The sequence below is a fragment of the Paracoccus sigandri genome, from assembly GCF_003709565.1.
Taxonomy (GTDB): Bacteria; Pseudomonadota; Alphaproteobacteria; order Rhodobacterales; family Rhodobacteraceae; genus Paracoccus; species Paracoccus siganidrum.
The window spans coordinates 1-54476 of record NZ_QNRC01000027.1; the positions used below are offsets into that span (position 1 = coordinate 1).

Here is a 54476-nt window from a genome sequence, read left to right on the forward strand (position 1 = left end):
GGCCCGCCCTCGGCGCGGTTGGCCAGCCGCAGGGGCTCGATCGCGGCGCTGAAGGGCAGCATCGTGAAGCTGTCCAGCAGAAGGAAGGTGAAGCGGCGGGGCTTGACGGATGGCATGGGGCTGTCTCGCGCGGGTTCCAGCCGGGAATATCATCAGGGTTTCGCCCTTGCCGCAAGGGCCGCGAGGCCGCCGCGCCGCCGCCGCGATCGCGCCTCTCGGGCCTTCCCCTGACGGTCGGTAAGGATTATACCGGCCCGACCCATTCTCAAGGAGCACTTGCCATGACGCAGGAGAACCGCATCACCGCCGCCACCCCCGCCTGGGACAAGGCCGGCTGGCGCGCCTATCCGCGCGTCCAGATGCCCGACTATACCGATCCCGAGGCATTGGCCGCGGCCGAGGCGCAGCTGCGCCGCTATCCGCCGCTGGTATTTGCAGGCGAGGCGCGGCGCCTCCGCGATCAGCTGGCCGAGGTCGCGGCCGGCCGGGCCTTCCTGCTGCAGGGCGGCGATTGCGCCGAAAGCTTCGGCGAATTCAGCGCCGACAACCTGCGCGACACCTTCAAGGTGCTGCTGCAGATGGCCGTGGTGCTGACCTGGGGCGCGCAACTGCCGGTGGTCAAGGTCGGCCGCATGGCCGGCCAGTTCGCCAAGCCGCGCTCCGCGCCGACCGAGGTGGTGGGCGGGGTCGAGCTGCCCAGCTATCGCGGTGACATCATCAACGGCTTCGACTTCACGCCCGAGGCGCGAATCCCCGATCCGCAGCGGATGCTGGCGGCCTATACCCAGGCGGCGGCCTCGCTGAACCTGCTGCGGGCCTTCTCGACCGGCGGTTTCGCGGACATGCACCGGGTGCAAAGCTGGATCGCCGATTTCGTCGGCGGCCCCGAGGCCGCGAAATATCGCGACATCGCCGACCGGATCCGCGACGCCATGGCCTTCATGCAGGCGGCCGGGGTAAATTCGGACACCGCGCACCAGCTGTCCAAGGTCGATTTCTACACCAGCCACGAGGCGCTGCTGCTGGAATACGAAGAGGCGCTGGCCCGCGTCGATTCGACCACCGGCCTGCCGGTGGCGGGCTCGGGCCACATGATCTGGATCGGCGACCGCACCCGCCAGCCGGACGGCGCGCATGTCGAGTTCTGCCGCGGCGTGCAGAACCCGATCGGGCTGAAATGCGGCCCCTCGACCACGGCCGAGGACCTGAAGGTGCTGATGGCCAAGCTGAACCCGGCCAACGAGGCCGGCCGGCTGACGCTGATCGCGCGCTTCGGCGCCGGCCAGGTCGGCGATCACCTGCCGCGCCTGATCGCGGCGGTGCGGCAGGAGGGCGCCAATGTCGTCTGGTCCTGCGATCCGATGCATGGCAACACGATCAAGTCGGCGACCGGCTACAAGACCCGGCCCTTCGACGCGGTGCTGCGCGAGGTGCGCGAGTTCTTCGCCATCCACAAGGCCGAGGGCACCATCCCCGGCGGCGTGCATTTCGAGATGACCGGCAAGGACGTGACCGAATGCACCGGCGGCGTGCGCGCGGTGACGGACGAGGACCTGTCGGACCGCTATCACACCGCCTGCGACCCGCGCCTGAACGCCAGCCAGTCGCTGGAGCTGGCCTTCCTGGTGGCCGAGGAACTGCGCGCCCGCCGCGAGGCCTCGGTCCCGCCGCGCGGCGTCAGGGTGGGCTGAGCCCCGCGCCCGCCGGCACGGCCCCAACCATGATGACAGCCGCCCCGTCCGGGCGGCTGTTCCCGTTTCGCGGCCGGGGCGTCAGATCCGCGCGCCGGCCAGGTGGGCCAGCTGCGCGCCGGCCTCGATCAGGGCGCCGCGCAGGGCGCGCAGCGCGGCCGGGGCGGGGCGGGTCAGGGGCAGCGGCATCCGCGCCTCGGGCAGATCGCCCGTCAGCAGGGCGGCCAGCGCCGCGCCGAAGGCGGTGCCGGGCGCGATGCCCCGGCCGTTATAGCCGCAGATGGCGAAGACCCCGTCCTCCAGCCGGTGAAAGCGCGGCAGGTTGTCCGAGGTCATGCCGATCCGGCCATGCCATCCGGCCTCGAAACGCGGCGTGCCGATCTGCGGGAAGATCCGCCCGATCGCCCGGCCGGCCCAGGCGCGATGCACCGCCAGCCCGCCATTGCGCAGCGCCCCGACCGAGCCGAAGACCAGCCGGTTCGCCGCGTCCAGCCGGAAGGACGTCAGCACCTGCCGCGTGTCCCATGCGCCCTGACGCCCCGGCAGGATCGTGTGGGCCACATCGTCGGGCAGGGGCGGGGTCGCCAGGTTGAAATAGGGCAGCGGCACCTGCTGGCGGGCGATGTCGGGCATCAGGTGGCGGGTATAGGCGTCGGTGGCGAAGACCACATGGCGCGCGGTCAGGCTGCCGTCTGGGGTGCGGATCCGCCAGCCGGTCGCGGCGCTCTCCAGCCCGGTCGCCGGCGAGGCGGTGAAGATCCGCGCCCCCAGCCCCTGCGCCGCCCGCGCCAGGCCGCGCGCATAGGCCAGCGGCTGGATCGTGCCGGCGCGGCGATCCAGAAGCGCGCCCTCGAAATGCGTCGTGCCCAGCATCGCCGCCGCCTCGGTCTTGTCCAGCAGCTCGACCGGCGCGCCGCGCGCCTGCCATTGCCGCGCGCGCTCGGCGATCTCTGCCCGGCCCGCGCGGCCGAAGGCGGCGTGCAGCGTGCCGACCGGCTGCGCCTCGCAAGCGATGGCGTGGCGGTTCACGATGTCCCAGACCAGCGCCGGGGCCTCGCCCAGAAAGCCGATCAGACGCGCGCCCATCTCCGGGCCAAGGGTGCCGGCCAGCGCCTCGGGCATCACCCACATCCCGGCATTGACCAGCCCGACATTGCGCCCCGCGCCGCCGAAGCCGATCTCGACCGCTTCCAGCAGGGCGGTGTCGACCCCGCGCCCGGCCAGGTGCAGCGCCGCCGACAGCCCGGTATAGCCGGCGCCGATCACCGCCACCTCGGCGGCAATGTCGCCCCCCAGCCGGGGCGTGTCCGGGGGCGGCGGCGCGGTCTGTTCCCAAAGCCCGTGGGTGAGGGGATCGTTCAGCATGGTCGGCCTCATGTCGGTCCCGTCCTGCGCGAGGGTCCCGCCGTCCTTTCTTCCGCCGAAACGCTGCGCTAGGCTATCGTGCGTTTCTCACGATCTCATGCCGTTTCGGAATGTCCATTCACGCCCCCCGCCGCTTTCTTCCCTCGCTGCCGCTGCTGGCGGCCTTCGAGGCCGCCGCAAGGACCGGCTCGATCACCCAGGCCGCGGCCGAGCTGTCGCTGACCCAATCCGCCGTCTCGCGCCAGATCAAGGCGCTGGAGGGGCAGCTGGGGCTGGAGCTTTTCCTGCGCGAGAAGCAGAAGATCCGGCTGACCCCCGGCGGTCAGGCCTATGCGCAAGAGATCCGCGACGCGCTGCGCAAGATCTCGGACGCCTCGCTGAACCTGCGCGCCAATCCGGGCGGCGGGACGCTGACCGTTGCCGCGCCGCCCACCTTCGCCGCGCGCTGGCTGGCGCCGCGACTGCCGGGCTTCCTGGAGCGCCATCCGGGGGCGATGCTGAACCTGCTGGCCCGGCCGGCCCGGTTCGATTTCCGCCAGGACGTGATCGACGCGGCCATCCATTTCGGCCTGCCCGACTGGCCCGAGGCGGGGATGGTCCCGCTGCGCGGCGAATCGGTGCTGCCGCTTTGCGCGCCGGCGCTGGCCGCGCGCTGTGGCTTTCGCGAACCGGCCGACCTGCGCGATGCGCCGCTTCTGCACCTGACCTCGCGCCCCGATGCCTGGGAACGCTGGCTGCGCCATTACGGGGCCTGCGACCGGGGCGTCCAGGGGATGCTGTTCGACCAGTTCTCGATCCTGGCCGAGGCGGCGGCGGCGGGGCTGGGCGTCGCCCTGCTGCCCGAATTCCTGTTCGCGGACGACCTGGCCTCGGGCCGGCTGGTGGCTGCCCTGCCGCTGCTCTGGCGGGGCGAGGAAGCCTATTACCTGTGCTGGCCGCGCGACCGCCCGGCCGAGGGCCCGCTGGCGTGGTTCCGCGACTGGCTTCTTGCGGAAATGGCCGAGACTGGCGCGGGCGGGGCGGGCGCGGATGGGGGCCGGGCGGGATGATCCGGCGCGCATGGGTTCATTCCGGTTCCGCATCAAGTCAGCCGGATTCAGCGAAAGACCCGGCCGGGCGGTTATGCTAGCCGCGAAAGGGAAACCGAATGACAGGGACGCAGCCGCCATGACCCAATCCATCGCCGACAAGACCGCCGCGATCCTCAGCCGCCTTGGCGTCGCGCCTGCCCGCTGGACCGGCGGCACCATGCCCGGCGTCACCCCCGTCACCGGCGAGGAGATCGCCCGCCTGACGCCCGACACGCCCGAGACCGCCGCCCGCGCCATCGCCCGCGCGAAATCCGCCTTCGAGACCTGGCGCAATGTCCCCGCCCCCCGGCGCGGCGAGCTGGTCCGCCTGCTGGGCGAGGAGCTGCGCGCCGCCAAGGACGACCTGGGCGCGCTGGTCTCGATCGAGGCGGGCAAGATCCCCTCCGAGGGGCTGGGCGAGGTGCAGGAGATGATCGACATCTGCGACTTCGCCCTGGGCCTGTCGCGCCAGCTCTACGGGCTGACCATCGCCTCGGAACGGCCCGGCCACCGGATGATGGAGACCTGGCACCCGCTTGGCGTCGTCGGCGTCATCTCGGCCTTCAACTTCCCCGTCGCGGTCTGGTCCTGGAACGCGGCGCTGGCGCTGGTCTGCGGCAACAGCGTGGTCTGGAAGCCCTCGGAAAAGTCGCCGCTGACCGCGCTGGCCACCCAGGCGATCCTGGAACGCGCGCTGGCCCGTTTCGGCGATGCGCCCGACGGGCTGGCCCAGGTGCTGATCGGCGGCCCCGAGATCGGCGAGGCGCTTGTCGCCAGCCGCGACGTGCCGCTGGTTTCGGCCACCGGCTCGACCCGGATGGGGCGCATCGTCGGGCCGAAGGTGGCGGAACGCTTCGGCCGCTCGATCCTGGAACTGGGCGGCAACAATGCCGGGATCGTCTGCCCCTCGGCCGATCTGGACATGGCGCTGCGGGCCATCGCCTTCGGCGCGATGGGCACGGCGGGCCAGCGCTGCACCACGCTGCGCCGGCTGTTCGTGCATGACAGCGTCTATGACGCGCTGGTGCCGCGGCTGGTCGCGGCCTATGCCTCGGTCAGCGTCGGCAACCCGCTGGAGGGCGAGGCGCTGGTCGGCCCGCTGATCGACCGCGCCGCCTTCGAGGCGATGCAGCAGGCGCTGGAGGCGGCCCGCGCCGCGGGCGGCACCGTCCATGGCGGCGAGCGCCTGGCCATCGGCCCCGACAGCGCCTTCTATGCCCGCCCGGCGCTGGTCGAGATGCCCGCCCAGGCCGGCCCGGTCGCCGAGGAGACCTTCGCCCCGATCCTCTATGTCATGCGCCACAATGACCTGTCCGAGGCCATCGCCCAGCACAATGCCGTCGGCGCGGGCCTGTCCTCGTCGATCTTCACCACCGACCTGCGCGAAAGCGAGCTGTTCCTGTCGGCGGCGGGGTCCGATTGCGGCATCGCCAACGTGAATATCGGCACCTCGGGCGCCGAGATCGGCGGAGCCTTCGGCGGCGAGAAGGAGACCGGCGGCGGGCGCGAAAGCGGCTCGGACGCCTGGAAGGGCTATATGCGGCGGCAGACCAGCACGATCAACTATTCCCGCCAGCTGCCGCTGGCGCAGGGCGTGGTCTTCGACATCTAGCGCCGGGCCGCGCGCGGGCTATTTTCCCTGCGGCGGCACCAGCACGCCCACGGCGGGCTGGTCCGGGTCGCGGCTGGCCTGCGCCTTGCGGTATTCGGCCGGCGTCACGCCGCGCTCGGCCTTCAGCGTCCGCGCCAGGTGCGGCGCGTCGCAGAAGCCGCAGGCCAGCGCGATCTCGGTGATCGGGCTGTCCGAGCCGCGCAGCCGCTGCAGCGCCTTGTCCAGCCGCAGGTCCAGATAGGTCTTCAGCGGCGTCTGCCTTATATCGGCCAGGAAGCGCCGCTCCAGCGTGCGCCGCCCGACGCCCAGGTCCCGCGCCAGGTCCTGGATGGTCCGGGGCACCTCGATGTTCTGCTGCATCCGCAGCACCGCGCGCTTGACCAGCTCGTCACCGGGCTTGCGGGCCAGCAGCGGGCCGGGCTGGGCGCGCTCGCCGCTGAGCGCGTCATCGATCATCATGATGTTCAGGCTCTTGATCGCCGCCGACTGGCCGATATGGCGCTGCACCAGGAAGGCCGCCAGATGCGCGGCGCCATGCCCGCCCGAACAGGTCAGCCGGTCGCGATCGACCACGAAGATCTGGTCGGCGACCGGCATCTCGCTGTCGAAGCGGTCGATGAAATCCTGGTGGTGGAACCAGCTGACGCAGCAGCGATAGCCCTTCAGCAGACCGGCGCGCTGCAGGATGAAGACGCCGGTGCAGAGCCCGACCAGCGGCGTTCCCGCCGCCGCCGCCGCGCGCAGGAAATCCAGCGCCGCGTCGCTCAGCGCCGCGCGGTCGCTGATCAGCCCGCCCACCACCACCAGATAGTCGAAGCCGCCCGCATGGCGCAGCCGCGTGTCGGGCTGCACCCGCACCCCGCAGCTTGAGCGGATCATGTCGGTGCCGTCCGACAGCACCGTCCAGTCGCACAGGATCGGGCGCGACTTGTCGGCCTCGTCCGCGGCCAGCCGCAGCACGTCCACGAAATTGGCGAAGGCCGACAGCGTGAACTGGTCGGCCAGCAGGAAGGCGACGCGCAGGCGCTTGCCGGCGGGCGCGCCCGAGGAGGGGGCGCCGGGGGGTGGTTTCGTCTGGGCCATGTCGTGAACCTGCAATTCGGATGGCGCAAATCTTCCCGCCCATCCTGTGCAGATTCGTCATCTTCCGTCCAGTCCTTCCTCAACCGGCGGCCCTGACCATGACCCGTTTCAACGCCTTCTCGCTTCTGAAGAATGCCCTCGGCGGGCATCGGAACTGGACCGAGCAATGGCCCGACAGCCAGCCCAGGGCGGAATATGACGTGGTGATCGTCGGCGCGGGCGGGCACGGGCTGGGCGCGGCCTATTATCTGGCCAGCCAGCACGGCATCACCAATGTCGCGGTGATCGACAAGGGTTGGCTGGGCGGCGGCAATACCGGCCGGAACACGACAATCATCCGCTCGAACTATCTCTATGACGAGAGCGCGCGGCTCTATGACCATGCGGTCGACCTGTGGGAGAATCTCAGCCAGGAGCTGAACTACAACGTCATGTATTCGCGGCGCGGCGTGCTGATGCTGGCCCACAACGTCCATGACGTGCAGAGCTTCAAGCGCCACATCCACGCGAACCGGCTGAACGGCGTCGACAACCGCTGGCTGACGGTGCAGGAGGCCAAGGAATACTGCCCGCCGCTGAACATCTCGCCGAATGCGCGCTATCCGGTGATGGGGGCGGCGCTGCAGGAACGCGCGGGCACGGCGCGGCACGACGCGGTGGCCTGGGGCTATGCGCGCGGGGCGGCGGCGCGGGGCGTGGACATCATCCAGAACTGCCCGGTGACGGCGATCCGGCGCAATGCCGACGGCTCGGTCGCGGGGGTGGAAACCGCGAAGGGCTTCATCCGCGCGAAGAAGGTCGCGGTCTCGGCCGCCGGCCATACCTCGGTGGTGATGCAGACGGCGGGCGTGCGGCTGCCCTTGGAAAGCTATCCGCTGCAGGCCCTGGTCAGCGAACCGGTGAAGCCCTGCTTCCCCTGCGTGGTCATGTCGAATGCGGTCCATGCCTATATCAGCCAGTCCGACAAGGGCGAGCTGGTGATCGGCTCGGGCACCGACCAGTATACCAGCTATTCCCAGCGCGGCGGGCTGCCGCTGATCGAACATACCATCGCCGCGATCACCGAGGTCTTCCCGATCTTCAACCGGATGCGGATGCTGAGGAAATGGGGCGGGATCGTCGACGTGACGCCCGACCGCTCGGCCATCCTGGGCAAGACGCCGGTGCCGAACCTCTATGTCAATTGCGGCTGGGGGACGGGCGGCTTCAAGGCCACGCCGGGCGCCGCGCATGTCTTCGCCTGGACCATCGCCAAGGACGAGCCGCACCCGATCAACGCCCCCTTCACGCTGGAACGCTTCCGCAGCGGCCGGCTGATCGACGAGGCCGCCGCCGCCGCCGTCGCGCATTGATGCGCGCCACGATGATGGCGCATTGAGGACACGCCCATGCTTCTGATCCATTGCCCCTATTGCGACGAAACCCTGCCCGAGGCCGAGTTCACCTATGCCGGCGAGGCGCATATCGCGCGCCCGGCCGATCCCTCGGCGCTGAGCGACGAGGAATGGGAAAGCTACCTGTTCATCCGCAGCAACCCGCGCGGCCCGCATCACGAGCGCTGGCGGCACCTGCATGGCTGCGGGCGCTTCTTCAACGCGGTGCGCGACACGGTCAGCGACCGCTTCCTGACCACCTATCCGGCGGGCCAGCCGCGCGCCGCCCTGCCCATCAAGGAGGCCGCGGAATGAGCCGCTATCGCATCGCCGGAAAGGGCCGCGTCGATCACGGCGCGCCGGTCCGCTTCACCTTCGACGGGCGCGCCTATGCCGGGCTGCGGGGCGACACGGTCGCCTCGGCGCTTCTGGCCAACGGCGTCCACCTGATGGGCCGGTCCTTCAAGTATCACCGCCCGCGCGGCCCCGTCGCGGCGGGATCCGAGGAACCCAACGCGCTGATCGGCACCCGCCGCGGGCCGGGCCGGTTCGAGCCGAACACCCGCGCCACCATGCAGGAGATCCGCGACGGGCTGGAGGCCAGCTCGCAGAACAAGTTTCCCAGCCTGAAATGGGATCTGGGCGCGGTCAATGACGCGGCCTACATGCTGTTTTCGGCCGGGTTCTACTACAAGACCTTCATGTGGCCGAAAAGCTTCTGGCACCGGGTCTACGAGCCGATCATCCGCGCGGCGGCCGGCCTTGGCGTGGCGCCGACCGAGGAGGACCCGGACCACTATGCCTCGCGCAACCTGCATTGCGACGTGCTGGTCGTCGGCGCCGGCCCCGCGGGCCTTGCGGCGGCGCGGGCGGCGGCGGCCGAGGGGCTGCGCGTGGTCCTGGTGGACGAGAATGCCGAAGTCGGCGGCACGCTGCTGTCCGAACCCCAGGCGCAGATCGACGGGCGCCCGGCATGGGACTGGCTGGCGGCGGAACTGGAGGCGCTGAAGGCGCTGGGGGTGCGGATCATGACCCGCACCACCGCCATCGGCTATTACCACCAGAACCTGATCGGGCTGTGCCAGCGGCTGACCGACCACCTCGACGTGCTGCCCGCCGACACCCCGCGCGAGCGGCTGTGGCGGGTCCGGGCGCGGCGGGTGGTGCTGGCGCAGGGCGCGCTGGAAAAGCCGCTGGTCTTCCACGGCAACGACCGTCCCGGCGTGATGCTGGCGGGCGCGGCCCAGACCTATCTGAACCGCTACGGCGTCCGGGTGGGCGACGCGCCGGTGATCCTGACCAGCCATGACAGCGCCTGGTATGCGGCGTTCGACCTGCAGGATGCGGGCGCGCGGGTGCAGGCCATCGTCGATCTGCGCGACGCGGTGCGCGAGGAACTGCTGAACGAGGCCCGCGCGCGCGGCATCCCGGTCAGGCTGTCCCATACCGTGACGGCGACCTCGGGGCGGCTGCGGGTCAGCGCGGTCCGGGTCAATCCGGTGACGAACGGGAAGGTCGGTGCGGGGCAGGCGATCAAATGCGACGCGCTCTTGATGTCGGGGGGCTGGACGCCGTCGCTGCACCTGTTTTCGCATACCCAGGGCAAGCTGGCCTGGGACGAGGACCGCACCACCTTCCTGCCCGCCCTCACGCCCGAGGATTGCGTGATCGCCGGTGCCGGGCGCGGGCTGTGGGGGATCGCGGCGGCGCTGCGGGACGGCGCCGAGATGGGCCGCGAGGTGGCGCAGGCGCTCGGCAAGGCCGGCGCGGCCCTGGCTCATGACGTCCAGAACGACCGGACCGGCAGCGGCGTGTCGATGAAGGAGCTGCCGACCGACCGCAATCCGGGCAAGGCCAAGGCCTTCGTCGACTATCAGAACGACGTGACCGCCAAGGACCTGCGCCTGGCCGTGCGTGAAGGCATGCGCTCGATCGAGCATGTGAAGCGCTACACGACGAACGGCATGGCGACCGACCAGGGCAAGATGTCGAACATCAACGGGCTGATGATCGCCGCCGACGCGCTTGGCAAGCCCGCGCCGCAGGTCGGGCTGACCACCTTCCGCCCGCCCTATACGCCGACCAGCTTCGGCGCCTTCGCCGGCTATCACCGCGGCACGCATTTCGAGCTGACCCGCAAGACGCAGATCGACGCCTGGGCCGAGGAACAGGGCGCGGTCTTCGAGCCGGTCGGCCAGTGGCGCCGCGCCTGGTACTTCCCCCGCCAGGGCGAGGATATGGAGGCCGCCGTGCGCCGCGAATGCCGCCAGACCCGCGCCAGCGTCGGCATCTTCGACGCCTCGACGCTTGGCAAGATCGAGGTCGTCGGCCCCGATGCCGTCACCTTCATGGAGCGGATGTATACCAACCCCTGGGCGAAACTGGGCGTCGGTCGCTGCCGCTACGGGCTGCTCTTGGGCGATGACGGCTTCATCCGCGACGACGGGGTGATCGGGCGCATGGCCGAGGACCGCTTCCACGTCACCACGACGACGGGTGGCGCGGCGCGGGTGCTGAACATGATGGAGGACTATCTCCAGACCGAATGGCCCGACCTGAATGTCTGGCTGACCTCGACCACCGAGCAATGGTCGACCATCGCGCTGAACGGCCCGAATGCGGCCAGGCTGCTGGCGCCCTTCGTCGAGGGGGTGGAGCTGACGGAAGCCGCCTTCCCGCACATGTCCTGCGCCGAATGCACGGTGGCGGGGATGCCCGCGCGGCTGTTCCGCGTCAGCTTCACCGGCGAGATCGGCTTCGAGGTCAACGTCCCCGCGCCCCTGGGCCGCAAGCTGTGGGAAACGCTGTGGCAGGCCGGCCAGCAATACGGCATCGTGGCCTACGGCACCGAGACCATGCACGTGTTGCGCGCCGAGAAGGGCTATATCATCGTCGGCCAGGACACCGACGGCACGGTCACGCCCTTTGATGCGGGCATGGGCTGGGCGGTCGGCAAGGCCAAGCCCGATTTCGTCGGCAAGCGCGGCCTCGCGCGGCCCGACCTGGTGGCCGGGACCCGCAAGCAGCTGGTCGGGCTTCTGACCGAGGACGGCTCGAAGCTGGAGGAGGGGGCGCAGATCGTCTTCGACCCGAAGCAGGCGATCCCGATGAAGCTGGTGGGCCATGTCACCTCGTCCTACCACTCGGACGCGGCGGGCCGGCCGATCGCGCTGGCGCTGGTCGAGGGCGGGCATGAGCGGATGGGCGAGACCGTCCATGTGCCGATGCCCGACCGGACGATTGCCGCGAAGATCACCGGCACCGTCTTCGTCGATCCCGACAACACCCGACTGAAAATCTGACCCGGAGGCCAGGATGAACGCTCCCATCTCTTCCTTCCCGCCCGGCGCGCTGGCCGATACCACTGCGGCGCGGGTGGCGATCGCTCCGGCCTGCGGGCGGCTGTCGCTGCGCGCGCGCGGCGACCTGGCCCCGCTGGAGGCGGCGCTGGGACTGGCGCTGCCCGGCCGGATCGGGCAACGCGCCCAGGGTGGCACTGTTCAGGGTGGCGCCATCCAGACGATGCGCCTGGGCCCCGACGAATGGATCCTGCAGGCCCCCGAGGCCGAGGTCGCCGGGATCCTGGCCGCCTGCGCCGCGCTTCATGCCAGCCATCCGCACAGCCTGGTGGACGTCTCGGGCCGCGAGGTGACGCTCTTGGTCTCGGGCCCGCGCGCGGCGGAACTGCTGAGCATCGGCTGCCCGCGCGACATCGACAGCGTCGCGGTGGGCGAAGGCCGCCGGACGCTGTTCGACGGCGCGACGGTGGTGCTGTGGCGCGACGCGCCCGACGCCTTCCGCATGGATGTCTGGAACAGCTTCGTGCCGCACCTGGCCGATCTTCTTGTCACCGGCTGCAGGGAACTTGCCGCCGAAACCGTCTGATCCCGGAGGAAATTCAACATGTTCGACCGTCTGCCCAAGACCGGCATCTCGGATGCGGCGATCGCCAGCGCCGTGGCCGAGGAACTGGACCGCCAGAAGACCCAGATCGAGCTGATCGCGTCCGAGAACATCGTCTCGGCCGATGTCATGGCCGCGCAGGGCTCGGTGCTGACCAACAAATATGCCGAGGGCTATCCCGGCCGGCGCTATTACGGCGGCTGCGAATTCGTCGACAAGGTCGAGGCGGTGGCCATCGACCGGCTGAAGCAGCTGTTCGGCGCCGAATTCGCCAATGTCCAGCCGCATTCCGGCGCCCAGGCCAACCAGGCGGTGTTCCTGGCGCTGTTGCAACCGGGCGACCGGATCATGGGCCTGTCGCTGGCCCATGGCGGCCACCTGACCCATGGCTCGCCCGTCACCATGTCGGGCAAGTGGTTCGACGTGGTGTCCTACGAGGTCGAGCCCGACACCCATGTGCTGGACATGGAAAAGGTGCGCGCGCGGGCGCTGGAGACCCGGCCGAAGCTGATCGTCGCCGGCGCCTCGGCCTATCCGCGCCGGATCGATTTCGAGGGCTTCCGCAGGATCGCCGACGAGGTGGGGGCCTGGCTGATGGTGGACATGGCCCATTACGCGGGGCTGATCGCGGGCGGGCATTATCCGAACCCGGTCGCCCATGCCCATGTCGTGACCTCGACCACGCACAAGACCCTGCGCGGCCCGCGCGGCGGCATCATCCTGACCAATGACGAGGCCATCGCGAAGAAGCTCAACAGCGCGGTGTTCCCCGGCAACCAGGGCGGTCCGCTGATGCATGTGATCGCCGCCAAGGCCGTGGCCTTCGGCGAGGCGCTGCGGCCCGAATTCGCCGATTACGCGGGCCAGGTGATCCAGAATGCCCGCGCGCTGGCCGATGTGCTGCTGGTCGGCGGGCTGGGGATCGTCTCGGGCGGGACCGACAGCCACATGGTGCTGGTCGACCTGCGCCCGATGGGCGTGACCGGCAAGGCGGCCGAGATCGCGCTGGAGCGCGCCGGCCTGACCTGCAACAAGAACGCCATCCCCAACGATCCCGAGAAGCCCTTCGTCACCTCGGGCATCCGGCTGGGCAGCTCGGCCGGGACCACCCGCGGCTTTGGCGAGGCCGAGTTCGAGAAGATCGGCGCCCTGATCCTGCGCGTGATCAAGGCCCTGTCGGAAAACCCCGAGGGCGACGCGCAGGTCGAGGCCGAGGTGCGCGCCGAGGTCCGCGCGCTCTGCGACGCCTTCCCGATCTACGGGTCCTAGGCCGGCCCGCCCGGATCCCAAGACAGCCAGAAGGCGGCGCCCGGCCGGCGCCGCCTGTCGCGCATCCTCAGCCGCGCGCCGCCTTGGTGGCCTTGGTCCACCAGACCAGTTCCTCCAGCGTCGCCTTCAGCGAGGGCTTCAGGTTCTCCTCGATCTCGCTGATCGGGGCGTCGCCGCCGCCGGGGAAGACCTTGAAGAAGTCGCTGCCGCCGATATGGACGGCATTGCGCAGCGGCACCATCTGAAGCTCGATCCCGATCAGGCGCAGATGCTCCAGCGCCCGTGCGCCGCCCATGCTGCCATAGGCCAGGGCCGCGAAGGGCTTGCGCACCCATTGCTTGTAGGCCTGGTCCAGCGCGTTCTTCAGCGCCCCGGTGATCGAGCGGTTGTATTCCGCCACCACGAAGAAGAAGCCGTCGAAGCCCGCCAGCTTTTCCTGCCAGGCGACGGCATTCGGGTCCGAGGACGGCATCCACAGGTTCGATGCCGGCTCGTCGAAGAAGGGCAGGTTCTGGTCGCGCAGGTCGACCAGTTCGAAATCCAGTTCCGGGTGATCCTTCAGCTGCTCCATCAGCCATGCGGCCGGCTTGTCGGCGAAGCGGGTCTTGCGGGTGGAGCTGATGATGACGGCGATGCGCGGTTTGGCCATGAAATGCCCTCCTGTCGTTTCGGCGGTTGCGATCCTGCCAACGCCGAAGCTGGGCCATCGGGTCCCACTTGCCAAGGGGCAGGGCCGCACAGGGGGCGTGCGAATCTGCGCGCGGGCCCCGCAAAACCGGCGGCGGGGCCCGCCGCGACCCCTTGCCCCGCGCAGGCGGGAATGATCTATGCTGTAGGGCATGAAGAATTCCGACAACCCCGCCGATCCGTTCAAGAAGGCCCTGACCGAGGCCACCCGCGCCCTGGCAGACGAGCGCGAGCTGAACGTGACCTTCAGCGCCGACCCCTCGGGGGTGACGGGCGACACGATGCGCCTGCCGCAGGTCAGCCGCCGGATGACGCGGGACGAGATCCTGCTGGCGCGCGGCACCGCCGATGCGCTGGCGATGCGGATGCGCCATCACGACGCGGCGACCCATGCCCGCTTCGCGCCCTCGGGGCCGATGGCGCGAGAGCTTTACGAGGCGATGGAGACCGCCCGCTGCGAGGCGCTCGGCGCGCGCGACATGCCCGGCGCGCTTAGCAATATCGACGCCCGCATCGGCGCCGATGCCGAGAAGAAGGGCTATGCCCAGATCAAGGCCGCGTCCGATGCGCCGCTGTCGGTGGCAGCGGGCTATATCCTGCGCCAGGCGGCCACCGGGCGCGAATTGCCGCGCGGCGCGCAGCATGTCGCCGATCTGTGGCGCCCCTTCGTGGAACAGCAGGCCGGCGAGACACTGGCCGATGCGCAGGCGGTGCTGGCCGACCAGGCGGCCTTCGCGCGGCTGGCGCGGCGGGTGATCAGCGACCTGGGCTATGGCGACCAGCTGGGCGAGGACCCGGACGAGCCCGACCAGGACGATGGCGAGGAAAACGCCGAGCAGGAGGAAGAGGCCGGCGACAACCAGTCCCGCGACCAGGACGACGGCGAGGACGCGGAATCCTCGCCCGAGCGGTCGCAGGAACAGCAGCAGGACGAGCGCCAGGCCCAGGTCAGCATGGACGACCAGTCCGACGAGCTGCTGACCGACGAGGCCGAGATGCCCGAGGCCGAGACACCGCCGGACCTGCCCCCGCCGGTCAGCGAGGCCTCGCCCGACTACAAGGTCTTCTCGCAGCAATGGGACGAGGAGATCCGCGCCGAGGACCTGGCCGACCCGGCCGAGCTGGAACGGCTGCGCGCCTATCTGGACAAGCAGCTGGAACCCCTGCGCGGCGCGGTCTCGCGCCTGGCCAACAAGCTGCAGCGCCGGCTTCAGGCGCAGCAGAACCGCAGCTGGGAATTCGACAAGGAAGAGGGCGTTCTGGACGCGGGCCGCCTGGCGCGGGTGGTGGCGAACCCGACCACGCCGCTCAGCTTCAAGGTCGAGAAGGATACCGAGTTCCGCGATACGGTGGTGACGCTCTTGATCGACAATTCGGGCTCGATGCGCGGCCGGCCGATCTCCATCGCCGCGATCTGCGCCGACGTGCTGGCCCGCACGCTGGAACGCTGCTCGGTCAAGGTCGAGATCCTGGGCTTCACCACCCGCGCCTGGAAGGGCGGGCAGGCGCGCGAGGCCTGGCTGCAGGCCGGCCGCCCCGCGCAGCCGGGCCGGCTGAACGACCTGCGCCACATCATCTACAAGGCCGCCGACGCGCCCTGGCGGCGGGTGCGGCCGAACCTGGGCCTGATGATGAAGGAAGGCCTGCTGAAGGAGAATATCGACGGCGAGGCGCTGGAATGGGCCCACAAGCGGCTGGTCCGGCGGGCCGAGGCGCGCAAGATCCTGATGGTGATCTCGGACGGGGCGCCGGTCGATGATTCGACCCTGTCGGTGAACCCGGCCAACTATCTGGAAAAGCACCTGCGCGACGTGATCGCCATGGTCGAGCGCAGACGGGCGGTCGAGCTGCTGGCCATCGGCATCGGCCATGACGTGACCCGATACTATGAACGCGCGGTGACCATCACCGATGCCGAGCAGCTGGCCGGCGCCATCACCGAGCAGCTGGCGGCGCTGTTCGACAGCGACCCGAGAAAGCGCGCGCGCGTTCACGGGATGGCGCCACTCCGGCGCGCGTGATCCCGCGTCCCGCGACCGCCGGGGGCTGTCTGCCCCCGGACCCCCGAGGATATTTTTAGGACCAAAGCAGGAGCGGAGGCAGGCTTGCTTTGGTCTTTCAAATATCCTCGGGGGGTGCGGGGGGCGAAGCGCCCCCGCTGTCCAGCAGGTCCGGCAGGGTGCGGCGCAGGCCGGGAAACCCGCCGGGTTGCCAGCCCATCGAGTGCAGTTCCTTGCAGCGCGGCACGCACAGCGCAGATGCGTCGGCGCGCTCCGGCAGGGGGTGGGGGCAGTCGGTCAGGGCCGCGACCATCCTCAGCAGGTCTCGGCGGTCCAGGATCAGGTCGCTGGCATTCACCGTCGCCGGCGGGGCGGGGTGGGCAAGCAGGAGCAGCACCGCCTCGGCGAGGTCGGCGCCGTGGATCTCGGTTGCGACGCGGGGGGTGACGGGCCTGCCGGCGAGGTAATCGGCGAAGAGGCCCTGCCACTTGTTCGCCCGGCCGGGACCGTAGATGCCGGTCGCGCGGATCGCGGTCGTGGCCAGCGGCAGGGCGGCCAGATGCGCCTCGGCCAGCGCCTTGACCTCTCCGTAGAGATTGGCGGGGCGGGGCGGCAGGTCGTCGAGCAGGGCCGTGCCCGCGGGCCAGCCGTCATGGACGGCGCGCGAGGACATGAACAGGATGCGCGACAGCCCGGCGGCGGCCGCCTCGTCGAAGAGCCGGATCGAGCCGTCCAGGTTGGCGCTGCGGAAGCCCTGCGGATCGTCGCCCTCGCCGCCGCGATAGCGGCCGGGCGCATGGGCGAAGGCGCAATGGATCAGCGCGTCATGGCCGCGCAGCTCGGCGGGCAGGCCCAGGCGCCAGCCGTCGTCGCGGCCGAGCGCGGTGACCTGGTGGCCGGCGGCGCGGGCGGCGCGCAGGACGAAGCCGCCGACGATGCCGCCGGCGCCGGTCAGCGCGATTCGCAGGGGGCGGGGCCGCAGGGGGCGGGGCGGCATCGGCTCAGGCGGCGGGGCGGGCCTGCGCCGCCAGGTCCGGCACCGGCAGACCCGAGGCGATGGCCCGCCACAGATCGATCAGCGGGCGCAGCAGATGCGCCTTGTCGTGGTCCTGCCAGGGCTTCTCGTACTGGTAGTGCAGGATGCGGATGTCCTGCCAGCTCCACAGCTCGGGCATGTTGATCCAGACATACTGCAGCATGTTGTGATGGATCGACAGCCCGTGCCAGTCGGGGAAATAGTCCTGCAGGAAGGTCTGGTCGGTGCGCCGCCAGAAGGCGCCGGGCTGGTCCAGCCGGGCCAGCATGTCGCGGAAGGTGCGCGGATCGGGACGGGCCGAGAAGACGCCGGAATTCATCCGGTGGAAGCCGTCCAGCCCGTCATAGACATTCGGCGCGGCGCAGAATTCCGGCATCTGGAACAGCTTGCCGACATCGCGCAGCACGATCGCGTCGGCATCGATGAAGACGCAGCGGTCGTAATCCAGCTGCCACAGCCGCAGCTTGATGAAATTGTCCAGCGGCGTGTGGAAATCGGGCTTGCCCCCGCGGGTGAAGGCCGCGCGGGCATGCAGCGCGCCGCGAGCATGGGCGCGGTCGAAACCCTCCGAGGTCGGCAGCAGGTCGGCGGCGATCAGCCGCGCGCCCAGGGCCCGCAGCCGCGCCAGCTGCCCCGGCGCCAGGCCGCGATGCATGACGGCCAGGTCCGCGCCGGTCCCGGTCAGCTTCAGCGAGCGCAGCAGCGCCTCGGCGCCCGGCAGGTAGTCGGGATTGGTCACCAGCGTGACATAGGCATGGTCGGCTTTCGCGGGGGTTTCGGGGCGCAGCCCCTCGGCGGTCCGTGAGGCGGCCGGAAGGCGGGAAATACGCGAGGAATGCATTTATCGCAGCGTCCTGATGTTCAATCCTGCGGCACTGGGCGCCAGGCTATGGCGCTTTCGTGAACCGCTGATGACAGAACGCCGGGGGCTTTGCCTGGTTTCATCGGGCCGCTAGATATCGGGGGACAAGCAAAGGATTGCCCATGAGCCTGAATCCCGATCTCGCCGCCCGCCTGGGCGCGCTGCTGCAGGACCGCCTGTCGCTGGCCACGCCCGACCTTGTGCAGCACGCCCATTCCGAAAGCTTCCACAATGCGCCGCCCCCCGATGCCGTCGCCTGGCCGGTCAGCGCCGAGGAGGTCTCGGCCATCCTGGCCGCCTGCGCCGAGGCCGGGGTGCCGGTCGTGCCCTGGGGCACCGGCACCTCGCTGGAGGGGCATGCGCTGGCCACCCGCGGCGGGGTGACGCTGGACCTGTCGCGCATGGACCGCATCCTGGAGGTGCGGCCGGGCGACATGCAGGTGACGGTGCAGCCCGGCGTCACGCGCGAGGCGCTGAACACTGAATTGCGGACCACGGGGCTGTTCTTCCCGGTCGATCCCGGCGCCAATGCCAGCCTTGGCGGCATGGCCTCGACGCGGGCCAGCGGCACGACCGCCGTGCGCTATGGCACGATGCGCGACAACGTGCTGGCGCTGGAGGTGGTGCTGGCCGACGGCCGCATCATCCGCACCGGCACGCGGGCGGCGAAATCCAGCGCGGGCTACGACCTGACCGGGCTGTTCGTGGGCGCCGAGGGCACGCTGGGGATCATCACCGAGCTGACCCTGCGCCTGCATGGCCAGCCCGAGGAGGTCGCCGCCGCCGTCTGCGCCTTCGACACGCTGGACCATGCCGTGGAATGCGTCACCGCGACGATCCAGTCGGGCATCCCCATGGCGCGGATCGAATTCGTCGATGCCGCTTCGGCCCGCGCCTTCAACCTGCATTCCGGGGCGGGCCTGCCCGAGACGCCGCATCTGATGGTCGAGTTCCACGGCTCGCCCGTGGCCGTGCGCGAGGATGCCGAGGCCTTCGGCGCGCTGGCCGGGGAATTCGGCGGGCAGGGCTTCGACTGGGCCAGCAATACCGAGGATCGCGCCCGGCTGTGGCGGATGCGGCATGGCGCCTATCACGCCAGCTTCGCGCTGCGTCCCGGCGCGCGGGGCATCGTCACCGATGTCTGCGTGCCGATGTCGGAACTGCCCGCCGCCGTTGCCGCCGCCGTGGCCGATATCGAGGCGGCGGGCCTGGTCGGCCCCATCGTCGGCCATGTCGGCGACGGCAATTTCCACACGCTGCTGCTGGTCGACCCCGAGAACGCCGCCGAGATCGCCGCCGCCAAGCAGGTCGCCACGCGCATGGCCGAACGCGCCATCGCGGTCGGCGGCACCATCTCGGGCGAGCATGGCATCGGCGTGGGCAAGCGCGGGCTGATGGCCGCGCAGCATGGCGAGGGCTGGCAGGTCATGGGCGCGATCAAGGCGGCGCTGGACCCGCGCGACATCCTCAACCCCGGCAAGCTGGTGCCCGACCGGAACTGAGTGCGGATTGCCGCAAGGGAACCCATGCGCCCCCGCGGCCGTTGATTCCGCAGCGGTTTCAAGGAGGCCCATGATGTCCCATAACGACAACGTCCCCGAACGATCGGCCTGGCGCCACCGCCCGGCGCTGATCGCCATCGTCGTGGCGCTGGTGGTGGCGGCGCTTGCCTTCCTCGTCTTCATTCCGGGTTCGCCCGAAGACGACGGCATCGCCACCACCCCGCCGCCCGCCGGCACCACCTCGACCGAGGCGGAAGGCACCGAGGATCCGGCAACGGCGCCCGTCGTGCCCGAACCCGTCGAGGGCACGGTGCCCGAAGGCGAAACGGCGCCGGCAGACTGACCGGCAGACTGACCGGGCGAACCATCCGGTTCGGAACAGCAGGAACGGCCCCGCGCGCGGGGCCGTTTCGCATCGCCTCCTGACGCTATCGTGACCTTGACGGCCCGGTGACTTTCGCTCACGGCTTTGCGATAAGCGAGACAAAGTGCGGCAAGCACGGTGAATCAGGCAGGATTCGGGGGCAGGATGCGACTTCTTCAGAAGATCATGATCGGTGTGTTGCTGGTGGCCCTCGCGGCCTGCGCCAGAAATCCCGTGCCGGGCGGCCCCGGCGGTTTCGGGCCAAGTCCCGGCCCCGGCGCCAATCCGCGGCTGGGCGATTCGCGCCCCCATGAATGGCGCAACGGCCATCCCTATGGCCACGCGGTCCACGGCATCGACGTGTCGCGCTGGCAGGGCGACATCGACTGGGGGCAGGTCCGCAATGCCGGGATCTCTTTCGCCTTCATCAAGTCGACCGAGGGCGGCGACCACGCCGATCCGAACTTCATGCGCTACTGGCGCGAGGCCGCGCAGGCGCGCATCCCGCGCGGCGCTTATCACTATTACTATTTCTGCCGCACCGGGGCCGAGCAGGCGGCGTGGTTCATCCGCAACGTCCCGCGCGAGGCGGGCTCGCTGCCGCCGGTCCTGGACCTGGAATGGACCAATTCCCGCACCTGCCCGCGCCGTCCGCCGCCCCATGAGGTCAAGCGCGAGGCGAATGTCTTCCTCGACATCGTCGGCCGCCATTACGGCCAGCGCCCGATCATCTACACCACCGTCGATTTCTACCGCGACAACCAGCTGGGCGACATGCGGGCGGAATTCTGGCTGCGTTCGGTCGCCGATCACCCACGTATGATCTATCCGGGGCAGCGTTGGGCCTTCTGGCAATATACCGGCACTGGTATCGTGCCTGGGATTCGGGGCAATGTGGACCTGAACGCTTTCGCCGGAAGCTCTGCGGATTGGCAGCGATGGTTGCAGACACGACTGACGCGGTAAGGCCGCGTCCCTGGCTCTGGGCCGAATTCGCGGCGCTCTATGTGGGGGCGCCGCTGGCCATCGCGCTGTTCATGCCCGGCCACATGCTGTTCGAGGCGCTGGCGGTCTTTTCCCTCGCCGGGCTGTGGCTGTTGTGGCGCACCGGCGGCTTCGGCTGGCATTCGCTGGTCAGCGGCTGGGGGCGGATCCGCTGGGTCGAGGTGCTGGGCATCGCCGTCGCGACGCTGGTCGCGGGCGTGGTGATCCTGCAGGTCTCGAATCCGGGGCGGCTGTTCGACATCCCCCGCAACCGCCCCGACATGCTGGTGCTGATCTGGACCCTCTATCCGCTGCTGTCGGCCCTGCCGCAGGAACTGATCTTCCGGCCGCTGTTCTTTCACCGCTACGGCGCGCTGCTGCCGGTGGGCCATGGCGCCATCGCCGCCAATGCGGCGGTCTTTTCCTTCGCCCACCTGATGTACTGGTCCTGGATCGTGGCGCTGATGACTTTCATCGGCGGCTGGTTCTTCGCCCGCGCCTATCTGCGCCAGGGCTTCCCCTCGGCCTGGCTTCTTCACGCGGTGGCGGGAAACATGCTCTTCGCCGTGGGGATGGGCTATTATTTCTGGTCCGGCAACGTGGTCCGTCCCTTCTGAGCGGTTGACTTCGCCGCGCCGTCGCGCTTCATGCGGGGCCTGAACAACCGGGGACCGATCATGCACGCCTATCGCAGCCATACCTGTGGCGACCTGACCGCCGCCAATGCCGGGGAAACCGTCCGCCTGTCGGGCTGGGTTCACCGCGTTCGCGACCACGGGGGCGTGCTGTTCGTCGATCTTCGCGACCATTACGGCATGACGCAGGTGCTGGCCGACAGCGACAGCCCCGCCTTCGCCGCGATGGAGAAGCTGCGCGCCGAGACGGTGATCCGCATCGACGGCCGCGTCAAGCTGCGCGACGCATCGCTGGTCAACCCCAAGCTGCCCACCGGCGAGATCGAGGTCTACGCGACCGAGCTGGAGATCCTCGGCCCCGCCGACGAGCTGCCGCTGCCGGTCTTCGGCGACCTGGACTATCCCGAGGAAACCCGGCTGACCTATCGCTTCCTGGACCTGCGCCGCGAAAGCCTGCACGACAACATCATGCTGCGCTCGCAGGTGGTGCGCAGCTTGCGCAACCGCATGTGGGACCAGGGCTTCACCGAGTTCCAGACCCCGATCATCACGGCGTCCTCGCCCGAGGGCGCGCGCGACTTCCTGGTGCCCTCGCGCCTGCATCCGGGCAAGTTCTATGCCCTGCCGCAGGCGCCGCAGCAGTTCAAGCAGCTGATCATGGTGGCGGGCTTCGACAAGTATTTCCAGATCGCCCCCTGCTTCCGCGACGAGGATCCGCGCGCCGACCGCTCGCCCACCGATTTCTACCAGCTGGACATGGAAATGTCCTTCGTGGACCAGGAGGACGTCTTCGCCGCCATCCAGCCGGTCATCCAGGGCCTGTTCGAGGAATTCGGCAAGGGCCGCCCGGTCGATCCCGACTGGCCGCGCATCCCCTATGCCGAGGCGATGCTGAAATACGGCAGCGACAAGCCCGACCTGCGCAACCCGATCGAGATGCAGGTGGTCAGCGACCATTTCCGCGGCTCGGGCTTCGCGATCTTCGCGAAACTGCTGGAACAGGACGGCACCGAGGTCCGCGCCATTCCCGCGCCGGGCGGCGGGTCGCGCAAATTCGCCGACCGCATGAACGCCTTCGCGCAGAAGGAAGGCCTGCCCGGCATGGGCTACATCTTCTGGCGCAAGGCCGAGGATGGCAGCACCGAACCCGCAGGCCCCATCGCCAAGGCCCTCGGCCCCGAGAAGACCGAGGCGATCCGCCTGCAGCTGGGCCTGGGGATCGGCGACGCGGCCTTCTTCCTGGGCGGCCGCCCCGAGCAGTTCGAGCCCGTCGCCGGCCGCGCCCGCAACGAGATCGGCCGCGAGCTGGGCCTGACTGTAGAGGACCAGTTCAAGTTCGCCTGGATCGTCGATTTCCCGATGTATGAGAAGACCGACGAGGGCCGGATCGACTTCAGCCACAACCCGTTCTCGATGCCGCAGGGCGGTCTTCAGGCGCTGGAGGGCGATCCGCTGGCGGTCAAGGGCTTCCAGTATGACCTGGCCTGCAACGGCTACGAGCTGGTCTCGGGCGCGATCCGCAACCACAAGCCGGAAATCATGTTCAAGGCCTTCGAGCTGGCGGGCTATCCGGCAGCCGAGGTCGAGAAGCGTTTCGGCGGCATGGTCAAGGCCTTCCGCTATGGCGCGCCGCCGCACGGGGGTTGCGCCGCGGGGATCGACCGGATCGTGATGCTGCTGGCGGATGAGCAGAACATCCGCGAGGTCATCATGTTCCCGATGAACCAGCGGGCCGAGGACTTGATGATGGGCGCGCCGTCCGAGCCTGCCAACGAACAGCTGCGCGAATTGCGCCTGCGGGTCTTGCCGAAAGAGTGAACTGACATCGTCCCGCGCGTCGTGCCATACATCCTGCGGGGCGCACGGTCCCCGCAGCGGAACAGATGGTGCGATCATGGTTGCCTATCCCGAACTCGCGGCGATCCGGCTTGGCTTCGGCCTGTCGCCGCTGATCCCCCCGCCCACGGATGCGGCGGCGGTGCTTGCCTCGGTCGCAAGCGCGGCCCCCGACGCGCATGCCGTGCGCACGCAGGATTTTCGCGAAGCCACCATCGCGCGGGCCGAACTGGTCCAGAAGGCCAGGGACGGCGACGAGGCCGCCCGCCAGGAGGCGCAGCGCCAGCGCGACGAGGTGGTCGAGCGCAACGGCCATGCCGTCCAGCGCCGCTTCGCCCGCGCCGTCGGCGATCCCGCCGGTTTCGGCGAAAGGCTGGTCCAGTTCTGGGCCGACCATTTCACCGTTCGCGGCGGCAATCCGTTCCAGATCCTGCTGGCCAATGCCTTCATCGACGAGGCGATCCGGCCGCATCTGAACGGCCATTTCGCGGACCTGCTGTTCGCGGCGGATACCCATCCGATGATGCTGGGCTATCTGGACCAGAACAGCTCGGTCGGGCCCCGCTCTCGGTCGGCGCGCAACCGGCCCGACCGCAAGCTGGGCCTGAACGAGAACCTCGCCCGCGAGATGATCGAACTGCACACGCTGGGGGTCGACGGCGACTATGGCCAGCGCGACGTGCGGCAGCTGGCCAAGCTGCTGACCGGGCTGCGCTTCAATGCCCGCCGGGACGAGATCTTCCTGCCGCAGCTTGCCGAGCCGGGCGCCGAGACGGTGCTGGGCAAGAGCTATGGCGGCGATGGCGAGGCCGATCTGGGCGATATCCGCGCGGCGATGACCGACCTGGCGCTGCATCCCTCGACGGCCGAGCATCTGTCGCGCAAGCTGGTGGTGCATTTCGTCGATGACGACCCGCCAGAGGATCTGGTGCGCCGCCTCACCGCCGCCTGGCAGGACAGCGACGGCCATCTTCCCGCGCTCTATGCCATCCTGGTCGAGGCGCCGGAGCTGGAGACCCATTTTCGCAAGAAGGTCCGCCAGCCGTTTGATTTCATTGTCGCATCCGTGCGCGCACTTGGCCTGACCGGCGACGATGTCCTGGGGTTGGAGCTGACGAAGGCGCGCAACTGGCTGCAATATCCGATGACCGGGATGGGCCAGCGCTGGGGGATGCCGGTCGGCCCCGACGGCTGGCCCGAGGGCGCCTCCAGCTGGGCGACGCCGCAGGGCCTGGCGGCGCGGATCCAGTGGTCGCTGCGCTTCACGCCGCGCCTGCAGCCCGACCTGCCCCAGCCCGAGGCCTTCCTTGCCGCGGCGCTCGGCTCGACCGCCTCCGAGGCGCTGCAATGGGCGGTGCCCAAGGCGGAAACCGCCCGCGAGGCGGTGATGATCGTCCTGGCTTCGGCCGATTTCAACAGGAGGTGAGCCCGTGCTGAACCGACGCCTGTTCCTGAAATCCAGCGCGCTGATCGGCTGCTCGGCGGCGGCGCATCCGCTGCTGAACTCGATCGCCTTCGCCTCGGCGCCGGGCGAGAACCGGCTGGTCGTGATCATCCTGCGCGGGGCGATGGATGGCCTGGACGCCTTCCAGCCTTACGGCGATCCGAACCTGCGGGCGCTGCGCCGGACGATCTCGACCGGGCCCGAGGACGGGGCGCATGACCTGGACGGCTTCTTCGCGCTGCATCCGGCGCTGTCGCCGCTGCTGCCGCTGTGGCGCAGCGGCGAGATGGGCTTCGCGCCCGCCGTCTCCACGCCCTATCGCGACAAGCGCAGCCATTTCGACGGGCAGGACATGCTGGAGGCCGGGACCGGCACCGATCTGGGCGAGGGCAGCCAGCGCGACGGCTGGCTGAACCGGCTGCTGCAGCAGATGCCCGGCGTGCAGTCCGAGACCGCCTATGCCGTCGGCGTCGAGGAGATGCGGATCCTGTCGGGCGAGGCGCCCTCGATGAGCTGGGCGCCGGAACTGCGGCTGGAGTTGAGCCCGCAGGCGCAGATGCTGCTGGAGCGCGTCTATCACGACGACCCGCTGTTCCAGGCCGCCGGGGCGCAGGCGATGGAGATCGCCTCGATGGAGATCGGCGGCGAGAAGGAAGAGGGCGGGCCGACCCGCGATGCCCGCGCGCTGGCCCGCTTCGCGGCCGACCGCCTGAACCAGGAAACCCGGATCGCCAGTTTCTCGCTGCCGGGCTGGGACAGCCATGCCCGCCAGCCGCAGGTGATCTCGCGCGCGCTCGAACGTCTGGCCGATGCGATCCTGACCCTGCGCGACGGGCTGGGGCGGAACTGGTCGCGCACCACGGTGCTGGCGATGACCGAATTCGGCCGCACCGTGCGCGAGAACGGCTCGGGCGGGACCGATCACGGCACCGGCGGGGCGATGCTGATGGCCGGGGGCGCGGTGCGCGGCGGCAAGGCGCTGGGGCGCTGGCCGGGGCTGGGCGAAGGCGATCTCTATGCCGGGCGCGACCTGATGCCGGTGCGCGACATCCGCGCCTATGCCGCCTGGGCGCTGCGCGACCTGTTCGACGTTCCGCGCGACCTTCTGGAGACGGCGGTGTTTCCGGGGCTCGACATGGGGGGCAATCCGCGCATTCTGGCCTGAGGCGAAACGGGCGGAGGGATCGCGATGCCAGGCAGCGTGACGGGCGAGGGGGCCTTGCTGGGGCCGAAGGTCACGGGCTTCACCATCCCGCCCGCGCCGGGACTGCCGCTGATCGAGGCGCCCTGGGCGCGGCTGGAGCGGCTGGACCCCGCGCGCCACGGCGCGGCGCTGCATGATGCGGTCGCGGGCCATGACCAGCTGTGGGACTATATGGGCCAGGGTCCCTTCGCGGATGCGGCGGAGTTCGGGCACTGGCTGGAAGATGCCGCGGCCGGCGCGGATCCCTGCTTCTATGCGATCGTCCCGGCAGACGGGCTGGGCGGGGCGCTTGGCCATGCCGCCTTCATGCGCATCGATCGGCCGATGGGGGTGATCGAGATCGGGAACATCCTGCTCAGCCCGGCCCTGCAGCGCAGCCGCACGGCCAGCGCCGCCCTGATGGCGATGATCGGCTGGGCCTTCGGGGCGGGCTATCGCCGCGTGGAATGGAAATGCAACGCCCTGAACCTGGCCTCGCGCCGCGCCGCCATGCGGCTGGGTTTCGGCTTCGAGGGGGTGTTCCGCCAGCACATGATCGTGAAGGGCCGCAACCGCGACACGGCCTGGTTCGCGATCACCGATGCCGACTGGCCGGCGCTGAGCCGCGCCTGGGCGGCCTGGCTGGATGCGGCGAATTTCGACGCCTCGGGCCGGCAGCGGCAAAGCCTGTCGGCGCTGACGGCGGCTGCCCTGCCGGATCGGATCGCCGATCCGCTGCCCGCGATCCCTACATCTCGGCCACCGAGGCCAGGCGGTCCTGGACCAGCCCGCTGATCCGGGCCAGGTCGGCGGCCAGCGCGCGCCCGGCCTCGTGGTCGCGGGCCAGCGCCGTCGCGGCGGATTCCAGCGGCGCGTCATGGGCGGAACGCGCCACCCCGGCCAGGAAGCGGGCGATATATTCGATCGCCGCCGTGTCCTGCGAATTGGCCAGGATCTCGGCGACATGGGCGAGGTCGTCGCGCAGGCCCGACGGGTCGGGCTGGATCACGTCGTCGGGCAGCGCCCGCAGCCCGAGACCCCGCGCGCCATCGGGCAGCGCCGACAGGATCGTCTGCTGGAACAGCGCCAGGCTCTCGACCGGCTTGGCCAGGAAGCCGTCCGCCCCCGCCGCCATGGCCGCGGCCTGCGCATCCGGATCGCCCGACATGCCCAGGACGACCGGCACCCGCGGCTCGGCCCGGGCGATCTGGCGGATCAGCCCGGCGCCGTCGCCGTCGGGCAGGCCCAGGTCGACGATCACCACCGCCGGGCGATAGGTCTGCAGATGGCGCGCGGCCGAACGCAGGCAGTCCGCCCGCCGGATCCGCGCGCCCGAGCGCAGGCAGAGCAGCCGCACCGCCTCGCTGGCGAAACGCGAATCCTCGACCACCAGCAGGGTCAGCCCGGTCAGCGGACGGCCCGGCAGCGACATCCGCCACAGCGGCAGGGCCTCTTGCGGCTTGGTTCCGACTTCTGTCAGCATCTGTCATCCCTCATCGAATCGATTGCTTCGGCCAGTAAAGCGGGCTTTCCCTAAGAAGCGGTTAATCCGGTCCCGCTTTCGCTTTCCCTTTCGGCCGGCAGGGCCTAAAACGCCGGGCAAACGGAGGATGACATGATCGGACGTCTGAACCATGTGGCCATCGCGGTGCCGGACCTGAAGGCAGCCGCCGCGCAATATGAAAACACCCTGGGCGCGAAGGTCGGTGCCCCCCAGGACGAGCCCGACCATGGCGTCACCGTCGTCTTCATCGAATTGCCGAACACCAAGATCGAGCTGCTGTTCCCGCTTGGCGAGGACAGCCCGATCAAGGGGTTCCTGGACAAGAACCCCTCGGGCGGCATCCATCACATGTGTTTCGAGGTCGAGGACATCATCGCCGCCCGCGACCGCCTGAAATCCGAGGGCGCGCGCGTGCTGGGCAGCGGAGAGCCGAAGATCGGCGCCCATGGCAAGCCGGTGCTGTTCCTGCATCCCAAGGATTTCAACGGCTGCCTGATCGAACTGGAGCAAGTCTGATGAACCTGACCGGCGCCGTCGTCCTCTATGCCTCGATCTGGTTCCTGGCGCTTTTCGTGGTCATGCCGATCGGCCAGCGCAGCCAGGCCGACCTGGGCGAGGTCGTGCCCGGAACGCCGCCCGGCGCGCCGGGCAGGCTGGCATGGAGGCGCAAGCTGCTGCTGACCACGGGGATCACGACGGTGCTGTGGGGGATCATCGCCTGGCTGATCCTTGGCGGGATCGTCACCCGCGCGCATATCGAGAATCTGGACCATCTGATCCGCTGATCAGGTGGAACAGATGGGTGAAGGCCGCCGCCGCCAGCAAAGGCACGGCGATGTTCACCAGCGGGATCGACAGCGCCACCGCGACCAGCGCGCCGGCCAGCGTCACCTGCCCGGCATTGGCCTGGCGCAGCGCCGTGGCGGCGGCGCCGTCCATGTGCCGCCGCGCCGCCATCTGGAAGAATTCGCGCCCCAGAAGCCAGCCATTCGCGCCGAAGAACAGGATCGGCGTCAGCGGCCCGGCGAAGGGTGTCAGGATCAGCGACACCACCGTCACCAGCAGCACCGCCGCGACCACGGCCAGCGATTCCAGCACCCCGTCCAGGAAATCCGGCGCCCGGCCCCGGCGGGCGGGATAGTGGATGTCCTCGACCCGGTCGGCGACCTGATCGGTGAAAAGCCCGGCGAAACCCGCCGCGACCGGCGCCATCAGGAAGATGCCCAACAGCGGGAACAGCGCCAGCGCCCCCCAGGACAGCGTGTCGCCCAGGTCGATCCTGCCGATCCAGGGCAGCGTCGCCTCGCCCGGCACGAAATGCCGGATCAGCCAGAAGATCAGCGCCTGCAGCGCCAGGAACAGCAGCAGCGTCAGCCCCAGCCCGGCCAGCACCAGCGACAGGATGCGCGGGCGCAAGAGGTCGGCCCAGCCAAGCGCGAGGGCGCGCAGGACGGTCATTCCAGCCAGCTGGTCTTGGCGGCGATGTCGGGGCGGGGACGCTCGGGCGGGGTGGCGCCGCGGGTGCCGATATGGACCAGCCCGGCCACGCGCTCGTTCGGCCGCAGGCCCAGATGCGCCTCGGCAAAGCCCCGGTCCAGCGCCGCGAAGCCCGTCAGCCAGGCCGCCCCCCAGCCCGAGGCCAGCGCCGCATTGACCAGCCCCAGGCAGACCGCGCCGGCCGACAGGACCTGCTCCCATTCCGGGACCTTCCCGCTGTCCACCGGCGAGGAGATCACCGCGACGATCAGCGGCGAGGCGAAGGCCGAGGCGGATTTTTCCGCTGCCGCCGCGTCCTGGCCCGCCGCCAGCACCTCTTGCCGCAGGATCGGTTGCAGCCGGTCCAGCGCCGCGCGCTCCAGCACCAGGAAGCGCCAGGGCTCCAGCTTGCCGTGGTCCGGCGCGCGGGCGGCCAGGGTCAGCAGCTGGAGAAGCTGGTCGCGATCCGGGGCGGGGCCGGTCAGCAGCTTCGGCGGATGCGACCGGCGCGAGGCCAGGAAATCCAGCACGGCGTCATTGCGGTAGTCCATCGGCGTCTCCTTCGCATCGGGCCCGCATGTTTTCCCAGAGCGCGGGGCGGGGTGCAAGCGGTCAGCCCTTGCGCCGGGCCGCCCCGCCCGCGATCATCCGCGCCATGAGCGATCCCGACCTGTCCCATCTTGCGCGCGAGGGCGCGCTGATCGCGCTTCGGGTCACGCCCAGGGCGCGGCGCAACGCGATCACCCTCGAGGGCGAGCTGATCCGCGCCCACGTCACCGCCGCGCCCGAGGACGGCAAGGCCAACCAGGCGGTGATCCGGCTGCTGGCGAAATCGCTTGGCGTCGCGAAGTCGCGGCTGACGCTGCTGCGCGGCGCGACCTCGCGCGACAAGGTCTTCCGGCTGGACTAGCCCTGCTTCTCGATGCGGTAATTGCCCTCGGGCAGGTTCAGCGCCAGGCGCAGTTCGGCCAGCTGATGCATGGTGAAGGTGACGCGATTGACCTCGTCCCCGTCGGGGCTCATCTGCTCGATCACGACGCGGTCGTCGAAGGTCAGGATCACCACATCCTCGTTCAGCGGCCGGCTCTGGGGCTCGGCCTCGTCGATCAGGGTGATGACGGTGGCGTCGAAATCATGCTCGATTGTGAACATCGGGTTCTCCTTCGCTGATCCCGACAATCGCGTGAATGAGAGGACGGGGCAAGCGCTGGGGGTTTGCGCCCGCATTTGCGCCGCATTAGAATGGGCCCTGAAAGCGCGGAGCAACCGCGTCCAGGCGATGGGGAACGGGCAGTGTCGGGCAGAGCGAATGCGATACGGCGGATGGGCGGCGTCCTGGCAGGGGCGGGGCTTGCCCTGCTTGCGGCCTGCGCGCCGATGCCGCAGGGGCCCGTGGGCGCGCCGCCGCCGATGCCCGAACCCGCGCCCGGCTTCACCACCACCAACACGCCCGAGGCCGCGGCCCGCAACTTCATCGGCGTGATGCAGCGGATGGAGCCCGCGGTCGAGCGCGAATGCCTGCAGCGCCGCACCCAGCCGATCAATTGCGACTTCCAGTTCGTGGTCGACGACCGGCCGGGGCAGGACATCAACGCCTTCCAGACCATCGACAATACCGGCCGCCCGGTGATCGGCTTCACCCTGCCGCTGATCGCCGCGGCCCGCAATGCCGACGAGATCGCCTTCGTCGTCGGCCACGAGGCCAGCCACCACGTCCTGAACCACCTGGAGCGCAAGGCGGGGGCGGCGACGGCGGGGGCGGTGATCCTGGGCAGCATCGCCTCGGTCTATGGCAGCAATTCCTCGGCGGTGGATACCGCGCGGCGAATCGGCGCCTCGGTCGGGTCGCGCTACTATTCGAAGGACTGGGAGCTTCAGGCCGATTACCTGGGCGCGATCATGACGCTGAACGCGGGCTTCGATCCGATCAACGGCGCCCGCTTCTTCGAGCGGATTCCCGATCCGGGCGATCATATCCTGGGCACCCATCCCTCGCGCGCGGCGCGGATCCAGCAGGTCCAGCGCGCGGTCGCGGACGTGCAGGCGGGACGGGTGCGCTGAGCCGGAACCAGGCCGCGCCGATTCCGCCCCAAGCCACCCGCAGCATCCGGTAAAGGTAAGGAAATCATCCTCTGGCGAGCCAGGACGAACTGTGGCAATTGTGCAATTCGTCTGGGTATTTTGGCGCGTTTTGGTTGTGTTAACCTGACCATCTCAACTGCCGGTGCAAAAAATAGCCGATGCCGGGACAAAAAGTACTAGCCTGTCGGCGGTTTTTTGCTTTAGTCAGTTAACAATGCACATAAACAAACTGTTGAGTTGACAAGTTTCCGGCGAGGTTCCGCGCCATGACGACAAGGAAAGGTTCGCCTATGATCGGCGTGATTGTATGGAGCAGCGAAGCCCGCGAAAAAGCCGTGATCTGGTGCGAGGACCAGGCCTCGCTGGCCTATCTGCAGGGACGCATCAGCCTGGCCGATCCGATGCGCTGGCCCGAACCGGGCGATCTTGTCGAACTGGAATGCGAAACGATCGGCGCGCTGCGCCATGCCCGGCAGGTCGCACTGCTGTCGGAACAAAGCTGCCCGGAACTGCCCCGGCTGCTGGGCCAGCAGGCCGAATCGCGCCCCGAAACCCATCTGAAGCTGGTCGTCTCGCGCGATGAGACGGGCGAGGCCGCCGAGTGCGGTCAGCACGCCGTCGCCCGCGCCGCGCGAATCAGCGCCGCCGGCTGATCCCGCCCGCCAGACTTGCAGGAAAAACGGCCCGCCGTCTCCTCACGGCGGGCCCTTTCCGTTTCGCCGGCGCTCAGGCGCCCCGCGACAGGGCCGCCACGCCGGTGCGGGCCAGCTCGCTCAGACCCAGCGGCCGCATCAGCTCGGCGAAGGCATCCAGCTTGCCGGGCGCGCCGACCAGTTCGAAGATGAAGCTCTCCAGGCTCGAATCGACGACATTGGCGCGGAAGATCTCGGCGATGCGCAGCGCCTCGACGCGCTTGTCGCCCTGTCCGCGCACCTTGAACAGCCCCAGCTCGCGCTCGACCGAGGGGCCCTCGACGGTCAGGTCGTGGACGTCATGGACCGGCACGATCCGGCCCAGCTGCGCCTTGATCTGCTCGATCACCGCCGGCGTGCCGCGCGTCACCATGGTGATTCGCGAGCGGTGGCCGGTATGGTCCACCTCGGCCACGGTCAGGCTGTCGATATTGTAGCCGCGCCCGGAAAACAGCCCGATCACCCGCGCCAGCACGCCCGGCTCGTTCTCGACCAGGACCGCCAGCGTGTGGCTTTCCTCAAGCTGCGCATTCGGGTCGCGCAGGTCATAGGCCGAATGGCTCGACGCGCCCTTCTGGATGTTCAACGCATTCATCGCTCCGCCTCTCTTCTTCGTTGCGGAAAATACCCTGGGGGTGCGGGGGCAACGCCCCCGCCGCCGCGATCAGACCAGCACCGCGCCTTCGGACTGGATCGCGCCCTCGGTCTCGGCCTCGCCAAGCAGCATCTCGTTATGCGGCTTGCCCGAGGGAATCATCGGGAAGCAGTTCTCGTGCTTCTCGACCAGCACATCCAGGATGAACGGCCCGTCATGGTCCAGCATCGCCTGGATCGCCGCGTCCAGCTCCTTGGGATCGCGGACCTGCGCACCGCCGCAGCCGAAGGCCTCGGCCAGCTTGACGAAGTCGGGCAGGCTGTCGGACCAGCTCTGGCTATAGCGCTCGCCATGCAGCAATTGCTGCCATTGCCGCACCATGCCCAGGCGCTCGTTGTTCAGGATGAACTGCTTGACCGGCAGGCGGAACTGCACCGCGGTGCCCATCTCCTGCATGTTCATCAGCCAGCTGGCATCGCCCGCGACATTGATGACCAGCGCGTCCGGGTGCGCCATCTGGACGCCGATGCTGGCCGGCAGGCCATAGCCCATCGTGCCCAGCCCGCCCGAGGTCATCCAGCGGTTCGGCTGGTCGAAATGCAGGTATTGCGCCGCCCACATCTGGTGCTGGCCGACCTCGGTGGTGACATAGCGGTCGCGGCCCTTGGTCAGCGCCTCCAGGCGTTGCAGCGCATGCTGCGGCTTGATGATCTGGTCGCTGCCCCGGAAGGCCAGGCAGTTTCTGGTCTTCCAGCCCTCGATCTGCTCCCACCATCTGCCGAGCGCGTCGCGGTTGACCTTGCGGCCGCGGGATTTCCAGATTTTCAGCATATCCTCCAGCACATGGCCGACATCGCCGACGATGGGGATGTCGACATGGATCACCTTGTTGATGCTGGAAGGGTCGATGTCGATATGCGCCTTGACCGAGCCGGGGCTGAAATCGGCAACCCGGCCGGTGATGCGGTCGTCGAAGCGGGCGCCGATATTGATCATCAGGTCGCAGCCATGCATCGCCAGGTTCGCCTCGTAGAGGCCGTGCATCCCCAGCATCCCGATCCAGTTCCGCCCCGAGGCCGGGTAGGCGCCCAGCCCCATCAGGGTCGAGGTGACCGGAAAGCCCGTCGCATCGGCCAGTTCGCGCAGCAGCTGGCTGGCGCCGGGGCCGGAATTGATGACCCCGCCGCCGGTATACAGCACCGGACGCTCGGCCCGCTCGATCAGCTCGACCAGCCGGGTGATCGCGGCGATGTCGCCCTTGCGCGCCGGCTGGTATTGCGCCGGCTCGACCTGTTTCGGCCCGACATATTCGTCGGTGGCGAATTGCACGTCCTTGGGAATGTCGACCAGCACCGGACCCGGACGGCCCGAGGTGGCGACATGGAAGGCCTTGTGGATCGTCTCGGCCAGCTTCGCGGTGTCCTTGACCAGCCAGTTGTGCTTGGTGCAGGGGCGGGTGATGCCGACCGTGTCGGCCTCCTGGAAGCCGTCGGTGCCGATCATGAAGGTCGGGACCTGGCCCGACAGGACGACCAGCGGGATCGAATCCAGCAGCGCATCGGTCAGCCCGGTGACGGCATTGGTCGCGCCGGGCCCCGAGGTGACCAGGACCACCCCCGGCTTGCCGGTGGAGCGCGCATAACCCTCGGCCATGTGGACCGCGCCCTGTTCGTGGCGGACCAGGACATGGGTGATGTCGTTCTGCTGGAAGATCTCGTCATAGATGGGTAGTACCGCCCCGCCCGGATAGCCGAATACGGTATCGACGCCCTGATCCCTCAGCGCTTCGACCACCATTCTCGCACCCGTCATCGTTCGGGACATGTTCTCTACTCCATCAGGTAAATCCCGCGCATGACCAACCCGGCCACCGCGTCGGGGCAAACTATGCAGCCGCGTGAATATGGTCAATGGGGGTGCGCGGAGAAAATGACGCCAGGGCGCATGAAATTGAAATAATCTTTCGCGACTCGGGCTTCCGGGCCGCCCCGGTCAGCGGTCGAATTGCGGCAGGGCGATGCGGGCGACCTGTTCGACGATCGGATCGACCGACAGCGGATGGGCCTCGTCATTGTGATCCTGCGGGTTGCCGATATCCTGCCAGACCCCGCCCTTGTAGATCTCCAGCGCCGAGAACCGCGCCTTGTAGTCCATCTTGCGGCTGCCGGGCACCCAATAGCCCAGGTAGACATAGGGCAGGCGGGCGGCGCGGGCGATCTCGACATGGTCGAGGATGATATGGGTGCCCAGGCTGGCGGCCTCCTGGCCGGGCTCGTAGAAGCTGTAGACCAGGCTCAGCCCGTCATCCAGCACATCGGTCAGGCAGACGCCGGTCAGCCGGTCGTCGCCGCCATCCCCGCCATCCCCGGCGTCGCGGCGATATTCGATCACCCGCGTCTTGACCGGGGTTTCCTCGATCATCGCGGCGAATTCGAAGATGTCCATGTCGGCCATGCCGCCATCGGAATGGCGCTGGTCCAGATAGCGGCGGAACAGCTCGTATTGCTCCTCGGTCGCCCAGGCGCTGGTGGCCAGCCGCCGGATCGCCCGGTTGCGCCGCAGCAGCCGCCTCTGGGTGCGCGAGGGCCGGAAATCCGCCACCCGGATCCGCGCCGACATGCAGGCCACGCAGCTTTCGCAGCTGGGCCGGTAGAGCACGTTCTGCGACCGCCGGAATCCCTGCCGCGACAGCGCGTTGTTCAGCTCGACCGCGTTGTCGCCCTGCAGCGCCGTGAACAGCTTGCGCTCGGCCCGGCCATGCAGATAGGGGCAGGGCTGCGGCGCCGTCACATAGAACTGGGGGGCATGCGGCAGGCTGTGGCGCATCACGCGCGGGCCTTGCAAGGGAAGGGCGGGTCGGATCTCATCATGCGGGCGTCGCGACTCCGGGATAGGTCGCCTTTTTGTTGAGCTGAAGCGAAGCCTAGCAACGAATCCGTGACAGGCCAAGCGCGGAAAGGGTTAAGGCGGCCAGCCTTTGCAGGCGTGGTTAACGGGATCCGGTTTCGCGGAATTGACCGCCGCCGGGCATCGGCTACTGTGGCGGCCATGGATTTCGCCGCCCGCATCACCCGCCATCCGCTGCCCCTCGATCCCGCGCGGGCCCAGGCCGCCGCCGCGCTTTTCGCCGGCCTGCCGCAGCCGGTCCGCGACCTGGTTGCCGGCGTGGCGGGCACCAGTCCCTATCTGGCCGGGCTGCTGGAACGCGAGGCCGACTGGCTGCCCGGCGCGCTGGATCACGAGGATGTCGTGGCCCGCGAAACCGCCGGATTCGACGAACTGGACGCCGCCGATCTGGGCATCGCCCTGCGCCGGGCCAAGCGTCGCGTCGCGCTCTATGCGGCGCTGGCCGACCTGGGCGGGGTCTGGCCGCTGGAGAAGGTGACCGGCGCGCTGTCCGACCTGGCCGACCGGGCGACCGACCTGGCCCTGCGCGCCCATGTCGCGCATGAGGCGCGGCGCGGCAAGCTGCCCGCGACGGATGCCGATGCCGGCGGGATCTTCGCGCTGGCCATGGGCAAGGGCGGCGCGCGGGAACTGAACTACAGCTCGGATATCGACCTGATCGTGCTTTACGACGACGATGCCTATGCGCCCGACGACCAGTTCGAGGCCCGCGCGGCGCTGATCCGCGCCACCCGCAAGATGGCCGCGACGCTGTCGGACGTGACCGGGCATGGCTATGTCTTCCGCACCGACCTGCGGCTGCGCCCCGATGCGGCGGTCACGCCGGTCTGCATCTCGATCTCGGCGGCGCTGGCCTATTACGAGGCCGAGGGCCGCACCTGGGAACGCGCCGCCTATATCAAGGCGCGCCCCTGCGCGGGCGACATCGCGGCGGGCCAGCGTTTCCTGCGCGAGCTGCGCCCCTTCGTGTGGCGCAAGCACCTGGATTTCGCCGCCATCCAGGACGCCCATGACATGCGGCTGCGGATCCGCGAGCACAAGGGCCTGGGCGGCCGGCTGGAGGTCGCGGGCCATGACCTGAAGCTGGGCCGCGGCGGCATCCGCGAGATCGAGTTCTTCACCCAGACCAGGCAGCTGATCGCCGGCGGGCGCGATCCCGACCTGCGGATGCGCGACACGGTGGGCGGGCTGGCGGCGCTGGCCGCGAAGGGCTGGATCCCGCCCGAGGTGGCGGCCGAGCTGACCGCGCATTACCGCGCCCATCGCGACATCGAGCATCGGATCCAGATGGTCAACGATGCCCAGACCCACGCCCTGCCGAAGGATCGCGACGGGCTGGCGGTGATCGCCGCGATGATGGGCGAAGGCGACGTCGAGGGCTGGTGCGAGCGCCTGAAGGCGCGGCTGGAGCGGGTCCACGAGCTGACCGAATCCTTCTTCGCCCCCGGCGAGGCGGCCGAGCGTCCCGATCTGTCCGACGACGCCCGCGCCATCATTGACCGCTGGCAATCCTATCCCGCCCTGCGCTCGCAGCGCGCGCAGCAGATCTTCAAGCGGGTCGAGCCCGAGCTTCTGTCGCGCATGGCCCGCGCCGGCCACCCCGACGAGACGCTGGCGCGCTTCGACGCCTTCCTGGCGGGCCTGCCGGCCGGCGTGCAGCTGTTCTCGCTGTTCGAGGCCAATCCGCAGCTGATCGAGCTGATCGTGGACATCTGCGGCACCGCGCCGGGCCTGGCGGCCTATCTGGCGCGGCATTCGGCGGTGCTGGACGCGGTGCTGGGCGGCAGCTTCTTCGCGCCCTGGCCCGGCGTTCCGGGCCTGGGCGCGGCGCTGTCGGCGGCGCTGGCATCGGCGCTGAACGCGCCGGGCGGGGGCTATGAGCGGGCGCTGGACGCGGCCCGGCGGTGGGCGCATGAATGGCATTTCCGCATCGGCGTGCATCACCTGCGCGGGCTGATCGATGCCGACGAGGCGGCGCTGCAATATGCCGACTTGGCCGAGGCGTCGCTGGCCGCGCTGTTTCCCGTCACCGCCGCCGATTTCGCCCGCCGCCACGGCCCGCCGCCCGGCCGCGGGGCGGTGGTGCTGGGCATGGGATCCCTGGGCGCGCGGCTGCTGAACGCGGGATCGGACCTGGACCTGATCGTCATCTATGACGCCGCCGGGGTGGATGCCTCCGAGGGGCCGCGGGTCCTGGCGACGCGCGCCTATTACGCGCGGCTGACCCAGGCGATGATCACCGCCCTGTCGGCGCCCACCGCCGAGGGACGGCTCTACGAGGTGGACATGCGCCTGAGGCCCTCGGGACGGCAGGGGCCGGTCGCGACCTCGGTCCAGAGCTTCGAGAACTACCAGATGACCGAGGCCTGGACCTGGGAGCATCTGGCCCTGACCCGCGCCCGCGTGGTGGCGCGGGTGGGCACGGCGGCCGAGGCGCTGGCCGGGGAGGTCGAGGCCCTGCGCGGATCGGTGCTGCGCGAACGCGGCGGCGATCCGCGGGTGATGCCGGATCTGGCGCGGATGCGTGAGAAGATCTTTGCCGCCCGGCAACCCGCCGATCCCTACGAGGCGAAGCTGGGGCCGGGCCGGCTGCAGGACATCGACCTGCTGGCGCAATCCTGCGCGCTGCGCGCCGGCGATGCGGCGCGCGGCACGCTGGCGCAATTGCGCGCCGGGCGCCGGGCCGGGCTGCTGGGCGCGGCAGAGACCGAGGAACTGGCCTCGGCACAGCGGTTCCTGTGGCGGCTTCATGCCTCGGGACGGCTGCTGACCGAAGGCCGGCTGGATCCGGAGGAGATCGGCCTGGGCGGGCAGGAATTCCTGCTGCGCGAGACCGGCTGCGCGGACCTGCCGCAGCTGCTGGAGAGGCTGGCCGAGCGGACCACGCGGGCAGGGACGCTGATCGCGAGCTTCATGCCCCCGTCCGCCGTCGGGGCGGCAGACTGATCCCGGCCACCCGCAGCGCGCCCGGCCGGGTCGCGGCGTCGGCGGGCATGGGCTGGGCATTGGCGACGGCGGGGGCCGTGATGGCCGGATCCGTGATGGCCGGGGGCGCGACGGCGGGGGCCGCGATCTCGCCCGCCCGGTCGGCAAGGTCCTGCCCGCCGATCCGGCCCAGCAGCGGCAGCGAGACGGCACCGGCCGGCGACGCGGGTTCGGCCGCGGCGACCTCGGCATCGTCGAAGATGCCATGCGCGGTCTTGTCCCAGTAGAAGGGCTTCACCACCACCTCGTAGATGGCCTTCCACCCGGCCAGGCATCCCAGCGGGAAATAGAGATGCAGCGTCGGGACCCAGGCCAGCAGGTGGCGATGCTTGGCGCCGCGCACCGCCCACATGCCGATCACGATGCTCAGAAGCTCGGTCGCGATGAACAGGCCGAACAGTGCCGCCGCCGCATGGCCCGCCCAGACGCCCTGCAGCGGCCCGCTCAGCGGATGCGGCAGCCCGGCCGACAGCAGCCAGAAGCTCCACAGGATCGGGGCCAGCAGGTATTGCGAGAGATTGCCGAAGAACTGCACCTGGAAGGCGATGAAGCGGAGGGCGCCCAGGTCGCGCCACAGCGCCACCGGGTCGCGCATATGCACGCCCCAGGTCATCGCATAGCCCTTGAGCCAGCGCGAGCGCTGCTTGATCCAGGGCAGGACGCGGCAATTCGCCTCCTCGTCGGTGGTGGTGTCGAGGATCTCGGTCCGCCAGCCGCGCCGGGCCAGGCGCACGCCCAGATCGGCATCCTCGGTGACGTTCCAGGCGTCCCAGCCGTCCACCGCCTCCAGCGCGGCGCGGCGGAAGAACAGCGTCGTGCCGCCAAGGGGCACGACCAGCCCCATCCGCGCCACGCCCGGCAGCAGCACCCGGAACCAGGCCGCGTATTCGATGGTGAAGCAGCGCGCCAGCCAGTTGCTGCGCGGGTTGTAATAGTCCAGCGCCCCCTGCAGGCAGGCCACGTCCTCGGGCGCGAAATGGAAGCGGCGGGCGACCTTGTGCAGCTGGTCGGGATCGGGCCGGTCCTCGGCGTCCCAGATGCCGACGATGCCGCCCCGGCAGAAGTTCAGCGCATAGTTCAGCGCCCGCGGCTTGGTCTGGATCGGGCCGTCGGGAACCTCGACCACGCGGATCCAGTGCGGCAGGCGGGCGTCCTTCAATGCCGCGCGGGTGACCATGTCGCTGGCCTCGATCACCAGCAGGATGTCGGTCAGCTCGCGCGGATATTCCAGCCGCGACAGCCGCGCGACCAGCTTGCCCGCGACGTCGCTTTCCTGAAACAGCGGCACCATGACCGAGATCACCGGCAGCGGGCCGGTCATCTCGGGCGCGGCCAGCCTGCCTTCGGCGATGGCCTGGCGGTGGCGCCGCTCCTCGGCGCGGGCGCGCAGGGTGGCGATGGCCGAGAGCAGCTTCAGCACGCTCTGCCCGATCAGGGTGATGACGGCCCAGGCGGTCAGCACCGACAGCAGCGCGATCGGCGCCGCCCACAGCCCCAGCGCGATCAGCGCCATCAGCCCCAGGGCCAGCCGCCCGGCGCGCGATTCGTCGCGGGTGCGGCAGCTCTCGGCAGCGGGGACGCGGCATTCGGCGTGGCGGATCAGCGCGGTGCGGCGGCTGGCCAGCACGGCCTGCTGGATCTGTTCCTCGCTGCACAGCAACATGCGGATGGTGCCGAATTCGGCCGGCAGGCGGGGCAGCAGCGCCGCAAAACCCTCGGGGCGGGCGGTGGCGACCCAGGTGACGCCGCCGATGCGCCGCCAGGGCAGGATCCCGTGGCTGAGGCAGAAATCCGCGCCCGCCGCATCGATCAGGCGCGGATCGGGCGGGGTCTCGGCCGGGTCCAGCGCGGTGGTGCGCCATTGCCGCGACAGCGCGCGGGTCAGCGCGGCGGGCGTGACCCAGCCATGCGCCAGCAGGATCCGTCCCAGCCGCACGTCCTGGCGCTGCCGCATCACCGCGGCCTTCAGCAGGTTGGCGGGATCGACCGCCCCGTCCTCCAGCAGGATCTGGCCCAGGGGGCGCTGGTTTCGCGGCGCCAGGATGGGGCCGATCAGCCGGGCAGGCGGAGAGATGCCAACCGAATCGGGCAGGGCGGGCGCGGCCGCGTCGTTGCTGATTGCCTGTCGTGCCATGGGCGAATCCTCTGAGGCTCGCCCTTTGGTGGCACGGCGCGGGTTAAGAAGCGGTTAAGGCCGCCCCTTCACGCGCGCCGGCTGCGCATGGAATCGGCAAAACGGCGGAACAGATACAGGCTGTCCTGCGGGCCGGGCGCGGCTTCGGGGTGGTATTGCACCGAAAAGACCGGCTTGTCCCTGACCCGCAAGCCGCAATTGCTGCCGTCGAACAGGCTGACATGGGTTTCGATCACGTCCTGCGGCAGGCTTTGCGAATCGACCGCGAAGCCGTGGTTCATCGAGGTGATCTCGACCTTGCCCGTCTCCTCGTCGCGGACCGGGTGGTTGGCGCCGTGATGGCCGTGGCCCATCTTGACCGTCTTCGCCCCCAGGGCGAGTGCCAGCATCTGGTGGCCCAGGCAGATCCCGAAGATCGGCAGGTCGCGGTCCAGCAATTCTCGGATCATCGGCACGGCATATTCGCCGGTCGCGGCCGGATCGCCGGGGCCGTTGGACAGGAACACGCCCTCGGGCTCATGGGCCAGGACCTCCTCGGCGGTGGCCGTGGCCGGCAGGACCGTGACATCGGCGCCGAAACTGACCAGCGAGCGCAGGATGTTGCGCTTGGCGCCGTAATCCAGCGCCACGACCCGGAACGGCCGGTCCTCGGCCGAGGCGCCGAAGCCCTTGCCCCATTCCCAGGCGCCTTCCTGCCAGCGATAGCTCTGGGCGCAGCTGACCTCTTTCGCCAAGTCCAGGCCGACCAGCCCCTGCCAGTCGCGGGCGCGGGCGATCATCGCCTCCAGGTCGAAATTCCCCTCGGGGTCATGGGCCAGCACCACATGCGGCGCGCCCTGCTGGCGGATCGCGCGGGTCAGGCGGCGGGTATCGACGCCGCCGATGCCGATCCGGCCGCGCCGCGCCATCCAGTCGGCCAGATCGCCCGCCGCGCGCCAGTTCGAGGGCTGGGTCGGGTCCCAGCGCACGACGATGCCGCTGGCCACGGGATCGGCGGCCTCGTCATCCTCGGGGGTGATGCCGGTATTGCCGATATGGGGGAAGGTGAAGGTCACGACCTGGCTGGCATAGGAGGGATCGGTCATGATCTCCTGATAGCCGGTCATCGCGGTGTTGAAGACCAGCTCGGCCACGACCTCGCCCGTGGCTCCGAAGCCCTGGCCGTAGAAGACGGTCCCGTCGGCAAGCGCAAGGCAGGCGGTCGGTTTTGTGGCCATGTCGGCACCTCTGTCTGAAATCAGCCGGTGGATAGGGGGCGGGCGGGCAAAGGTCAAGCCGGTGCCTGCCCGATGGCGCGCTTGATTCCGCGCCTCGCGCGCCTTACATCGCGTGGCCTGCGTCCGGGATCGGCCGGCGCACGGGGTTTTTCGGCGAAGGAGCGCGCGATGGATCTGCAAGCCAGGCTGCAAGCCGCCACGAAAGAGGCCATGAAGGCGCGGGACAGCGCGCGCCTGTCCACGCTGCGCCTGATCGGCGCGGCGATCAAGGACCGCGAGATCGCCGCCCGGTCAAGCGGGGGCGAGGAGCAGGGGCTGGGCGAGGCGGACCTGGTCGCGATCCTGTCGAAGATGGTCAAGCAGCGCCAGGAATCGGCGCGCGCCTATGAAGAGGGCGGGCGGCTGGAACTGGCCGCGAAGGAAGAGGCCGAGATCGGCGTCATCCAGGAATTCCTGCCGCGCCAGCTGGACGGGGCCGAGACCGCGGCGGCCATCGACGCGGCCATCGCGGAGCTGGGCGCGACCGGCATCCGCGACATGGGCCGGGTCATGGCCGAGCTGCGCGCGCGCCACGGTGGGCAGATGGATTTCGCCGCCGTCGGGCCGATGGTCAAGGACCGCCTGCTGAACTGATCGCGCCCCTTCTGCGTTGGCCTTCGCAGGAGGTGACCCCATGCCCGCGACATCGAAAGCCCAGCAACGCGCCGCCGGCGCCGCCCTCTCCGCCAAGCGCGGCGAGACCAGGGTCAAGGACCTGCAAGGCGCGTCGAAGGACATGTATGACAGCATGACCGAGGCCGAGCTGGAAGACCTGGCCTCGACCGAACACAAGGACCTGCCCGAACACAAGCAGCAGGACTGACCTCGGCCCCAGCTTGGGCCCCCCGCCCCTCGCACTCCTTCCAAATACCTCGGGGGGTCCGGGGGGCAGCGCCCCCCGGCCGTCGCGGGACGCAATCCGCCCGCCCTATCGCAGCGCCCCCAGCCGCTGCTGCAGTTCCCCCTGCAATTGCCGCCGCTCCTCGGGCGTCAGGAAGGCGCCCAGTTCGACCTCGCGCTGGCCGTCGCTCAGCGTCAGATAGTCCTCGACCGGGCCGGGGCGCAGGTTGACCCGCACCCAATAGCTGTTGGTTTCCCATTCGCGGTCCGGCCTGCCGGGATCCGAGCGGCGCAGGTGCAGGCGCCGGCGGGACAGGTGCAGCTCCTCGCGGGTCTGGCCGCTGCGATAGCTGCGCTGCAGCGCCAGCCAGATCCCGGTCACCGCCAGCAGCGCGAAGGGCAGCAACCCCCATAGCGCCGTGCTGCCAAGCGCCGCCAGCATCGGCAGCGCCAGAAGCGCGGCGGTTATCCCGATGAACCAGACGAAGCCGCGCCGCGGCAGCGATCGATAGGGCCACAGCAGCAGATGATGCGAAACGGCCCCGGAATCCTCCGGGGCCGCATCTGTCCATCGATAAGGCATCAGCGGGCCTTAATGGGCGTGGCTGTGGTCCCAGTCCTCGCGCTTGGGCAGCTGCTCGAAGGTGTGCTCCGGCGGCGGGCAGGGCAGGGTCCATTCCAGCGTGTCGGCATGCTCGTTCCAGTAGTTGTTCTCGGTCACGCGCTTGCCCGCGAACAGGGTGTAGAACACCACGCCGATGAAGAACAGGAACGAGGCGAAGGCGATATAGGCGCCGATCGAGCTGATGTTGTTCCAGTAGGAGAACTCGACCGGATAGTCGATATAGCGGCGCGGCATGCCCTGGCGGCCCAGGAAGTGCTGCGGGAAGAAGATCAGGTTCGAGCCGATGAACATCGCCCAGAAATGCAGCTTGCCGGCCCATTCGGGATATTGCCGGCCCGACATCTTGCCGATCCAGAAATAGACCCCGGCGAAGATCGCGAAGACCGCGCCAAGCGACATCACGTAGTGGAAATGCGCCACGACGTAATAGGTGTCGTGATAGACCCGGTCCAGCGGCGCCTGGCTCAGCACCACGCCGGTCACGCCGCCGACAGTGAACAGGAACAGGAAGCCGAAGGCCCAGAGCATCGGCGTCTTGAACTCGACACTTCCGCCCCACATCGTCGCGATCCAGCTGAACACCTTGATGCCGGTGGGCACCGCGATGGTCATCGTGGCCAGCATGAAATAGGCCTGCTGGGTCAGCGACATGCCGACCGTGTACATGTGGTGCGCCCAGACCACGAAGCCCAGCACGCCGATCGCGGCCATGGCCAGCACCATCGGCAGATAGCCGAAGATCGGCTTCTTGGCGAAGGTGGCGATGACGTGGCTGATGATGCCGAAGCCGGGCAGGATGATGATGTAGACCTCGGGATGGCCGAAGAACCACAGGATATGCTGATAGAGGATCGGGTCGCCGCCGCCGGCCGGGTTGAAGAAGTTCGTCCCGAAGTTGCGGTCCATCAGCAGCATGGTGATGGCGCCGGCCAAGACCGGCAGGGCCAGCAGGATCAGCCAGGCGGTGATGAAGACCGACCAGGCGAACAGCGGCACCTTGAACAGCGTCATGCCGGGGGCGCGCATGTTCAGGAAGGTGGTGATGATGTTGATCGCACCCAGGATCGAGCTGGCGCCCGAGACGTGGACGGCGAAGATCGCCAGGTCCATCGAATAGCCGCCCTCGACCGTGGACAGCGGCGGATAGAGCACCCAGCCCACGCCCGAGCCGGGCTGCTCCGAGCCGCCGGGCGCGAACAGCGAGGCGACGCCGAGCGCCACGCCCGCGACATACATCCAGTAGGAAAGGTTGTTCAGGCGCGGGAAGCTCATGTCCGGGGCGCCGATATGGAGCGGCATGAAATAGTTGCCGAAGCCGCCGAACAGCGCCGGGATGACGACGAAGAACATCATCAGCACGCCATGATAGGTGATCATGACGTTCCACAGATGGCCGTTGGGCGTGCATTCCGCCGATGCGTCGGCGATCAGCCGCGCGCCTTCCAGGCACATGTACTGCACGCCGGGATGCTGCAGCTCCATCCGCATGTAGACGGTGAAGCAGACCGAGATCAGCCCGACCACACCCGCCGTGAACAGATAGAGGATCCCGATGTCCTTGTGATTGGTGGACATGAACCAACGGGTGAAGAACCCGCGCTGGTCGTGATGGTCGTCGTGGCCCTGTGCGGCTGCGTCTGCCATACCCGAACTCCCTCAGATATATTCGATTCCGGTCCGGCAGACCGGCATTTCCCAGCGTTCTTCTAGACCAGCCATGCCGACCCGGCAATGCCCTATAGGGCTGAGAACGGACGGCGAAGCCCCGCGGCCGCGCCGTCCGTTTCCGCCGTCCCGGCGCTCAGCGGTAGACCAGCACCGGGATCTTCGAATGGGTCAGCACCTTGGTCGCCTGGCTGCCCAGGACGATCGCCGCCACCCCGCGCCGGCCGTGCGAGGCCATGGCGATCAGGTCGCAGCCGTCCTCCAGCGCGGCGTCGATGATCGCCTCGTAGGGGTAGTCGTGCCACTTGTGGCGTGTCGTGACGGCAACGCCCGCGGCCTTCGCCTTTTCCTCGGCCGCGGCCAGGATCTCTTTGGCGAAGGCGATGGCATTCGCCTCGTAATTCACGCGTGTGCTCTCGATCTGCACCGCATCTGTGCCGGGGATATGAAAGAGTTCGGAGACGGTCAGGATCGTGACTTCCGCTCCGGCCTCGGCGGCGAAGGCTATGCCGCGTTCGACCGCCTGACCGGCAAGATCCGACCCGTCGGTCGGGATCAGTATGTGCTTGAACATCGTCTGGTCCTCCCATCGCGGTTCCGGGCTGCGCCGAGAAGGCGGCGCTGCCGCATCGACCCCGTCAGGCTGCCACAGACAGGAGGCGGCGTAAAATGATCTGCATCAAGCCGGCCCGGCCGGGCCGCCGTCCTTCACGGCGCCGGGTCCGTTTCACTGCGCGGGGGCGCGTCGGAATGTCGCATCCCCGCGCCGGCCCGGCGCGCCCTATTGGGCGCCGGGCGAGACGCTGGCCAGATAGGCGACGATATCGGCCTGATTCCGGGTCAGCTTGAAGGTCATCTTGGTGCGCGCGCCCGCGTCGCCGGTCTTTTCCTGCAGCCAGGCGCGCGGATCGGTGACATAGGCGATCAGCTCCTCCTCGGTCCAGACCATGTCGGGATCGGCCTCGGCCACCGCGCGCAGCCCGTCGCCATAGGCATAGCCCTCGACCGAGGCGATCTTCTGCCCCACCACGCCCCACAGGTTCGGCCCGATGATGCCGCCCTTGATGAGGTCGTTGCCCTGGTCGTCGCGGACCATGTGGCAGGACCGGCACTTGCGGAACTCGGCCTCGCCGGCGGCGGGGTCGCCCGCCTGCTGGGCAAGGACGGGGCCAGAGAGGGGGGCGGAGAGGATGGCGGAGAGAAGGGCGCCGGTAAGAATGGACTTCATGATTTCCTCGCACATGACGCGTGTCGCTGGGTGGCGCGCAGTATAGGACGGGACCAGCCGGGATGCGAATGGCCGCGTGGTCGCACCCCGGCGCGGCGCCGTAATGGGCAAAGCTCAGCCGAAATGGGCGGGAAAGCTATCCTTCAGCGCCAGGTCCAGATCGGCCATGCCGACCGGCAGGCCCAGGTCGACCAGGCTGGTGACGCCGTGCCCGCTGATGCCGCAGGGCACGATGCCGGCGTAATGGCCGAGGTCGGGCTCGACATTGATCGCGATGCCGTGGAAGCTGACCCAGCGGCGCAGCTTGACGCCGATGGCGGCGATCTTGTCCTCGCGCGCAGAGCCGTCGGGCAGGGGCGGCTTGTCGGGGCGGGCGATCCAGACGCCGACCCGGCCCTCGCGCAGCTCTCCCTTCAGGTTGAAGCGCGACAGGGCGTCGATCACCCAGGCCTCCAGCCGCGTCACGAAGGCGCGCACGTCGCGGCCGCGCCGGTTCAGGTCCAGCATGACATAGACGACGCGCTGGCCCGGCCCGTGATAGGTATATTGCCCGCCGCGCCCGGCACTGTGGACCGGGAAGCGCGCCTCCAGCAGGTCGGCGGATTTCGCGCTGGTCCCGGCGGTATAGAGCGGCGGATGCTCGACCAGCCAGACCAGCTCGTCGGCCTCGCCGGCCAGAATCGCGGCGACGCGGGCCTCCATGAAGGCCAGCGCCTCGTCATAGCCGGTCAGGCCGCCCTTGATGATCCATTCCACCATGCCCGCGATCTGGCCCGAAGCGGTCGCGGCGTCAAGCCCGGCCGGTCGCGGAGGAGGGGCGCGGGTCGGACGAAAAATGCCCTTTTCATTCCCCGGCGCCTCTTGTATCAGGCGCGAACTGCCCGGATGCGGTCGTGGCGGAATTGGTAGACGCGCAGCGTTGAGGTCGCTGTTCCTTAACCGGAGTGGAAGTTCGAGTCTTCTCGACCGCACCATCTTAACCTGAATAATGACGCAATATCAGCGTATTAAGCTGTTTCCAGGGTATTCGGTCCCCCTTTCAGTCTACCTTTCGGCGCGCGCTTGACTGCCCGTGGTGGCGCCGCAAAGGCGTAACAGCAACCGTATCGGCTCAAGTCTCCCTGGCTGCCCCTCGATCAGGGCAGGGGGGTGGCTCATGGGGGTGGGGGTCTATAGAGGCAGGGGGGTGGGGGTAAAAATCGGGCGCGCCGTTTCCTCTACTCGTCTCCCCCTCGGGCGGCTTGCAAATTTTTCCTTTTTAAGATTGCAGGCTGGTGGCTGTCGGGTGAACTTTAGGCCTGTTTCGATCACTGGCGCCGCCGAGGAAACGCCATGTCCACCAAACAGCACAGCCTCATCTACAAATCTGACGACGCAACATGGCTGCAGCTATGCCAGAAAATCGCGGCCGAAAGCACCGGAAAGCTTGATGAAGGCACCCGTGCGATGCAGGCTCTGATGGGGCTTACAGCATCTGGCTCTTTTGGGCCCAACGGCGCCCAGATCGACATTAATGGAAAAGGGGCGCGGCGGTTGGCCAAGGCGGAACATGGCCAAGACGAGTAACTGCGGCGACGAGTCACGGACGACCGCAATGGGGCTATTCAACTATGCCCATAGCTATTGGGTTTCGGCGGCTGTGCTGGAAAAGTCTCCTCGCGAAGTCACCCACAAGGACGCGCCGGTTGACTACCTTTATTATCACGCGATTGAGCTTTACCTGAAATCGTACTTGCGCCTGAAGGGATATTCGCTGGCCGACCTGAAGAAGCTTGGCCATTCAATCCCGAAGCTGCATGACAGGGCGATTTCTGAAGGCTTGCCGGCTAATGCTGAAGATCGCGAGGTGATCGCTATGATACCTGCGAACTACTTGCCATCGCGCTACATCCAGACTGGTGCCTTCAGCAAAGCCCGGCCAGAGGCGCTTTGGGGCGTATGCCGCCTGCTTCATGAGGATATTGAGCCCGCCGTGAACGTGGCCTCCGGCGTCAGCCGGCGACGGCACATCCCTTATATCGAGGATGACGACAACTGACGCTTTCCCGAACGTCCTGTGCATCCTGGTGGTGTGCCCTTCGGGCGCATAAGGTGGGTATGAACGATCCCAAGCGCACCCCCCGCATATCACCGAAGGTCCGCACCGCCATTGAGTTGCGAGTGCAGAAGGGTCTTTCGATCGCCGCCGCAGCCGAGGAAGCGGGCCTGTCGCGCTTCGGCCTTCAGAAGGCAATGAAGCGTCCCTCTGTGGCAGATTTTCTTGCTGAAACCCAGACCCGCTTTTTGTCCGAGGTGAACAACAAGCGCGCAATCCTGCGAGCCCGCGCCCTCGACATCGCCGCGGACATGCTGAACAGCACTGACACCGACAGCAAGGTGAAGCTCAGGCTGATTGAAATGCTGATGGCGGACGGCAAGGCACCGGCCGTCGCGGTCCATGTGGATGCCAGCACCAATGTGGGGGGCGGCGGGTATGAGTTCGTGCGGCCGGGGGCGCGGGTGATCGAGATCGAGGATAAGCCGCAGGGTGGGGAATAGGGCCGCTGTGCGGCTATGCCATCATCCGGGCATCCTCTCTTGTGGCAGGGCGTGAGATCGCGGTGACCGAAAGCGGCGCGCACTCAGATGTCACGCCCTCGGATGGCATGCTGACCCGTTTCAGTAGGTTGTGCAGCTTACGTTGCCGGTTCCGCCAATGCAGCGGGTCACGGTTCCGCCTCTTTGGCGCGCCATTTCTTCGTGAAACGCCTGCTGGCAAGCGCGCGTCTGGGCCATGCCGATATCCGTCAAGCCGATTGGGCATCCCTCGGCTGTCGTAGGGGTGTCGCAGGCCGTCAGGGCCAGCAGCGCCATAATCGTCAAAATTCGCATCGATACCTCCTTTGCCAACATCGGCAGACTAACGCCGGATCCTCGCTCAGCGCATCCCTCGCGATCCACAAGCCACATAGAGGGATACACAGGAAAGCCACCAGTCGCGCGCAGCGGCGCAGAGGGGCACGGCAAAACGAATTCAGATCACCACCGTTGACGGCCGGGAAACCGGCGCCCCGCCCTGTTCATGTGCAAGAAGCACCATAGATGTGCATGATCGATCCAGATGTAGAGCGGCGCAGGTTGGCTTGGGAGTGGAGTTCCCCACGCGCGACCGTCTGCCGTCACTGGTTTTTTTCAGGAGGCACGAATGACCGAAGAAAGATTGATGGCCCATTTGAAGGCGGTACAGGACGCAGGCTGGTGGATCATCGCGGTGGATGCTCATGGAGCTCAACTGTTCAATGGGACGGACGGCAGCATGATCTATGCCCCGGTGGGAGAAGATATCCCGAAGGCCCGGGGTGCTGACGAATGTGTCACCGTGACGAGATCGGCAGAGGCCTGCGCCATCCTGGCCGAGCGGCGGAATGCAGCTGGGCTTTCAATCGAGGAACTTGCAGAACTGATGGGGCAGTCAGAGGCTTGGCTCGTCAGGCATGAAAACCCGCGCACCAAGCAGGCCCCGGGCATTGAGGGGTTTCTTGCGTGGGCGGAAGTGTTGGGGGTCGAGGTATACTTGCGCCCAGCGCCAATGCCTCAGACCACATTGCGATGGATAAGCGGCACCCGGAACAAACAGCCATCACGCGAACGCCGCTTTGCCATTGAGCGTTCGCGTGATGTTGCCCGGCTTGCTGAGAAACAGGCCAAAGGCTGGCACCCATGAAAAGCCCCCACGCTGGGCAGGGCTTCATGGTTGCATTGAGGGATTGATACGAGACTGCTATTCTTTGCCCGCCCGGTCGTGTCAGGAACCCGCGATGGCACGCTTGCATCTGGCTCGTCTGACGTCCGCAGGTGCCGGGTATCTCACCAAGTCGGTGGTGCCGTGCCTGATCTTGATGTGGCTAGCACCAAGGGCGGCTCCTTCGGAAAGGACCGGATGTCGAACCACTTGAAGCAGGTGCCGTCCGGGTTGCGGCGGTCGCCCGAGGATATGGAGAAGCCGTTCGATGCCTGCCGGATCAGCCCGGCACGGAAGGCGCGCAGATCCAGCAGCCACCACAGGTCAAAGCCCGTCTGGGCAGCGTTCGCATGGCCGTAAAACAACCAGTCGCCTTCGCCGTTCACTATCTTGGCCAGCTCAGTGGGGTTGCCGGACGGCAGGCGCGAGCGGATGGTGAAATCGTAGGGATACCGCCCGGCATAGCCATGACGCCGCACACGGGCCGCTATCCTCACGTCCCGGCCATCCAGCATCAGAAGATCGGTTGCCTGCCGCATGTCCAGGTGATCCGGGGCCACGCTGAGCAGGTGCGCGCCGACAATGCGGCGGATCTCGGGAATGAATTGATCGGACCAATGTCGGTTAGTGGAATAGGCCGCGTCCATGATGCTGCGCCGGTTGTTGAAAGGATCGGCGCCCGACCGAGGCCGGGCGCAGGGGCGATCAGGGTCGTGAGATGCTATCCAGTCCGTGGTTCATCTGGTGAGCGAGATCCCGCGCCGTTTCAAGAACTCCCCGCAGGGTGGTGGCTTGTTGCGTCTCATCAATGCAGAGTTCGGCGGCGGTGATCAGGGCATGAATGCGAACCGCTTTGCGCTGCATTTCATCCAAGTAATCTTCTATCTTCGTTGCGCGACTTTCTGGCGTTGTTGCCGGCACCAGCGGCTCTACAGGGGTGTCAGGCTGGACGGTGAAATCGGCATGATGATTGGTCATGGCGTTTTCCTTTGAGTTGACTGGTAGTTAAAGGCATGGACAATTTGTGCTTACAGCATAAAATGTATGCGTATGACATGTTCTGTCAACTCAAAAAATATGCTGTAAGCACAAAGGACCGAACAATGACGCCGGAACAGTTCAAAGCCGCAAAGGCCATGCTCGGTCTAAGCAATCCCGATCTGTCGGAAGTGACCGACCTGCACCGCAACACGCTGAACAAGCTGGACAGGGGCGACGGGAAGGCTTCCACCGTCCAACTGGTTCGGCTGACGCTGGAAGGGCGGGGTATTCAGTTCCTTGATGATGGAGCCGTGGCGCGTGGCCCCGGCGTGGCTCTAATCTCTGATAAGTAGACGCTACCGTCCGAGCGCGTTCATCACATCAGGCGCTCGGCCTGGTGCCGGTGATCCGGGGAGCCACCAGCCCGGAGAACCCCCGTCCTTCTCATTGCGGCGCGCGGCCATGGTGAAGGCTTCTTCTGCCTCTGGGTCCAGAAGCCGCTGGAGGCTTGACCATACCAAGCGATCGATGGCCAGGCCGGCATAGGGAAGATCGGAGCCGGGCGTGTATCGCTTCAGGAACCGGACAAACTCTCGGCCAGCCTTGGTTTCCTGACCGCCCATCAGTTCGATGGCGTTGCCGACGGAAAGACGCCAGACATCATCCATAAGTTGGAAGCCCGGCCCGGCCACCCACGATCCATATCCGCCGCCCCAGCTGCTTTCACCCGTGGCAACGATGTCCCCGATCACCCCGAAACCACCGCCCTTGGCCATCGCCTCAGCCCAAAACATCGGCTTGGTCATGTCGGAAGGGTCGCGACCGTTGATCAGATCTGCGATCAGAAGGGAGGTAGCGCCAAGAACCGTTGATCCAGCCGCAAGGTCGAAACCGTAGAGCGCGCGCTGCTGCCAGCCGTTCATGGACATTATGCGGCTGATCTGGTCCACGGTGAAGGTCATGGCGAAGGACTTCACCATCAGGCCGGACTTGCGGATCTCATAATCTATCGTCCCTGGGATAGCGTCTGCCTCAACATGCGCTCGGGCCCACAGGCTCTGTGTCGGCACCGCGAACTCGGTCTGTTCTTCAAGCAGGGCCTGAAGCTTCAGGAACAGATCGTCTGCCTTGGATGGGTCCATGGTGGTGGCTTCGCGCCAGTAGATTGGGGATGCAAACGTGGCGCCGTTGCCTGCCCTGAACATCGTCTCGGGATCGGTGAAGGCCCGCCAGTCGTCATCGCTGATATTCTTGTTGCGCAACAGGGTCCGCAGAGGTTCGTCGATATCGTCGATATCGTCGATTTTCCGGCCGGCATTGGCCGCGAACAGGCCGGACATTTCCATCTGGAAGGCGTTGCGGCCGGTATCTGTCCAGTGAGAAAGCCCCTGCGCGCGCATGACGAAGCTGGACATGCGCTCCGCGATATCAGCCGGGGGAACCTCGCTCTGCCAGCGCGCCAGAACCAGACCGGCATCTGCCAGGGTATCGGCCACCCACCCCGCGCGAAGGGCTTCCTCGCGCGCCATGCCGCTCGTGATCAGGCTCATGTGGCGCTGAAATGGGTTCGCGGGGTTCATGCCGATCGACCGCGCTGCCATGCGCATGGAGTTGGCATCCGACAGGGAAGCGATAACCGCGCGGTCCAGCATTGCTGCGGTCAGAAAATGCCGGAGCGACGAAAAGAACCGCGCAATTTGTGCTTGCCGCAGAGAGGCTGGTTGAATGCCGCCATTCTGGATACGAAGCATCCTGCTTGCATGAACGAAGTTCTGCTCTATTTTGCCGGCCAGCGCCTCATCCCCGGCTTCCCGCGCCTTCTTCAGGGCGAGCTGGCGCTGGTAATCTAGGCCCAATTCAGGAGATGGGCCGTATTCTCGCAGCTGAACAATCTGATCAGCCATCCGGTGCGCATGAGCGATGATCGAGGCATAGGGATTGCCGGTGCCGAAATCCTTGTTGTAGGCGATCCAGTCGTCAGCCGTGTTGAAGTGCAGGACGCGGCTTTCGGCCATCTTGTTGACGAGGTTCTTGCCCTCGACCCGGCCATAAACTGCAGTTTGGCTGTCGCGCCCAAAGGCGATGTTGTCGTATATCTCGCGCAGGAAGCGCTGGCGAACCTCAAGAGGCGGCTTCTGGCCCTCGGAAGCGAAGGGCTTGCCGGTCATCTTGTCCTCAATTCGGTGCCAGGCAATCCGATCATCGATCTGCCGGGACCATGTGTCGAAGCCGGCACTGGTGATGGCCAGGCGATTATGGACATGGGGAAGGCCCCAATCATCCAGTTCGCCAATCACGCCGCCAGCCTCGTTGAACATGCGGCGCATATCCTTGAAAACGTCCCTGACGGATTTCGACATGGCCAGCGCCGCGGCATCCCCGGTGCTTTCACCATGGAGTTCGCGAACCACGTTCATCAGGCCGGCAGGGTCCTTGATGTTTCCTTTCAGGTCGCGGCTATGGCGAACCAGCAGATCCGCAAGACGGTGGTGGAACATGCGGCGCAAGCCATTCGCCTGGCCGACAAGCGAGGTAGTGGGGTTCGCCCCTGCCGCCATATGCTCGATCTTGTTGGTGGCGAGCGTGGCAAGGTCTTTGGCCTGATCCACTTCGGCCTCAAGCCTGCGCATGACGTTCAGCTGCTTGATATAGGTGTGGCGCTTGTCACCGGCCTCCTTCTTCAGCGCCCGCTTCACATCCTCTGCCGCTAGCGCCTCTGCAACATCGCGGGGGCGCCCCTGCGCTTCATACCGATCAGCGAGTTCCGACCACATGGCCTGTGCGCGCTTCCCGCGCCCGGCATCGGTATGCCCGTCCTTGACTGCCCGGCCAACACAATCAGCGAAGGACATTTCAGGCCTCCCGACTATCGCGTGAGATTGCATTCGCGAAAGCCTCGTCCGCATCTAGTTCGTCGAGGATCGCCGGTAGCGGTCGAATGCCTTTTCCGTCATTCATGTCGAAGCTGGGATCGCCACCATTTGCAATCATTGGCCGCAGCAATGAGGCTTGGCGTTCCATCTCAGCAGCCAAATTTACTGCGGCACAATCCCTCGCTGTGAATTGGCGCCGTAGGTTCGCTGCGATCCGTTCGAACATCAAAACGCGATTTACAGGATCCTCAATGTCGTCGAGGATCTTCGAGGCTCGGCGCGGGCCGAAGCCATCCCCCATATCGCATAAGCAATCTTCGCCCTCGGAAAAGCTCTGCCGTGCCGCTGTGATCGCCTCGTCCAGTGACCGATACTGAGGGGGTTCATCATTTTCGATCATAAATCGGACAAAATCCTTAACGGGCCCTTGCGGGCTGTCATAGGTGGGATGTGGTTTCTTCGGGTTCATGTGAACGTCTCCAGTTGATTGCGGCGAGGTTGGGGGCGGGCAGGAAGCTGGCAAAGGCACTGCGCGCGAGGTGTGGGCTGGGTTCGCATTAAGGTGGGGGGGATGTATTATGATTATGGCCGCTTTCACGACATGCAGAGAAACGATATCGCCCGGCCCTGTGGCCTCTGATCGGAGGGCTGACCTCCTCAATATGTCCATGCTCAAGCAGCACATCTCGGGCACGGGCTATTCTGGTGCGGTGCCAAGCGGGGCTGCCGACATCACTCATCGCCTTCGGTGCTATCGCAAACGTCGGACGGTTGCTGTGCCAGCGCCAGAGATACTGATACAAGCAATAAGCGTCCCCATGGTTGTGTATCAGGTCATCCATGATCCTATCCCCTGTATTGATCTGCGGCTTTCGCAGGCCCAGATAATTCCGGCCTTCGCTTTCGTATCGCCATGCGGATCTTGCACATCGTTCGACCTCCGCAGCGTCGAGGGGTTCCGGGAATACGCTGGCCCATGTCAGCGCCACGTCGATCAGGGCTTCCGCATCGTC

55 protein-coding genes and 1 tRNA gene (1 of these 56 running past the window's edge) are annotated in these 54476 nt (G+C 68.1%); 31 read left to right on the plus strand and 25 right to left on the minus strand.

Annotated elements, in window-relative coordinates:
- Window positions 1–281 precede the first annotated feature (281 nt).
- Window positions 282–1691 (plus strand): class II 3-deoxy-7-phosphoheptulonate synthase, encoded by a 1410-nt coding sequence (locus C9E82_RS18650; protein WP_119900316.1) that lies wholly within the window; start codon window positions 282–284, stop codon window positions 1689–1691.
- Window positions 1692–1772: 81 nt separating this feature from the next.
- Here the strand turns inward: C9E82_RS18650 and C9E82_RS18655 are convergent, their stop codons facing one another.
- Complete coding sequence (locus C9E82_RS18655; protein ID WP_119900317.1) at window positions 1773–3056, minus strand: NAD(P)/FAD-dependent oxidoreductase; 1284 nt, start codon at window positions 3054–3056, stop codon at window positions 1773–1775.
- Window positions 3057–3166: 110 nt separating this feature from the next.
- Here C9E82_RS18655 and C9E82_RS18660 point away from each other — a divergent pair, with 110 nt between their 5' ends.
- Both C9E82_RS18660 and amaB read left to right on the plus strand, forming a co-directional pair.
- Window positions 3167–4105 carry a LysR substrate-binding domain-containing protein gene (locus tag C9E82_RS18660; RefSeq protein WP_170162151.1) on the plus strand — a complete coding sequence of 313 codons (939 nt, stop codon included), beginning with the start codon at window positions 3167–3169 and terminating at the stop codon, window positions 4103–4105.
- 118 nt (window positions 4106–4223) lie between these two features.
- Complete coding sequence (gene amaB, locus C9E82_RS18665; RefSeq protein ID WP_119900318.1) at window positions 4224–5738, plus strand: L-piperidine-6-carboxylate dehydrogenase; 1515 nt, start codon at window positions 4224–4226, stop codon at window positions 5736–5738.
- Window positions 5739–5756: 18 nt separating this feature from the next.
- Here the strand turns inward: amaB and C9E82_RS18670 are convergent, their stop codons facing one another.
- The gene (locus tag C9E82_RS18670; protein WP_119900319.1) at window positions 5757–6821 is read right to left on the minus strand and encodes a GlxA family transcriptional regulator; all 1065 of its coding nucleotides are present in this window, start codon (window positions 6819–6821) and stop codon (window positions 5757–5759) included.
- Window positions 6822–6919: 98 nt separating this feature from the next.
- Here C9E82_RS18670 and C9E82_RS18675 point away from each other — a divergent pair, with 98 nt between their 5' ends.
- Genes C9E82_RS18675 through glyA form a run of 5 tightly spaced genes read left to right on the plus strand, consistent with a single transcriptional unit; the run spans window position 6920 to window position 13366 of the window.
- Window positions 6920–8173 (plus strand): sarcosine oxidase subunit beta family protein, encoded by a 1254-nt coding sequence (locus tag C9E82_RS18675; protein WP_119900328.1) that lies wholly within the window; start codon window positions 6920–6922, stop codon window positions 8171–8173.
- A gap of 36 nt (window positions 8174–8209) precedes the next feature.
- On the plus strand, window positions 8210–8509 hold the full coding sequence (locus C9E82_RS18680; RefSeq protein WP_119900320.1) for a sarcosine oxidase subunit delta: 300 nt from the start codon (window positions 8210–8212) through the stop codon (window positions 8507–8509).
- A complete protein-coding gene (locus C9E82_RS18685; RefSeq protein ID WP_119900321.1) occupies window positions 8506–11496 on the plus strand; it encodes a sarcosine oxidase subunit alpha in 2991 nt (996 codons plus the stop codon). The genes C9E82_RS18680 and C9E82_RS18685 overlap by 4 nt, the downstream gene beginning before the upstream one ends.
- Window positions 11497–11509: 13 nt before the next feature.
- Window positions 11510–12079 carry a sarcosine oxidase subunit gamma family protein gene (gene soxG / locus C9E82_RS18690; protein ID WP_119900322.1) on the plus strand — a complete coding sequence of 190 codons (570 nt, stop codon included), beginning with the start codon at window positions 11510–11512 and terminating at the stop codon, window positions 12077–12079.
- Between the two features lie 18 nt (window positions 12080–12097).
- Window positions 12098–13366 carry a serine hydroxymethyltransferase gene (gene glyA, locus C9E82_RS18695; RefSeq protein WP_119900323.1) on the plus strand — a complete coding sequence of 423 codons (1269 nt, stop codon included), beginning with the start codon at window positions 12098–12100 and terminating at the stop codon, window positions 13364–13366.
- Window positions 13367–13433: 67 nt separating this feature from the next.
- On the opposite strand, the gene C9E82_RS18700 is transcribed toward glyA, so the two are convergent.
- A complete protein-coding gene (locus C9E82_RS18700; RefSeq protein ID WP_119900324.1) occupies window positions 13434–14015 on the minus strand; it encodes an NADPH-dependent FMN reductase in 582 nt (193 codons plus the stop codon).
- A gap of 190 nt (window positions 14016–14205) precedes the next feature.
- Here C9E82_RS18700 and cobT point away from each other — a divergent pair, with 190 nt between their 5' ends.
- A complete protein-coding gene (cobT, locus tag C9E82_RS18705) occupies window positions 14206–16074 on the plus strand; it encodes a cobaltochelatase subunit CobT (RefSeq protein WP_119900325.1) in 1869 nt (622 codons plus the stop codon).
- 97 nt (window positions 16075–16171) lie between these two features.
- Here cobT and C9E82_RS18710 read toward each other — a convergent pair whose 3' ends face one another.
- Window positions 16172–17020 carry an NAD-dependent epimerase/dehydratase family protein gene (locus tag C9E82_RS18710; RefSeq protein WP_122449359.1) on the minus strand — a complete coding sequence of 283 codons (849 nt, stop codon included), beginning with the start codon at window positions 17018–17020 and terminating at the stop codon, window positions 16172–16174.
- A 34-nt stretch (window positions 17021–17054) separates the two neighbouring features.
- Window positions 17055–17930: a glycosyltransferase gene (locus C9E82_RS18715; RefSeq protein ID WP_122449355.1), complete on the minus strand. Its 876-nt coding sequence runs from the start codon at window positions 17928–17930 to the stop codon at window positions 17055–17057.
- A 143-nt stretch (window positions 17931–18073) separates the two neighbouring features.
- Between C9E82_RS18715 and C9E82_RS18720 the strand changes: the two genes are divergently transcribed.
- The 8 genes from C9E82_RS18720 to C9E82_RS18755 all read left to right on the plus strand — a co-directional run bounded on the left by C9E82_RS18720 (window position 18074) and on the right by C9E82_RS18755 (window position 26694).
- On the plus strand, window positions 18074–19453 hold the full coding sequence (locus tag C9E82_RS18720; protein WP_119899420.1) for an FAD-binding oxidoreductase: 1380 nt from the start codon (window positions 18074–18076) through the stop codon (window positions 19451–19453).
- A gap of 73 nt (window positions 19454–19526) precedes the next feature.
- Window positions 19527–19796 (plus strand): hypothetical protein, encoded by a 270-nt coding sequence (locus tag C9E82_RS18725; RefSeq protein WP_147482373.1) that lies wholly within the window; start codon window positions 19527–19529, stop codon window positions 19794–19796.
- A 186-nt stretch (window positions 19797–19982) separates the two neighbouring features.
- A complete protein-coding gene (locus tag C9E82_RS18730; protein ID WP_119899424.1) occupies window positions 19983–20783 on the plus strand; it encodes a glycoside hydrolase family 25 protein in 801 nt (266 codons plus the stop codon).
- Window positions 20756–21418, plus strand: a complete 663-nt coding sequence (locus C9E82_RS18735; protein ID WP_119899426.1) for a CPBP family intramembrane glutamic endopeptidase — start codon at window positions 20756–20758, stop codon at window positions 21416–21418. The genes C9E82_RS18730 and C9E82_RS18735 overlap by 28 nt, the downstream gene beginning before the upstream one ends.
- A gap of 60 nt (window positions 21419–21478) precedes the next feature.
- Window positions 21479–23254: an aspartate--tRNA ligase gene (gene aspS / locus C9E82_RS18740; RefSeq protein WP_119899463.1), complete on the plus strand. Its 1776-nt coding sequence runs from the start codon at window positions 21479–21481 to the stop codon at window positions 23252–23254.
- A 76-nt stretch (window positions 23255–23330) separates the two neighbouring features.
- Window positions 23331–24698, plus strand: coding sequence for a DUF1800 domain-containing protein (locus C9E82_RS18745; protein ID WP_240643610.1), 1368 nt, complete (start codon window positions 23331–23333; stop codon window positions 24696–24698).
- Between the two features lie 7 nt (window positions 24699–24705).
- The gene (locus tag C9E82_RS18750; protein ID WP_119899465.1) at window positions 24706–25881 is read left to right on the plus strand and encodes a DUF1501 domain-containing protein; all 1176 of its coding nucleotides are present in this window, start codon (window positions 24706–24708) and stop codon (window positions 25879–25881) included.
- Between the two features lie 24 nt (window positions 25882–25905).
- Window positions 25906–26694: a GNAT family N-acetyltransferase gene (locus tag C9E82_RS18755; RefSeq protein WP_119899430.1), complete on the plus strand. Its 789-nt coding sequence runs from the start codon at window positions 25906–25908 to the stop codon at window positions 26692–26694.
- Here C9E82_RS18755 and C9E82_RS18760 read toward each other — a convergent pair.
- Entirely contained in the window at window positions 26648–27382 is a 735-nt protein-coding gene (locus tag C9E82_RS18760; protein ID WP_183154115.1) for a response regulator, read from the minus strand. The genes C9E82_RS18755 and C9E82_RS18760 overlap by 47 nt on opposite strands.
- Before the next feature lie 132 nt (window positions 27383–27514).
- Between C9E82_RS18760 and mce the strand changes: the two genes are divergently transcribed.
- Together mce and C9E82_RS18770 are read left to right on the plus strand one after the other, a co-directional pair.
- The gene (gene mce, locus C9E82_RS18765) at window positions 27515–27919 is read left to right on the plus strand and encodes a methylmalonyl-CoA epimerase (protein ID WP_119899432.1); all 405 of its coding nucleotides are present in this window, start codon (window positions 27515–27517) and stop codon (window positions 27917–27919) included.
- Window positions 27919–28188, plus strand: coding sequence for a DUF1467 family protein (locus C9E82_RS18770; protein ID WP_119899435.1), 270 nt, complete (start codon window positions 27919–27921; stop codon window positions 28186–28188). Before mce ends, C9E82_RS18770 begins: the two co-directional genes overlap by 1 nt.
- Here C9E82_RS18770 and C9E82_RS18775 read toward each other — a convergent pair.
- Together C9E82_RS18775 and C9E82_RS18780 are read right to left on the minus strand one after the other, a co-directional pair.
- Window positions 28145–28861 carry an EI24 domain-containing protein gene (locus C9E82_RS18775; protein ID WP_119899437.1) on the minus strand — a complete coding sequence of 239 codons (717 nt, stop codon included), beginning with the start codon at window positions 28859–28861 and terminating at the stop codon, window positions 28145–28147. The two genes, C9E82_RS18770 and C9E82_RS18775, sit on opposite strands and share 44 nt — an antisense overlap.
- Entirely contained in the window at window positions 28858–29430 is a 573-nt protein-coding gene (locus C9E82_RS18780; RefSeq protein ID WP_119899439.1) for a nitroreductase family protein, read from the minus strand. Before C9E82_RS18780 ends, C9E82_RS18775 begins: the two co-directional genes overlap by 4 nt.
- Before the next feature lie 104 nt (window positions 29431–29534).
- Here C9E82_RS18780 and C9E82_RS18785 point away from each other — a divergent pair, with 104 nt between their 5' ends.
- Entirely contained in the window at window positions 29535–29789 is a 255-nt protein-coding gene (locus C9E82_RS18785) for a DUF167 domain-containing protein (protein WP_119899470.1), read from the plus strand.
- Here C9E82_RS18785 and C9E82_RS18790 read toward each other — a convergent pair.
- A complete protein-coding gene (locus C9E82_RS18790; protein WP_119899441.1) occupies window positions 29786–30031 on the minus strand; it encodes a hypothetical protein in 246 nt (81 codons plus the stop codon). The genes C9E82_RS18785 and C9E82_RS18790 overlap by 4 nt on opposite strands.
- Before the next feature lie 171 nt (window positions 30032–30202).
- On the opposite strand from C9E82_RS18790, the gene C9E82_RS18795 reads away from it, so the two are divergent.
- Both C9E82_RS18795 and C9E82_RS18800 read left to right on the plus strand, forming a co-directional pair.
- On the plus strand, window positions 30203–30940 hold the full coding sequence (locus C9E82_RS18795) for a M48 family metallopeptidase (protein WP_119899443.1): 738 nt from the start codon (window positions 30203–30205) through the stop codon (window positions 30938–30940).
- 311 nt (window positions 30941–31251) lie between these two features.
- Complete coding sequence (locus C9E82_RS18800) at window positions 31252–31614, plus strand: hypothetical protein (RefSeq protein WP_183154116.1); 363 nt, start codon at window positions 31252–31254, stop codon at window positions 31612–31614.
- A gap of 73 nt (window positions 31615–31687) precedes the next feature.
- Here the strand turns inward: C9E82_RS18800 and ilvN are convergent, their stop codons facing one another.
- From ilvN to C9E82_RS18815, 3 genes are all read right to left on the minus strand, one after another.
- Window positions 31688–32248: an acetolactate synthase small subunit gene (gene ilvN / locus C9E82_RS18805; protein ID WP_119899445.1), complete on the minus strand. Its 561-nt coding sequence runs from the start codon at window positions 32246–32248 to the stop codon at window positions 31688–31690.
- A 69-nt stretch (window positions 32249–32317) separates the two neighbouring features.
- On the minus strand, window positions 32318–34072 hold the full coding sequence (locus C9E82_RS18810; RefSeq protein WP_119899448.1) for an acetolactate synthase 3 large subunit: 1755 nt from the start codon (window positions 34070–34072) through the stop codon (window positions 32318–32320).
- Between the two features lie 168 nt (window positions 34073–34240).
- Window positions 34241–35074: an arginyltransferase gene (locus C9E82_RS18815; protein WP_119899450.1), complete on the minus strand. Its 834-nt coding sequence runs from the start codon at window positions 35072–35074 to the stop codon at window positions 34241–34243.
- Between the two features lie 222 nt (window positions 35075–35296).
- Here C9E82_RS18815 and C9E82_RS18820 point away from each other — a divergent pair, with 222 nt between their 5' ends.
- Window positions 35297–38101: a bifunctional [glutamine synthetase] adenylyltransferase/[glutamine synthetase]-adenylyl-L-tyrosine phosphorylase gene (locus C9E82_RS18820; protein WP_119899452.1), complete on the plus strand. Its 2805-nt coding sequence runs from the start codon at window positions 35297–35299 to the stop codon at window positions 38099–38101.
- Here C9E82_RS18820 and C9E82_RS18825 read toward each other — a convergent pair.
- Together C9E82_RS18825 and carA are read right to left on the minus strand one after the other, a co-directional pair.
- The gene (locus C9E82_RS18825; protein ID WP_119899454.1) at window positions 38067–40274 is read right to left on the minus strand and encodes a glycosyltransferase; all 2208 of its coding nucleotides are present in this window, start codon (window positions 40272–40274) and stop codon (window positions 38067–38069) included. The two genes, C9E82_RS18820 and C9E82_RS18825, sit on opposite strands and share 35 nt — an antisense overlap.
- A gap of 68 nt (window positions 40275–40342) precedes the next feature.
- Window positions 40343–41491 carry a glutamine-hydrolyzing carbamoyl-phosphate synthase small subunit gene (carA, locus tag C9E82_RS18830; RefSeq protein ID WP_119899457.1) on the minus strand — a complete coding sequence of 383 codons (1149 nt, stop codon included), beginning with the start codon at window positions 41489–41491 and terminating at the stop codon, window positions 40343–40345.
- Window positions 41492–41659: 168 nt separating this feature from the next.
- On the opposite strand from carA, the gene C9E82_RS18835 reads away from it, so the two are divergent.
- Both C9E82_RS18835 and C9E82_RS18840 read left to right on the plus strand, forming a co-directional pair.
- A complete protein-coding gene (locus tag C9E82_RS18835; RefSeq protein WP_119899459.1) occupies window positions 41660–42124 on the plus strand; it encodes a GatB/YqeY domain-containing protein in 465 nt (154 codons plus the stop codon).
- Window positions 42125–42164: 40 nt separating this feature from the next.
- On the plus strand, window positions 42165–42353 hold the full coding sequence (locus C9E82_RS18840) for a DUF3008 family protein (RefSeq protein WP_119899461.1): 189 nt from the start codon (window positions 42165–42167) through the stop codon (window positions 42351–42353).
- Between the two features lie 105 nt (window positions 42354–42458).
- Here the strand turns inward: C9E82_RS18840 and C9E82_RS18845 are convergent, their stop codons facing one another.
- The 5 genes from C9E82_RS18845 to lipB all read right to left on the minus strand — a co-directional run bounded on the left by C9E82_RS18845 (window position 42459) and on the right by lipB (window position 46647).
- Window positions 42459–42953, minus strand: a complete 495-nt coding sequence (locus C9E82_RS18845) for a DUF2244 domain-containing protein (RefSeq protein ID WP_119901112.1) — start codon at window positions 42951–42953, stop codon at window positions 42459–42461.
- 9 nt (window positions 42954–42962) lie between these two features.
- Window positions 42963–44639 carry a cytochrome c oxidase subunit I gene (ctaD, locus tag C9E82_RS18850; protein WP_119901111.1) on the minus strand — a complete coding sequence of 559 codons (1677 nt, stop codon included), beginning with the start codon at window positions 44637–44639 and terminating at the stop codon, window positions 42963–42965.
- Between the two features lie 157 nt (window positions 44640–44796).
- The gene (locus C9E82_RS18855) at window positions 44797–45234 is read right to left on the minus strand and encodes a universal stress protein (protein ID WP_119901110.1); all 438 of its coding nucleotides are present in this window, start codon (window positions 45232–45234) and stop codon (window positions 44797–44799) included.
- Window positions 45235–45441: 207 nt separating this feature from the next.
- Entirely contained in the window at window positions 45442–45888 is a 447-nt protein-coding gene (locus C9E82_RS18860) for a c-type cytochrome (RefSeq protein WP_240643713.1), read from the minus strand.
- 114 nt (window positions 45889–46002) lie between these two features.
- Entirely contained in the window at window positions 46003–46647 is a 645-nt protein-coding gene (gene lipB, locus C9E82_RS18865) for a lipoyl(octanoyl) transferase LipB (RefSeq protein ID WP_119901109.1), read from the minus strand.
- Between the two features lie 128 nt (window positions 46648–46775).
- Here lipB and C9E82_RS18870 point away from each other — a divergent pair.
- From C9E82_RS18870 to C9E82_RS18880, 4 genes are all read left to right on the plus strand, one after another.
- Window positions 46776–46862: transfer RNA gene (locus C9E82_RS18870), tRNA-Leu, on the plus strand.
- A 358-nt stretch (window positions 46863–47220) separates the two neighbouring features.
- Complete coding sequence (locus tag C9E82_RS24180) at window positions 47221–47454, plus strand: hypothetical protein (RefSeq protein ID WP_119900863.1); 234 nt, start codon at window positions 47221–47223, stop codon at window positions 47452–47454.
- The gene (locus C9E82_RS18875) at window positions 47438–47926 is read left to right on the plus strand and encodes a HEPN domain-containing protein (protein WP_122449356.1); all 489 of its coding nucleotides are present in this window, start codon (window positions 47438–47440) and stop codon (window positions 47924–47926) included. Before C9E82_RS24180 ends, C9E82_RS18875 begins: the two co-directional genes overlap by 17 nt.
- A gap of 59 nt (window positions 47927–47985) precedes the next feature.
- Entirely contained in the window at window positions 47986–48426 is a 441-nt protein-coding gene (locus C9E82_RS18880; protein WP_119900865.1) for a hypothetical protein, read from the plus strand.
- A 120-nt stretch (window positions 48427–48546) separates the two neighbouring features.
- Here the strand turns inward: C9E82_RS18880 and C9E82_RS18885 are convergent, their stop codons facing one another.
- The gene (locus C9E82_RS18885) at window positions 48547–48759 is read right to left on the minus strand and encodes a hypothetical protein (protein ID WP_119900866.1); all 213 of its coding nucleotides are present in this window, start codon (window positions 48757–48759) and stop codon (window positions 48547–48549) included.
- A gap of 313 nt (window positions 48760–49072) precedes the next feature.
- Here C9E82_RS18885 and C9E82_RS18890 point away from each other — a divergent pair, with 313 nt between their 5' ends.
- The gene (locus C9E82_RS18890; RefSeq protein ID WP_119900867.1) at window positions 49073–49591 is read left to right on the plus strand and encodes a helix-turn-helix domain-containing protein; all 519 of its coding nucleotides are present in this window, start codon (window positions 49073–49075) and stop codon (window positions 49589–49591) included.
- A gap of 143 nt (window positions 49592–49734) precedes the next feature.
- On the opposite strand, the gene C9E82_RS18895 is transcribed toward C9E82_RS18890, so the two are convergent.
- Together C9E82_RS18895 and C9E82_RS24185 are read right to left on the minus strand one after the other, a co-directional pair.
- Complete coding sequence (locus C9E82_RS18895) at window positions 49735–50256, minus strand: hypothetical protein (protein ID WP_119900868.1); 522 nt, start codon at window positions 50254–50256, stop codon at window positions 49735–49737.
- A 58-nt stretch (window positions 50257–50314) separates the two neighbouring features.
- Entirely contained in the window at window positions 50315–50587 is a 273-nt protein-coding gene (locus C9E82_RS24185; protein ID WP_119900869.1) for a hypothetical protein, read from the minus strand.
- 125 nt (window positions 50588–50712) lie between these two features.
- Here C9E82_RS24185 and C9E82_RS18905 point away from each other — a divergent pair, with 125 nt between their 5' ends.
- On the plus strand, window positions 50713–50943 hold the full coding sequence (locus C9E82_RS18905) for a transcriptional regulator (protein ID WP_119900870.1): 231 nt from the start codon (window positions 50713–50715) through the stop codon (window positions 50941–50943).
- A 3-nt stretch (window positions 50944–50946) separates the two neighbouring features.
- Here the strand turns inward: C9E82_RS18905 and C9E82_RS18910 are convergent, their stop codons facing one another.
- From C9E82_RS18910 to C9E82_RS18915, 3 genes are all read right to left on the minus strand, one after another.
- A complete protein-coding gene (locus C9E82_RS18910; RefSeq protein WP_119900871.1) occupies window positions 50947–53442 on the minus strand; it encodes a hypothetical protein in 2496 nt (831 codons plus the stop codon).
- Window position 53443: 1 nt separating this feature from the next.
- Entirely contained in the window at window positions 53444–53932 is a 489-nt protein-coding gene (locus tag C9E82_RS24190) for a hypothetical protein (RefSeq protein ID WP_147393150.1), read from the minus strand.
- 88 nt (window positions 53933–54020) lie between these two features.
- Window positions 54021–54476: the 3' end of a bifunctional DNA primase/polymerase gene (locus C9E82_RS18915; protein ID WP_119900872.1), read on the minus strand. It continues 585 nt past the right edge of the window; only the last 456 of its 1041 coding nucleotides appear in the window; the start codon falls outside the window, past its right edge; the stop codon is at window positions 54021–54023.

Bases quoted from the DNA above. Each gene is read 5' to 3' on its own strand.
- C9E82_RS18650 (WP_119900316.1), top strand. From the start codon at position 282: ATGACGCAGGAGAACCGCATCACCGCCGCCACCCCCGCCTGGGACAAG.
- C9E82_RS18655 (WP_119900317.1), bottom strand. From the start codon at position 3,056: ATGCTGAACGATCCCCTCACCCACGGGCTTTGGGAACAGACCGCGCCG.
- C9E82_RS18660 (WP_170162151.1), top strand. From the start codon at position 3,167: ATGTCCATTCACGCCCCCCGCCGCTTTCTTCCCTCGCTGCCGCTGCTG.
- amaB (WP_119900318.1), top strand. From the start codon at position 4,224: ATGACCCAATCCATCGCCGACAAGACCGCCGCGATCCTCAGCCGCCTT.
- C9E82_RS18670 (WP_119900319.1), bottom strand. From the start codon at position 6,821: ATGGCCCAGACGAAACCACCCCCCGGCGCCCCCTCCTCGGGCGCGCCC.
- C9E82_RS18675 (WP_119900328.1), top strand. From the start codon at position 6,920: ATGACCCGTTTCAACGCCTTCTCGCTTCTGAAGAATGCCCTCGGCGGG.
- C9E82_RS18680 (WP_119900320.1), top strand. From the start codon at position 8,210: ATGCTTCTGATCCATTGCCCCTATTGCGACGAAACCCTGCCCGAGGCC.
- C9E82_RS18685 (WP_119900321.1), top strand. From the start codon at position 8,506: ATGAGCCGCTATCGCATCGCCGGAAAGGGCCGCGTCGATCACGGCGCG.
- soxG (WP_119900322.1), top strand. From the start codon at position 11,510: ATGAACGCTCCCATCTCTTCCTTCCCGCCCGGCGCGCTGGCCGATACC.
- glyA (WP_119900323.1), top strand. From the start codon at position 12,098: ATGTTCGACCGTCTGCCCAAGACCGGCATCTCGGATGCGGCGATCGCC.
- C9E82_RS18700 (WP_119900324.1), bottom strand. From the start codon at position 14,015: ATGGCCAAACCGCGCATCGCCGTCATCATCAGCTCCACCCGCAAGACC.
- cobT (WP_119900325.1), top strand. From the start codon at position 14,206: ATGAAGAATTCCGACAACCCCGCCGATCCGTTCAAGAAGGCCCTGACC.
- C9E82_RS18715 (WP_122449355.1), bottom strand. From the start codon at position 17,930: ATGCATTCCTCGCGTATTTCCCGCCTTCCGGCCGCCTCACGGACCGCC.
- C9E82_RS18720 (WP_119899420.1), top strand. From the start codon at position 18,074: ATGAGCCTGAATCCCGATCTCGCCGCCCGCCTGGGCGCGCTGCTGCAG.
- C9E82_RS18725 (WP_147482373.1), top strand. From the start codon at position 19,527: ATGTCCCATAACGACAACGTCCCCGAACGATCGGCCTGGCGCCACCGC.
- C9E82_RS18730 (WP_119899424.1), top strand. From the start codon at position 19,983: ATGCGACTTCTTCAGAAGATCATGATCGGTGTGTTGCTGGTGGCCCTC.
- C9E82_RS18735 (WP_119899426.1), top strand. From the start codon at position 20,756: ATGGTTGCAGACACGACTGACGCGGTAAGGCCGCGTCCCTGGCTCTGG.
- aspS (WP_119899463.1), top strand. From the start codon at position 21,479: ATGCACGCCTATCGCAGCCATACCTGTGGCGACCTGACCGCCGCCAAT.
- C9E82_RS18745 (WP_240643610.1), top strand. From the start codon at position 23,331: ATGGTTGCCTATCCCGAACTCGCGGCGATCCGGCTTGGCTTCGGCCTG.
- C9E82_RS18755 (WP_119899430.1), top strand. From the start codon at position 25,906: ATGCCAGGCAGCGTGACGGGCGAGGGGGCCTTGCTGGGGCCGAAGGTC.
- C9E82_RS18760 (WP_183154115.1), bottom strand. From the start codon at position 27,382: ATGCTGACAGAAGTCGGAACCAAGCCGCAAGAGGCCCTGCCGCTGTGG.
- mce (WP_119899432.1), top strand. From the start codon at position 27,515: ATGATCGGACGTCTGAACCATGTGGCCATCGCGGTGCCGGACCTGAAG.
- C9E82_RS18770 (WP_119899435.1), top strand. From the start codon at position 27,919: ATGAACCTGACCGGCGCCGTCGTCCTCTATGCCTCGATCTGGTTCCTG.
- C9E82_RS18775 (WP_119899437.1), bottom strand. From the start codon at position 28,861: ATGACCGTCCTGCGCGCCCTCGCGCTTGGCTGGGCCGACCTCTTGCGC.
- C9E82_RS18780 (WP_119899439.1), bottom strand. From the start codon at position 29,430: ATGGACTACCGCAATGACGCCGTGCTGGATTTCCTGGCCTCGCGCCGG.
- C9E82_RS18785 (WP_119899470.1), top strand. From the start codon at position 29,535: ATGAGCGATCCCGACCTGTCCCATCTTGCGCGCGAGGGCGCGCTGATC.
- C9E82_RS18790 (WP_119899441.1), bottom strand. From the start codon at position 30,031: ATGTTCACAATCGAGCATGATTTCGACGCCACCGTCATCACCCTGATC.
- C9E82_RS18795 (WP_119899443.1), top strand. From the start codon at position 30,203: ATGGGCGGCGTCCTGGCAGGGGCGGGGCTTGCCCTGCTTGCGGCCTGC.
- C9E82_RS18800 (WP_183154116.1), top strand. From the start codon at position 31,252: ATGATCGGCGTGATTGTATGGAGCAGCGAAGCCCGCGAAAAAGCCGTG.
- ilvN (WP_119899445.1), bottom strand. From the start codon at position 32,248: ATGAATGCGTTGAACATCCAGAAGGGCGCGTCGAGCCATTCGGCCTAT.
- C9E82_RS18810 (WP_119899448.1), bottom strand. From the start codon at position 34,072: ATGTCCCGAACGATGACGGGTGCGAGAATGGTGGTCGAAGCGCTGAGG.
- C9E82_RS18815 (WP_119899450.1), bottom strand. From the start codon at position 35,074: ATGCGCCACAGCCTGCCGCATGCCCCCCAGTTCTATGTGACGGCGCCG.
- C9E82_RS18820 (WP_119899452.1), top strand. From the start codon at position 35,297: ATGGATTTCGCCGCCCGCATCACCCGCCATCCGCTGCCCCTCGATCCC.
- C9E82_RS18825 (WP_119899454.1), bottom strand. From the start codon at position 40,274: ATGGCACGACAGGCAATCAGCAACGACGCGGCCGCGCCCGCCCTGCCC.
- carA (WP_119899457.1), bottom strand. From the start codon at position 41,491: ATGGCCACAAAACCGACCGCCTGCCTTGCGCTTGCCGACGGGACCGTC.
- C9E82_RS18835 (WP_119899459.1), top strand. From the start codon at position 41,660: ATGGATCTGCAAGCCAGGCTGCAAGCCGCCACGAAAGAGGCCATGAAG.
- C9E82_RS18840 (WP_119899461.1), top strand. From the start codon at position 42,165: ATGCCCGCGACATCGAAAGCCCAGCAACGCGCCGCCGGCGCCGCCCTC.
- C9E82_RS18845 (WP_119901112.1), bottom strand. From the start codon at position 42,953: ATGCCTTATCGATGGACAGATGCGGCCCCGGAGGATTCCGGGGCCGTT.
- ctaD (WP_119901111.1), bottom strand. From the start codon at position 44,639: ATGGCAGACGCAGCCGCACAGGGCCACGACGACCATCACGACCAGCGC.
- C9E82_RS18855 (WP_119901110.1), bottom strand. From the start codon at position 45,234: ATGTTCAAGCACATACTGATCCCGACCGACGGGTCGGATCTTGCCGGT.
- C9E82_RS18860 (WP_240643713.1), bottom strand. From the start codon at position 45,888: ATGAAGTCCATTCTTACCGGCGCCCTTCTCTCCGCCATCCTCTCCGCC.
- lipB (WP_119901109.1), bottom strand. From the start codon at position 46,647: ATGGTGGAATGGATCATCAAGGGCGGCCTGACCGGCTATGACGAGGCG.
- C9E82_RS24180 (WP_119900863.1), top strand. From the start codon at position 47,221: ATGTCCACCAAACAGCACAGCCTCATCTACAAATCTGACGACGCAACA.
- C9E82_RS18875 (WP_122449356.1), top strand. From the start codon at position 47,438: ATGGCCAAGACGAGTAACTGCGGCGACGAGTCACGGACGACCGCAATG.
- C9E82_RS18880 (WP_119900865.1), top strand. From the start codon at position 47,986: ATGAACGATCCCAAGCGCACCCCCCGCATATCACCGAAGGTCCGCACC.
- C9E82_RS18885 (WP_119900866.1), bottom strand. From the start codon at position 48,759: ATGCGAATTTTGACGATTATGGCGCTGCTGGCCCTGACGGCCTGCGAC.
- C9E82_RS18890 (WP_119900867.1), top strand. From the start codon at position 49,073: ATGACCGAAGAAAGATTGATGGCCCATTTGAAGGCGGTACAGGACGCA.
- C9E82_RS18895 (WP_119900868.1), bottom strand. From the start codon at position 50,256: ATGGACGCGGCCTATTCCACTAACCGACATTGGTCCGATCAATTCATT.
- C9E82_RS24185 (WP_119900869.1), bottom strand. From the start codon at position 50,587: ATGACCAATCATCATGCCGATTTCACCGTCCAGCCTGACACCCCTGTA.
- C9E82_RS18905 (WP_119900870.1), top strand. From the start codon at position 50,713: ATGACGCCGGAACAGTTCAAAGCCGCAAAGGCCATGCTCGGTCTAAGC.
- C9E82_RS18910 (WP_119900871.1), bottom strand. From the start codon at position 53,442: ATGTCCTTCGCTGATTGTGTTGGCCGGGCAGTCAAGGACGGGCATACC.
- C9E82_RS24190 (WP_147393150.1), bottom strand. From the start codon at position 53,932: ATGAACCCGAAGAAACCACATCCCACCTATGACAGCCCGCAAGGGCCC.